General features: G+C 58.5%; 42 protein-coding genes and 1 pseudogene (1 of these 43 only partly in view). 18 read left to right on the top strand and 25 right to left on the bottom strand.

Annotated elements, in window-relative coordinates:
- Positions 1 to 174: 174 nt before the first annotated feature.
- The 5 genes from ABJM11_RS15310 to ABJM11_RS15290 all read right to left on the bottom strand — a co-directional run bounded on the left by ABJM11_RS15310 (position 175) and on the right by ABJM11_RS15290 (position 5062).
- Positions 175 to 456 (bottom strand): Lpp/OprI family alanine-zipper lipoprotein, encoded by a 282-nt coding sequence (locus ABJM11_RS15310; RefSeq protein WP_348293320.1) that lies wholly within the window; start codon positions 454 to 456, stop codon positions 175 to 177.
- A 230-nt stretch (positions 457 to 686) separates the two neighbouring features.
- The gene (locus ABJM11_RS15305) at positions 687 to 1196 is read right to left on the bottom strand and encodes a murein L,D-transpeptidase family protein (protein WP_407070003.1); all 510 of its coding nucleotides are present in this window, start codon (positions 1194 to 1196) and stop codon (positions 687 to 689) included.
- A gap of 153 nt (positions 1197 to 1349) precedes the next feature.
- Positions 1350 to 3065 (bottom strand): potassium/proton antiporter, encoded by a 1716-nt coding sequence (locus ABJM11_RS15300; RefSeq protein ID WP_348293316.1) that lies wholly within the window; start codon positions 3063 to 3065, stop codon positions 1350 to 1352.
- A 51-nt stretch (positions 3066 to 3116) separates the two neighbouring features.
- Positions 3117 to 4427, bottom strand: coding sequence for an NAD(P)/FAD-dependent oxidoreductase (locus ABJM11_RS15295; protein ID WP_348293313.1), 1311 nt, complete (start codon positions 4425 to 4427; stop codon positions 3117 to 3119).
- Between the two features lie 29 nt (positions 4428 to 4456).
- Entirely contained in the window at positions 4457 to 5062 is a 606-nt protein-coding gene (locus ABJM11_RS15290; protein ID WP_348293311.1) for a TetR family transcriptional regulator, read from the bottom strand.
- 123 nt (positions 5063 to 5185) lie between these two features.
- Between ABJM11_RS15290 and ABJM11_RS15285 the strand changes: the two genes are divergently transcribed.
- On the top strand, positions 5186 to 5740 hold the full coding sequence (locus ABJM11_RS15285) for a carboxymuconolactone decarboxylase family protein (protein ID WP_348293309.1): 555 nt from the start codon (positions 5186 to 5188) through the stop codon (positions 5738 to 5740).
- A gap of 34 nt (positions 5741 to 5774) precedes the next feature.
- On the opposite strand, the gene ABJM11_RS15280 is transcribed toward ABJM11_RS15285, so the two are convergent.
- Positions 5775 to 7877, bottom strand: a complete 2103-nt coding sequence (locus ABJM11_RS15280; RefSeq protein WP_348300383.1) for a 4Fe-4S binding protein — start codon at positions 7875 to 7877, stop codon at positions 5775 to 5777.
- A 163-nt stretch (positions 7878 to 8040) separates the two neighbouring features.
- Positions 8041 to 8778 carry a methyltransferase domain-containing protein gene (locus ABJM11_RS15275; RefSeq protein WP_348293307.1) on the bottom strand — a complete coding sequence of 246 codons (738 nt, stop codon included), beginning with the start codon at positions 8776 to 8778 and terminating at the stop codon, positions 8041 to 8043.
- Between the two features lie 92 nt (positions 8779 to 8870).
- Between ABJM11_RS15275 and ABJM11_RS15270 the strand changes: the two genes are divergently transcribed.
- The gene (locus ABJM11_RS15270) at positions 8871 to 9731 is read left to right on the top strand and encodes a putative RNA methyltransferase (protein ID WP_348293306.1); all 861 of its coding nucleotides are present in this window, start codon (positions 8871 to 8873) and stop codon (positions 9729 to 9731) included.
- Here ABJM11_RS15270 and ABJM11_RS15265 read toward each other — a convergent pair.
- A complete protein-coding gene (locus ABJM11_RS15265; RefSeq protein WP_348293305.1) occupies positions 9715 to 10143 on the bottom strand; it encodes an ankyrin repeat domain-containing protein in 429 nt (142 codons plus the stop codon). The genes ABJM11_RS15270 and ABJM11_RS15265 overlap by 17 nt on opposite strands.
- A 165-nt stretch (positions 10144 to 10308) precedes the next feature.
- On the opposite strand from ABJM11_RS15265, the gene ABJM11_RS15260 reads away from it, so the two are divergent.
- From ABJM11_RS15260 to ABJM11_RS15250, 3 genes are all read left to right on the top strand, one after another.
- Complete coding sequence (locus ABJM11_RS15260) at positions 10309 to 10932, top strand: YbhB/YbcL family Raf kinase inhibitor-like protein (protein ID WP_348293304.1); 624 nt, start codon at positions 10309 to 10311, stop codon at positions 10930 to 10932.
- A gap of 30 nt (positions 10933 to 10962) precedes the next feature.
- A complete protein-coding gene (locus ABJM11_RS15255; protein ID WP_348293303.1) occupies positions 10963 to 11331 on the top strand; it encodes a VTT domain-containing protein in 369 nt (122 codons plus the stop codon).
- Between the two features lie 94 nt (positions 11332 to 11425).
- The gene (locus tag ABJM11_RS15250) at positions 11426 to 13552 is read left to right on the top strand and encodes a TonB-dependent receptor (RefSeq protein WP_348293302.1); all 2127 of its coding nucleotides are present in this window, start codon (positions 11426 to 11428) and stop codon (positions 13550 to 13552) included.
- A gap of 46 nt (positions 13553 to 13598) precedes the next feature.
- Here ABJM11_RS15250 and ABJM11_RS15245 read toward each other — a convergent pair whose 3' ends face one another.
- From ABJM11_RS15245 to ABJM11_RS15235, 3 genes are read right to left on the bottom strand one after another with little or no spacing between them, the layout of a single operon-like run.
- Complete coding sequence (locus ABJM11_RS15245; RefSeq protein WP_348293301.1) at positions 13599 to 14645, bottom strand: iron ABC transporter permease; 1047 nt, start codon at positions 14643 to 14645, stop codon at positions 13599 to 13601.
- The gene (locus tag ABJM11_RS15240) at positions 14642 to 15646 is read right to left on the bottom strand and encodes an iron ABC transporter permease (protein WP_348293300.1); all 1005 of its coding nucleotides are present in this window, start codon (positions 15644 to 15646) and stop codon (positions 14642 to 14644) included. Before ABJM11_RS15240 ends, ABJM11_RS15245 begins: the two co-directional genes overlap by 4 nt.
- A complete protein-coding gene (locus ABJM11_RS15235; protein ID WP_348293299.1) occupies positions 15640 to 16587 on the bottom strand; it encodes an iron-siderophore ABC transporter substrate-binding protein in 948 nt (315 codons plus the stop codon). Before ABJM11_RS15235 ends, ABJM11_RS15240 begins: the two co-directional genes overlap by 7 nt.
- Positions 16588 to 16681: 94 nt before the next feature.
- On the opposite strand from ABJM11_RS15235, the gene ABJM11_RS15230 reads away from it, so the two are divergent.
- Positions 16682 to 17545 carry an ABC transporter ATP-binding protein gene (locus ABJM11_RS15230; protein ID WP_348293298.1) on the top strand — a complete coding sequence of 288 codons (864 nt, stop codon included), beginning with the start codon at positions 16682 to 16684 and terminating at the stop codon, positions 17543 to 17545.
- Positions 17542 to 18459, top strand: coding sequence for a sucrase ferredoxin (locus tag ABJM11_RS15225; protein WP_348293296.1), 918 nt, complete (start codon positions 17542 to 17544; stop codon positions 18457 to 18459). Before ABJM11_RS15230 ends, ABJM11_RS15225 begins: the two co-directional genes overlap by 4 nt.
- Positions 18460 to 18560: 101 nt before the next feature.
- Here the strand turns inward: ABJM11_RS15225 and ABJM11_RS15220 are convergent, their stop codons facing one another.
- Complete coding sequence (locus ABJM11_RS15220) at positions 18561 to 20648, bottom strand: TonB-dependent receptor (RefSeq protein ID WP_348293294.1); 2088 nt, start codon at positions 20646 to 20648, stop codon at positions 18561 to 18563.
- Positions 20649 to 20896: 248 nt separating this feature from the next.
- Here ABJM11_RS15220 and ABJM11_RS15215 point away from each other — a divergent pair, with 248 nt between their 5' ends.
- Positions 20897 to 21595: an SDR family NAD(P)-dependent oxidoreductase gene (locus tag ABJM11_RS15215; RefSeq protein WP_348293292.1), complete on the top strand. Its 699-nt coding sequence runs from the start codon at positions 20897 to 20899 to the stop codon at positions 21593 to 21595.
- A 14-nt stretch (positions 21596 to 21609) separates the two neighbouring features.
- On the opposite strand, the gene ABJM11_RS15210 is transcribed toward ABJM11_RS15215, so the two are convergent.
- The 6 genes and pseudogenes from ABJM11_RS15210 to ABJM11_RS15185 form a co-directional block, all read right to left on the bottom strand.
- Positions 21610 to 22356: an amino acid ABC transporter ATP-binding protein gene (locus ABJM11_RS15210; RefSeq protein ID WP_348293290.1), complete on the bottom strand. Its 747-nt coding sequence runs from the start codon at positions 22354 to 22356 to the stop codon at positions 21610 to 21612.
- Entirely contained in the window at positions 22353 to 23027 is a 675-nt protein-coding gene (locus tag ABJM11_RS15205) for an amino acid ABC transporter permease (protein WP_348293288.1), read from the bottom strand. The genes ABJM11_RS15210 and ABJM11_RS15205 overlap by 4 nt, the downstream gene beginning before the upstream one ends.
- Before the next feature lie 26 nt (positions 23028 to 23053).
- Positions 23054 to 23809 carry an amino acid ABC transporter substrate-binding protein gene (locus ABJM11_RS15200; RefSeq protein WP_348293286.1) on the bottom strand — a complete coding sequence of 252 codons (756 nt, stop codon included), beginning with the start codon at positions 23807 to 23809 and terminating at the stop codon, positions 23054 to 23056.
- Between the two features lie 70 nt (positions 23810 to 23879).
- A complete protein-coding gene (locus ABJM11_RS15195; RefSeq protein WP_348293284.1) occupies positions 23880 to 25055 on the bottom strand; it encodes an ADP-ribosylglycohydrolase family protein in 1176 nt (391 codons plus the stop codon).
- A complete protein-coding gene (locus tag ABJM11_RS15190; RefSeq protein ID WP_348293282.1) occupies positions 25052 to 25309 on the bottom strand; it encodes a zf-HC2 domain-containing protein in 258 nt (85 codons plus the stop codon). Before ABJM11_RS15190 ends, ABJM11_RS15195 begins: the two co-directional genes overlap by 4 nt.
- Positions 25303 to 25410: pseudogene (locus ABJM11_RS15185) on the bottom strand (RNA polymerase sigma factor); the annotation flags it as partial. The pseudogene ABJM11_RS15185 and the gene ABJM11_RS15190, both read right to left, overlap by 7 nt.
- Before the next feature lie 267 nt (positions 25411 to 25677).
- Between ABJM11_RS15185 and ABJM11_RS15180 the strand changes: the two are divergent.
- The 8 genes from ABJM11_RS15180 to ABJM11_RS15145 all read left to right on the top strand — a co-directional run bounded on the left by ABJM11_RS15180 (position 25678) and on the right by ABJM11_RS15145 (position 36300).
- A complete protein-coding gene (locus ABJM11_RS15180) occupies positions 25678 to 27867 on the top strand; it encodes an FAD-dependent oxidoreductase (protein ID WP_348293280.1) in 2190 nt (729 codons plus the stop codon).
- A gap of 85 nt (positions 27868 to 27952) precedes the next feature.
- Positions 27953 to 28915, top strand: coding sequence for a radical SAM protein (locus tag ABJM11_RS15175; protein ID WP_348293279.1), 963 nt, complete (start codon positions 27953 to 27955; stop codon positions 28913 to 28915).
- Between the two features lie 395 nt (positions 28916 to 29310).
- Positions 29311 to 30714, top strand: coding sequence for a sodium:solute symporter family transporter (locus ABJM11_RS15170; RefSeq protein WP_348293278.1), 1404 nt, complete (start codon positions 29311 to 29313; stop codon positions 30712 to 30714).
- An 8-nt stretch (positions 30715 to 30722) separates the two neighbouring features.
- The gene (locus ABJM11_RS15165; protein ID WP_348293276.1) at positions 30723 to 31673 is read left to right on the top strand and encodes a hypothetical protein; all 951 of its coding nucleotides are present in this window, start codon (positions 30723 to 30725) and stop codon (positions 31671 to 31673) included.
- Positions 31674 to 31822: 149 nt separating this feature from the next.
- Positions 31823 to 32338: a diaminobutyrate acetyltransferase gene (ectA, locus tag ABJM11_RS15160; RefSeq protein ID WP_348293275.1), complete on the top strand. Its 516-nt coding sequence runs from the start codon at positions 31823 to 31825 to the stop codon at positions 32336 to 32338.
- 131 nt (positions 32339 to 32469) lie between these two features.
- The gene (gene ectB / locus ABJM11_RS15155) at positions 32470 to 33738 is read left to right on the top strand and encodes a diaminobutyrate--2-oxoglutarate transaminase (protein WP_348293274.1); all 1269 of its coding nucleotides are present in this window, start codon (positions 32470 to 32472) and stop codon (positions 33736 to 33738) included.
- Positions 33739 to 33789: 51 nt separating this feature from the next.
- Positions 33790 to 35232, top strand: a complete 1443-nt coding sequence (locus ABJM11_RS15150) for an aspartate kinase (protein ID WP_348293273.1) — start codon at positions 33790 to 33792, stop codon at positions 35230 to 35232.
- Between the two features lie 69 nt (positions 35233 to 35301).
- Entirely contained in the window at positions 35302 to 36300 is a 999-nt protein-coding gene (locus ABJM11_RS15145; protein ID WP_348293272.1) for a sigma-70 family RNA polymerase sigma factor, read from the top strand.
- 20 nt (positions 36301 to 36320) lie between these two features.
- Here the strand turns inward: ABJM11_RS15145 and ABJM11_RS15140 are convergent, their stop codons facing one another.
- From ABJM11_RS15140 to pdxH, 5 genes are all read right to left on the bottom strand, one after another.
- On the bottom strand, positions 36321 to 36773 hold the full coding sequence (locus ABJM11_RS15140) for a DUF3429 domain-containing protein (RefSeq protein ID WP_348293270.1): 453 nt from the start codon (positions 36771 to 36773) through the stop codon (positions 36321 to 36323).
- Positions 36770 to 37075, bottom strand: coding sequence for a DUF6482 family protein (locus tag ABJM11_RS15135; protein WP_348293268.1), 306 nt, complete (start codon positions 37073 to 37075; stop codon positions 36770 to 36772). The genes ABJM11_RS15140 and ABJM11_RS15135 overlap by 4 nt, the downstream gene beginning before the upstream one ends.
- A 111-nt stretch (positions 37076 to 37186) precedes the next feature.
- Positions 37187 to 37774 (bottom strand): DNA-3-methyladenine glycosylase I, encoded by a 588-nt coding sequence (locus tag ABJM11_RS15130; protein ID WP_348293266.1) that lies wholly within the window; start codon positions 37772 to 37774, stop codon positions 37187 to 37189.
- Between the two features lie 2 nt (positions 37775 to 37776).
- Entirely contained in the window at positions 37777 to 38526 is a 750-nt protein-coding gene (locus tag ABJM11_RS15125; protein ID WP_348293264.1) for a 4'-phosphopantetheinyl transferase superfamily protein, read from the bottom strand.
- Positions 38507 to 39142, bottom strand: coding sequence for a pyridoxamine 5'-phosphate oxidase (gene pdxH / locus ABJM11_RS15120; RefSeq protein ID WP_348293263.1), 636 nt, complete (start codon positions 39140 to 39142; stop codon positions 38507 to 38509). The genes ABJM11_RS15125 and pdxH overlap by 20 nt, the downstream gene beginning before the upstream one ends.
- Positions 39143 to 39323: 181 nt before the next feature.
- Between pdxH and ABJM11_RS15115 the strand changes: the two genes are divergently transcribed.
- Positions 39324 to 42227 carry a DUF748 domain-containing protein gene (locus ABJM11_RS15115; protein WP_348293261.1) on the top strand — a complete coding sequence of 968 codons (2904 nt, stop codon included), beginning with the start codon at positions 39324 to 39326 and terminating at the stop codon, positions 42225 to 42227.
- A gap of 9 nt (positions 42228 to 42236) precedes the next feature.
- Here ABJM11_RS15115 and ABJM11_RS15110 read toward each other — a convergent pair whose 3' ends face one another.
- Positions 42237 to 43055 (bottom strand): amino acid ABC transporter substrate-binding protein, encoded by an 819-nt coding sequence (locus tag ABJM11_RS15110; RefSeq protein WP_348293260.1) that lies wholly within the window; start codon positions 43053 to 43055, stop codon positions 42237 to 42239.
- Positions 43056 to 43161: 106 nt separating this feature from the next.
- Between ABJM11_RS15110 and yfbR the strand changes: the two genes are divergently transcribed.
- The gene (gene yfbR, locus ABJM11_RS15105) at positions 43162 to 43755 is read left to right on the top strand and encodes a 5'-deoxynucleotidase (RefSeq protein ID WP_348293259.1); all 594 of its coding nucleotides are present in this window, start codon (positions 43162 to 43164) and stop codon (positions 43753 to 43755) included.
- Positions 43756 to 43789: 34 nt separating this feature from the next.
- Here the strand turns inward: yfbR and ABJM11_RS15100 are convergent, their stop codons facing one another.
- A protein-coding gene (locus ABJM11_RS15100; protein WP_348293258.1) for an SPFH domain-containing protein crosses the window boundary here: on the bottom strand, positions 43790 to 44379 show its 3' portion. Its footprint extends 445 nt past the window's final position; the window shows 590 of its 1035 coding nt (coding positions 446-1035); the start codon falls outside the window, past its right edge; its stop codon occupies positions 43790 to 43792.

The following is a 44379-nucleotide window of genomic DNA, read 5'->3' as shown; positions in this document are numbered from 1 at the left end:
GGTTTCGGGGATTCGAGGTAGTTGGTCTTGGCAAGATTTCGTGCTCATAAAAAAAGCGCCATACTGTCTGGATATCCAGTAGTATAGCGCTTCTTTTGGCCTTGTCAGCCCTGCCAGCCACACTTAAGGCGAATGGCTTGGGGATCTCCCGGCCTCTTTTATCACGTTACAGCCTTATTTCTGGCTGGCACGCTCGAGCATGCGCTTGGCGCGCTCGTTGGCTTCGTCAGCAGCTTTCTGGGCTGCTTTGGCAGCTGCCAGTGCTTCGTCAGCAGTGCGCTGAGCGGAACGTGCTTCACTGGAAGCGCTGTTAGCGGTGTTCAGTGCGTTTTCAGCAGTCTGCTCGGCGGAAGAAGCGTTTGCATTTGCTTCGTCGATAGCGCCCTGGTCAGTAGTCGCACAACCTGCAGTCAGTGCGGTGGCCAGTGCAAACCCTGCGATCGTCAATTTACGCATACTATAAATCCCCTTATTGGTCGTTTTATTTCCTGCGTTCCAGAAGTCGTTGGTGCAGACATTCTGTCAAATCGGGGCCGATAGCATTAACTACTAACGGCGTCGTGAAACAGTGTAAAACACTATAGAGAGAAATGTTAACTAAGGATACGTAAAAGTTCCTAGGTTATGACAACAACTTAATTTTGCAGTAACGCTGTACGGCACAGAGGGAGTGGCGGATCAATGCGTCAGGGGACAATTGTGATGGGGGTTCCGTCGGCGACCAGTTGCCAGATTTCGTCCATCTCTTCATTACTGACAGCAATGCAGCCATCTGTCCAGTCCAGGCCCAGAAACGCAAACGCCATGTCGCCGGCCTCGTTGGGCAGGCCATGAATCATGATGCTGCCTCCGGGGTCCAGGCCCCAGGCTGAAGCCAGCTCGCGATCCTGCTTGTTTGGATAGGAGATATGAATGGACTTGTAGAAGTCGCTGTTGGGGTTGCGCCAGTCCAGCACGTATTCACCCTCAGGGGTGCGCTGGTCGCCCTCGAAGAGCTTGTGGCCGGACGGGTTGTCACCCAGCCCGATCCGATAGCTGCGCACCACCTGCTCACCAGAAAGCAGGTAAAGCCGCCGTTCCTCTTTGCGAACCAGTACTTCGCTGACCTGTGGGTCCTCAGCCATGGCACCCATCGGCAGCTCAGACGCTATCGCCGGGCTGCCGGCAAGGAGAACCAGGCAGGCCCGGGTCAACATGCAGGTGGCGGTCAGGCTTTTGATCGGCGCTGCGATCATCAGTATTAAGGTCTTCAGTGGCATACTCGAATCAATCATTACTATTTGTACACTTTATAGCACAAGAATTTTGTTAGTCGAACCAATGTTTTGACGTGGTTTTGTTAAAGAATTTTATTGATCATCCATTTTCAGGCCAACCTTTGTCACCCGGTCTGCCTGGGTTGCTCTGGCCACCAGTGTGACGGGCCCCAGTTTGACCTTGTCACCCACCACCGGATGCCCCTTGGTGCGGCGGGCAAAACACTCGGCAAGCGAGAGTTCCGGTGGCAGTTCATCAAACTCGATGCCGTACACCTGCTCGACATCACCCAGCAGGGCATCGCCATTGAGTACAAAGTCGCCGAAGAAGGCCCGCTCAGCAAGGTAGCGCGGCGCCTGACGGCCGCTGAGAGCCTTGCCAAGCTCCGGTAAAACGGCGGGAGTGGCGAACATGGCCAGTACGTCGCCGGAGGACACTTCCATATCCGGAGTGGGTTGATGGCAGGTGCGTTTACGGAAAACGCCGGCAATGGCGGTATTGTCCGGGAGCCGCAACTGGCCCAGGGGCCTGGGCGTTTCCCAGACGCTTCCTTTCAGCGGAAAGAGCATCAGCTCATGGTCACCGGCAGCCGCCACGTCCAGCGGCAGGCGTCGGTAAGGGTCTTCGCCGGCGGGAACCTCCAGCCGCAGCTTTCTTGCCAGGGGCGCCATGGTGGTGCCCTGGATCACCAGGGAAACCAGCACAATGAAGAAAGCGGCATGGAAAATCTGCTGGGCCTGGGGGATGTCGGCAATGATCGGAAACAGCGCCAGCACGATGGGCACGGCACCCCTCAGCCCGACCCAACTGATAAATCCCAGTTCCCGGCGGTTAAATCCGAAAGGCCAGAGTGTGGCCATGACCGTGATTGGCCGGATCAGGAAAATCAGCGCAAAGGCCAGAATCAGGCCGCCGCCGGCCAGCGGTAACAGCTCGGAGGGCGTCACCAGCAAGCCGAGCATCAGGAACAGGCACAACTGGGCGAGCCAGGCCAGGCCATCGTGGACCTGTAGTATCATCGGCATCATGCGCACGGGACGGTTGCCGATCACCACGCCGGTGAGGTAGATCGCCAGAAAGCCGCTGCCGCCCAGGGCATTGGTGCCGGAAAACACCACGATGCCGGCGGCTACAACCAGTAGCGGATAAAGTGAGGGAGTTAGCCTGATGCGGTTGGCCATTTCCACCACAATAAAGCCGCCGGCCACACCCACGACACTCCCGATACCGAACTGTTTTATCAGCATCACCAGTGCCATCCAGCCTTCGGATGCGCCACCGGCTTCGATCATGGTAACCAGCATCAGGGTGAGGAAGATCGCCATCGGGTCGTTACTGCCCGACTCAATTTCCAGGGTGGCGCTGACGCGTTCATTCAGGTGCAGGCCACGGCCCTGAAGCAGGGAAAAAACCGCCGCAGCGTCGGTCGAGGAAATGATGGCGCCGATCAGCAGTGCCGTCAGCCAGTGCAGATCAAACACCCACCAGGCGACCAGTCCTGCACCGGTGGCCGTCAGGAACACGCCGACGGTGGCCAGCACCAGGGCCGGACGCAATCCCACGCGGAAGGTTTCAGCCCGTGTGCGCATGCCACCGTCCAGCAGAATCACACCCAGGGCCAGATTCGCGATCAGGAAGGCCAGTTCGAAGTCGTCAAACAGCAGTCCGCCGGGGCCGTCTTCCCCCATCATCATGCCGACAACGAGAAAAATGAGCAGCACCGGCATTCCCAGCCTGCTGGACAGAGGGCTGAGCATAATGCTGATGACCAGCATCAGTGCGCCGATCAGGGTGAGAATCGGATCCATTCATGCTCCGGTTCGGGAGTAGACTTCGATAATAACAGCTTGAGCGCCGTGTCAGTGCAGTTTCAGGCGCGGATGCATGGCACGGGTGATTCGGTCCATGAGCCAGATAACGCCGGTACGCAGAAAGCCGTGCAGGGCCACCTGGTGCATTCGGTACAGGGAAACATAGAACAGGCGCGCTACCTTGCCTTCAATGTACATGCTGCGGCCCGACAGGTTACCCATCAGGTTGCCCACAGTGGTGTAGCGGCTGAAATTGATCAGAGAACCGTGGTCGTTGTAGACGAAGGGCACGGCTTCGCCGCCTTCCAGACGATGGCGCAACGTCTTGAATAGCACATCCGCCTGTTGGTGAGCGGCTTGTGCACGAGGGGGCACCGGGCGATCTGAATTCGGCTGGGGGCATTCTGCGCAGTCCCCGAAGGCGAAAATGTTCGGGTCTGTGGTGGATTCGAGGGTTTGTCTCACCTTTATCTGATTGCCGCGATTGGTTTCCAGCCCCTCCAGCTTTGACAGAAAAGCCGGTGCCTTGATGCCCGCCGCCCATATGGTCATTTCCGAGGCAAGCTCGGTGCCGTCCTTCATCAACAGCGCACCGCCCCGAATTTCACTGACTGGCTGGCCTGTCATCACCCTGACGTTCTGATGCTCCAGCTCACGGGTCGCCGCGGCAGACAGCCGCGCCGGAAGCGCTGGCAGAATGCGCTCTGCCGCTTCAATAACGGTAATGGAGACATCCTCCGGCCGTAGATGGTTCATGCCATAAACTGGCAGTTCCCGGGAGGCCAGACGCAGTTCAGCGGCCAGTTCCACGCCGGTGGCGCCGGCCCCGATAATAGTGATGGGCAATTCATGGCCATTACCGGAATGAGCTTCGTGGTTCTTGCGCAAGAAGGCATTGAGCATCAGGTTGTGGAAGCGTCGGGCCTGGTTGAGACTATCCAGGAACAGGCAATGCTCCTGGGCGCCGGGAGTCCCGAAATCATTGGCATTACTGCCCACGGCAATCACCAGCGTGTCGTAGCCAATACGGCGCTCAGGCACCACTTCCTTTCCTTCATCATCATGGAAAGCGGCAATCACGACTTCCTTTGCATTGCGGTCAAGCCCGTTCATCCGACCCAACTGGAACTCGTAGTGATGCTTACGGGCATGAGCGCGGTAATTGATTTCGTTGGCGCTTGCGTCCAGGGAGCCGGAGGCCACTTCGTGGAGCAGCGGTTTCCAGACATGGGTCAGGCCGGCATCCACCAGGGTAATACGGGCCTTGTGTTTCTTCCCGAGTTTGTTGCCAAGGCGGGTGACCAGCTCAAGGCCGCCCGCGCCGCCACCTACGACTACGATGTGGTGCAGGTTTTCCATAACAAGGGTTTCCTGAAGTAAAGAAAGGCTCAGTGGCGGGCGCGAAACTGGTCCAGAGTAGCGGCCATGTCATCCGCAAGCTCGGCGATCTGTTCAGGGCTGACATCCCGCTGTGCAAACGAGCGGAGACCGATAAGCTGGGCCTGGAGAAAGCGTGCCAGCCGGCCACAATTGGTATCCGGCATCAGTTCGCCCTGGATTCTTGCCTGTTCCAGAAGGTCTGTCAGAGCCTGTTCGATGGTGTTCAGGATGGCATTAGCCTGCTCGGCGATGGCCGCGTTGGTATTGCTGGCTTCCAGCAGGGTTTTTACGATCATGCATGCTCTGGAAGGCGGTACCTCTTCCTTGCTGGACTGGCGGCCAACAAGACGCAGGTAACTCTGAAGCCCATCCAGCATCGAGGAATGCCCGGCGAGGTGCTCGCGGAGCTCGGCACCGCCCTGCTGAGCATAGGCAGTCAGGGCCTCGCCAAACAGTCCATCCTTGTTCCCGAACGTGGCGTAGATACTTCCCGGGCGCATGTCCAGCGCCTGTTCGATCTGCTTCATGGACGCGCCGCTGTAACCGCGCTCCCAAAACAGGTTCATGGCTTTTTCCAGGGCGACCTGTCGATCATAACGAGCATTTCGGGCCATTGTGCCTACCAACATCTGACGGTTGAAATCATTCCCAATCATAACTTGAGTGATCGCTCAATAACAGTTACGGTAGCTGAGTAGTTGATTGTTCACTCAAAAACGAATCCCGAGGAGACCGTTATGTCAGATTTTCCTGTTCACGATGTGGATTCCGCACCGGAAAAATCCAGGCCATTGCTTGAGAACTCCCTGAAGGGGTTCGGCATGATCCCCGGATTGCACGCCGTGATGGCGGAAGCCCCGGGCGTTCTGGAGGCCTATCAGAAACTGCATCAGCTGGTACTGGACAGCAGTTTCGACAACGATGAAAAAACCGTGGTCTGGCAGACCATCAACGTCGAGAACGCCTGTCATTACTGTGTGCCGGCCCATACCGGTATTGCCAGGATGATGGAAGTATCAGACGACATCATCAACCCGTTGCGGGACGAAGAACCGCTGCCCAGCGACAAGCTGGAGGCCCTGAGGACCTTCACCCTCGCAGTGATGAACAAGCGGGGCAATGTCAGCAAGGAAGATCTGAATGCGTTCTACCGTGCTGGTTACAATCACCGCCAGGTACTGGAGGTCATTCTGGTGTTGTCCCAGAAAACCATGAGCAACTACATCAACCACATTGCGGAAACCCCGGTTGATGAGCCGTTCCAGAAGTTTGCCTGGGAAAAGAAAAAATAAGGAGGTGGTATTTTTCCACCTCCACGGGTGCGGGTCAGCCCGCATCCGTGGCCAGTATGGTGACCTGCCGCTGGCGCTTCCTCTCCAGCCGTTTGTCCACGCATTGGTCCTCGTCTTGCAGAATCACCACGCATTCAAGACACTGGATACACTCGTTGTAGTCGATACGACCGTCTTTGCGGATGGCATTGATGCCGCAGCTGTTCTTGCAGTGCTGGCAGGGTTTGCCGCACAGTTCCACACGGTCCAGCCAACTGAACAGTCGCAGTTTGCCCAGAACTGCCAGTCCCGCCCCCAGCGGGCACAGATAGCGGCAATAGAACTTGTGAATAAACATGCCGATCACCAGCAGACCCATGGCATAAATGACAAAGGGCCAGGAACGCACAAAGTAAAGTGTGATGCTGGTTTTGAACGGCTCCACTTCCACCAGCTTTTCCGCCAGTTCCAGTGAGTAGAAGGCTGTACCCACCAGCGCCAGAAGTATCGGGTATTTCAGAAGAATCAGCCGCCGATGCCATTTCTCCGATATTGTGATCTGCCGGAATTTCAGTTTCTCACCCAACCAGGCGGCCATTTCCTGCAGCGCCCCAAAGGGGCACAGCCAGCCGCAGAACAATCCTCGGCCCCAGATGAACAGGGTGATGAACGTGTAGGTCCATAGAATGAACAACACCGGGTCCATCAGGAAGACATTGAGGGAAAAGCCATCACGGATGGACAGGAACAGGGTGTAGATATTCACCACCGAAAGCTGCCCCTGGACATAGAACCCGATGTAGAACAGCGTGAAGTACAGGAACCCCCAACGGAAACGGCGTACCAGATCGGGATATCGGCTCAGGGTGCGCTGGCGGGCGAAAAAGACGGTCAGAATGGTCAGGCTTGCCACCAGTATCGAGATGGTCAGCCAGCGCTCGTTCCAGAGCCCGATCCACACCGGCTGGCGACTGTTTTCCGGCCGCGGGGCAACCTCGACCGTCTCGAACAGTTCGTTGGCGAACGCCACCGGAATATCGAGGTTGGTGCTGTCTGCAACCAGATGGTTCTTGCGCAGGGTAACATTCATTTTCAGGGTCGCTTCCGCCCCCGGGTTGAACCCGGCATTGCCGCCAACCCGGAACAGGGTTGCCATTTCCATGTCTGGCATGCCATCGGCACTGAGGCGGATGGCCTGGTCGAATACATTGATGTCACGAATCTCGACCGCGAGGTTGTTCTGTTGCAACCCGAGCCGGTCCGGTGAGCTGCCCGGGGTGAAGTCGTCAGAAAGGTGGGGGTAAAGCCCCCGGGAGATCACTGCCATTATCTGGGCATCCGGCCCGATGCGTTCTTTCAGTTGTGAAAAGCCTTCATCCCCAAGGAGGTTTCGGCCCACCATGGGTGAATTGATGTAACCAAAAAACAGTTCCGTGAAAGGCTCGTCAGGCTCTGGCTGCGGCATCTCCGGGTAGTCGGAGAGTGAGCGTCCGGTCTTTTGCTCGAACTCCTCAGGGGTGAGACGGAAATGGCCGATGTACCCGCGTTCAACCAGTTCTGACCAGGACAGAGTGTTATAAAAATCTGCCCGGGCCCGGGTGGGGGCCTTCTGGGAGAATCCCTCCAGTTTCTCCCGCGCTACCTTGAGGGCGGATGATAGGATGGTGTCGTTGATGATCAGTACCGAGACGGTTGCCTTGCTCACGCCGTCAAACTGCACCACATTGCCCTCGGAATCCGTGCCGGAACGGTTGCCCGATGTGCTGATGATGATCTGTTCCGTCAGCGCGCGGCCTTCGTACTGGCTGATGAATTCGAACAGGGGCTCTTCACCCAGCCCGTGGAGGAATACAGGCTCGTGATGGTTGAGTATGTGAACCCCGGTGAAGCGGCCGCGGGTATCCAGCCCGATCAGCATACTGATGGGCTTGCCGGCAAAACCCTGGAGCCGGCTCAGATCGAGGGATTCGTAGGCGTAGCCCAGCAGTTCCTGGAGCTGGTATACGGGATAGACCGGGTAATCCGGCAACTTGTCCCGGATTTCCGTGGCCTTGGGGAACAGTTCCTGGATAATCGCCCGCTTTTCATCGTCCAGCGCGCCCTGGGCCGCCGGGAAAAAGCAGATAAGGGCCAACAGCAGAAACAGCCGCCCGGGCATGGCATCTCTCCAGAGTCTTCTTGTTGTTGGTGCTGTCAATGCTAGAGGTTTGCCGGTGCAGCACAATGCTACCTGCGGGCCGGGGGCATGCTACTTTGTGAGGAGAAACAAAGGGTGAGGAGAAGCGCAGGGGGCTCCGCTGCGGAGGAGTGCTGAAAAGCGCTCAGGTAAGACGTATTACCCTTGCCATCAACCGGCGCCAGTCAATGGGCAGACTTTTTTCCAGTGCCACCAGTAAAGGGTCTTTGGCGTGCAGTGCCTCAAATGGGCCTTTGCTGGCAAAAATCACCGTATTGTTGGCTTTGCTCTTGAACAGCAGCAGCGCCGCAAACTCGCCCCTGAGCTGACGGAAGAACGGCCCGTTGATGTCCGGTGTGCGGTGGTAGTTGATGGAAAGCCAGCCGCTGTCGCTCAGTACGCGGCTGCATTGTCTGATAAACTCGCGCTGGGCCTGTGTGGGGCTCATGCGGTCGGAGTTGTACATGTCGGAGAGGATCAGATCCGTGGTGCTGTCCGGTGCCTGACCCAGTGCATCCCGGGCGTCACCAATGGTGACTGTAAAGTTGGCGGATTGCGGCAGGCTGAAGTACTCTCGGGCAACCTGAAGAACGCTGGGGCGCAGTTCCACGGCATGCACCTGGCATTCAGGCAGCAGGTGCAGCAGTGCACCTGCCATTACCCCGCCACCCAGGCCCAGAACGGTTACGTGGGAAGGCTGCCCGAAGGCAGCCGGCAACAGCATCGCGCGGCTGTATTCATGGACGGGAAGATGGGGCCTGCGGCGGTCTATCTTGCTCTGCTCAAACACCGAATCAAAGGTCATTACCCGATGTTTGCGATAGTCGACTACCAGAATGCCACCGAGTGCGTCCCGGGTGTAATGGATAATCTCGCCCTTCAAGGTGGCCTTCCTCGTCTGATCGCTGCGCCGCTATTCTGGGCATTTACCCGCGGGTTCTCAAGTCGGATGACCGCGCCGGAGCCGGCCTGGCCATGAGTACCGATGCGTTTAATGCTCTGGCCTGCCCACTCGATGGTGGCCCCCTGACCCAGGCCGGTGCCAGTTGGCGTTGCCCGGCAGGCCACAGTTTTGACGTCGCCCGCCAGGGGTATCTCCACCTGCTACCGGTTCAGAAGAAGCGCTCGCTGGACCCGGGTGACAGCAAGGCCATGGTAGCCGCCCGCCAGCGCTTCCTTAATGCCGGTTATTATCAACCTGTCGCCGAGGCGGTAAACGCCGCCGTGTTGAAAGACACCATTAGCGCTGCCGCCCCTCTGGCCTGTATGGACGCCGGCTGTGGCGAAGGCTATTATCTGCGCCGGCTCGCCGCAACGGACCTTCAGCTCTCGCTGATGGGGCTGGATATCTCCAAATGGGCAACCCTGGCGGCGGCCAGGCAGGACAAGCGTCCCCGCTGGGTGGTGGGCAGCAACGCCAATCTCCCGGTGTTGCCCGGAACCCTGGATGTGCTGCTCTGCCTGTTTGGTTTCCCCGTGTATTCCGAGTTTGCCCGGGTACTGAAAACCGGCGGGGTCCTGGTGCAGGCCGATGCCGGCCCCAACCATCTGCGGGAACTGCGGGAGATTATCTACCCTTCACTGAAGCCCGAGAAAACGCCCACAGAACATCCACCCGAAGGTTTTTCGATCGCGGGCAAGGAAACCATCAGCTACTCCCTGACCCTGGCCGGCCAGGAGGCGATTGCTGACTTGCTGGCCATGACACCGCATCTGTATCGGGCCCCGGCCGAGGGGCGTGCTCGCGCCGAGGCGCTCACCACCCTGACGGTCACTGTCGAGGTGACACTGCAACGTTTCAGCCATCAGGCACTCGCTGTTACGTCAACGCCCTGATGGCCTCATCTGCTCCGGCGGAGGTGGCAAGATTCAGCGCAGAGTGGCCATCTGCATCGGCCAGAGCCTTCTGCGCCCCTGCTTCCAGCAAGCACTCGATCACAGCCCCCTGATTGGATCGGGCTGCAGCCATTAACGGTGTTTGCAACTGATCATTGCGCAGGTCGGGATTTGCACCGTTCTCCAGTAGCAACCGGGCAGTATCGGCGTGACCGTTGCTGCAGGCCAGCATCAGCAGGCTGTCACCGGTACTGGTGCGGATGTCCACGGGAACGCCGGCATTGAGCATCACGCTGAGTGGGCCTGCGCCGCCGTTCCGGGCCAGCTCGAAAAGGCCCTGAGCAAAGGCAATGGCGTCTTCGTCCTTCTGATTTCCGGGGCTCTGGGGTTTCCCCGGTTTGTTGCTGGCCATGGTCTTCCTCTTGCTGTCTCGCGTATAGAAGCAAACCGTATCATGTTCCTGGCAGACTACGAACTGGATGCGGCCACGACGTGGCTCTGGACAGACCCACGATACCACTGTTAAAACCGTCGTATCAGGCAAGAAAAACCATCGAAGGTACAGGAGAACAGAACAGTGAAAATCAAGGTTCGAGGTATAGAAGAAGACCAACCGGTGCCGGAGAAATTTGCATTCGGCGTATACAGTGAACAGGACCACATGAGTTTCGGCCCCAACCGTAATCCGGAAGTGACCTGGGATGATGTGCCGGAAGGCACCAAAAGCTTTGTGGTGATGATGTTTGATCCGGACGTCCCCAGTGTTGCGGATGACGTCAATCAGGAAGGCAAAACGGTATCAAAGGACATTCCCCGAGTGGATTTCTTCCACTGGTTGCTGGTGGATGTGCCGGCATCGATTTCCTGCATCCCCGAAGGCGAAGACAGTGACGGGGTGATTCCCAAGGGCAAGGAACCGGGGCCGGGCCCGATCGGACTTCGAGGGGTGAACAATTACACCCAGTTTCTGGCTGGCAACCCGGATATGGCTGGCACCTACGCTGGTTATGATGGCCCCTGCCCGCCCTGGAATGATGAGATTATCCACCATTATCACTATGAGGTTCATGCGCTGGACGTTGAGAGCCTCGGCCTTGACGGCGAGTTTGACGGTCCGGCCGTGCGGGAAGCCATGGCCGGTCATGTGTTGGCCAGTGCCCGGGTAACCGGTACCTATACCCTTAACCCGGATCTGCGTTAATGTCTGCAGTTCAATAATGCCGGAAGCTCAATGAAAGTAGCTGCCGGCTGGCGTTTCAGGCTGGGTCTGGTAGCTGCGGTTGCCTTGCTGATGGCACTGGCAGTGGTGGGGCCAATACCGACCCTGCCCGTCAGCGCCGCGTCAGGCCTCGCCTTTGGCGTGCTGATGGGTACTGTGCTGGCCGCTGCGGGGGCTCTGACCGGTGCAATGATTGCGTTTTCTGTGGCCCGATTGCTGGGCCGGGAGTCGCTGAAGCAGAAACTCTCAGCGACTCCGGTTTTTGCTTCCGATGATTCCCAACGACTCCTGTTCTGGGCGGTGTTCCTGACCCGTCTGATCCCGCTTTTGTCCTTTGCCCTGATCAGTTATGCCGCCGAGGGTAACTCTGAGCGATCGTAATGACCTGACCTGATATCCGGAGCAATCAGGTTTTGCATTATGAAATGCGAATCGTTAGCATTTGCGTCTCATTACTTTGAGTTAAGGTCTGTCTATGAAAACTCCGGAATCACGTCCACTGCTACTGGCCCTGGCAATCGCAGTTCCTGGTACTGCCCTGGCGCAACCAATTGACGACACCCTGTCAGGCCAGGATGTCCATCAGCTGCCTGATCTGGTTATTGATGCCACCCGCAATAAAAGCACTGCCGGAGAGACTCCGCAGAAAACCACCATCATCACCCGGGCACAGATTGAGCAACAGCAGGCCATTTTCTCTGATCCCGGGCAGGTACTGAGCAACCTGATCCCTTCCTACTCACCCGGCCGCCAGAAACTGTCCAATGCCGGGGAAACCTTCCGTGGGCGGTCACCCCTGTTTCTGGTGGATGGTGTTCCCCAAAGCAACCCATTGAGGGACAGCGCGAGGGACAGCTACACCATCGACCTGGATATGGTAGAGCGTATCGAGGTGATCCATGGCGCCAGTGCCGAACATGGCCTGGGGGCAACCGGTGGTATCATCAACTTTGTGACCCGCAAGCCCGAGAGTGGCCAGGTTTCCCAGTCGGTATCCGCCAGTATTACCACTGACGACGACGTGGATTCCGATGGCCAGGGGTACAAGCTTGGGTACCGGTTAAGCGGCCAGCAGGACCGCTGGGATTACCTTCTTGGCGGCAGTTTCCAGGAGCGCGGTGTCTATTATGACGGCAAGGACCGGCTGGTGGGTGTGGCCTATCCGGGGGAAATCCAGAACTCCACCAGCCACGATGTGCTGGCGAAACTGGGTTACTGGCTGGACGATGACCAGAGCATCGAATTCTTTATCAACCGGTTCGAGCTGGAAGGCAATGGCGATTACGAACCGGTGCCCGGCGACCGCGACAACGGCGTGCCCACCACGGCCCGCAAGGGTAACCCTGACGGCGAACCCGGTTTCAATAAGGTTACCACGGCCCGTTTCTCCTACACCCATGGCGATTGGCTGGGCAACCGGGTTGACGCCCAGCTCTACAGCCAGACATTCCGGGCGCAGTTTGGAACTACGCCGTTCTTCCCTTATGAGGACAGCAACGGCGATACCCGGTTTGATCAAACCCGAAACGAGTCCGACAAGCTGGGTGGAAAATTCACGCTCACCCGCGACGGCCTGTTGAATGACCGCCTGACCCTGACGACCGGCCTGGACGTTCTCGAGGACGAGACCCGGCAGATGCTGGTGGAAACCGGGCGGACCTACGTGCCGAAATCCCGTTTTCGCAACTATGCCGCCTTCCTGCAGGGGGATATCGCCGTTACCGACAGCCTGACCCTGCACACGGGCGTTCGCCATGAGCAGGCGGAGCTCCAAGTGGATACCTATAACACCATCGACCGCAGCAACGTTACCCAGGACAATGTGACGGTACAGGGCGGTAACCCGGACTTTGACGAGACGCTGTTCAATGCCGGTGTTGTATACCAGGTGACCGACTGGGTCCAAGTGTATGCGAATTACTCCGAGGGCTTCGGAATGCCCGATGTGGGGCGGGTTCTCAGGGGTATCAGTGACCCAGGCCAGGACGTTGACAACCTGCTGCAGCTCCAGCCCATTGTGACCGACAACCGTGAAATCGGCACCCGCTTCAACTGGGACCGGTACCGCCTGGAAGTGAGCTATTATGAGTCGGACTCGGACTTCGGTGAGCGCTTGACCGAGGAAAACGGCGTTTGGGTCGGGAACCGGGAAAAAACCGAGATCAAGGGGGTAGAGGTCACTGCCGGTGCTGACGTTACCGCAGCCCATAACCTGGAATTTTCCTACACCTATGCCTCCGGAAAGTCCGACACGGACGGTGACGGCGAGGTTGATACCAAACTGAGTGGCATCAACATTGCACCGGAGACACTGCGACTGAGCTGGTCAGCGGCCTGGACACCGGCCTTGTCAAGCCACCTGCAGTTCAGCCAGTTTCTGGACCGAAATGTTGAAAACGATCAGTTGGACTTCGACGGGTACGGCCTGCTGGATGGCAGCATCGCGTACCAGTCCGGTCTGGGAAGGGTATCCCTGGGTATCGAGAACCTGCTGGATAAAGACTACTTCACCTATTATTCCCAGGCGGGACGGGTCAGTGACGACTATTACTTCCAGGGACGTGGTAGAACCATCACACTCGGTTACCAGATGGACTTCTGACAACCCGCCAGTCAACAGTCCCGGGCCGGCCCCGGGACTGCGCCTCTTATGCCAGCTCGCGCCTGAGCCGGTACAGCAGGTAAACAAAAAACGGCGCGCCGATACCGGCCACAAAAATACCTGCCGGCAAATCCCTGGGTATAAAGGCCACCCGTCCGATCCAGTCCGCATACAGCAGAATCAGTGCGCCGATCAGCGCCGCTATGGGTAACAGACCGGTGTGGCCGCTGGTGACCAGCCGCCTTGCCATGTGTGGTGCAATCAGGCCAATGAAACCGACTGCCCCGCCGTACGCCACCGCGGAACCGGCAAGCGCCACTGCCAGAACAAGGAACAACAGGCGATGACCCTGCAGCGCGCTGCCCAGGCCTCGCGCCATGTCCTCCCCCATGGACTGGGCATCCAGGTGTCGCAGTTTGATGAGTGCCAGGGGCCAGCAAACCACCAGCCAGGGTGCCAGGGCCGTGACGTCGTGCCATTGCGAGGCATAGAGGCTTCCCGTCAGCCAGATGTAGGCGTTCATGGCGGTGGAGTCGGGGCTCAGTACCAACAGGAGGGTAGTAACCGCCGTCAGTGCCGCTGCCAGCCCGACGCCCACCAGCACCAGCCTGGCAGGACTGATACCCCGCTGCCAGGCCAGGGCCGTAATGCACAGGGCCACAGTGAAAGCACCGCCCATGGCAACCGGCGCGAGCAGCAACGAGGTGCCGGTGACGCCACCCAGCCAGAGAAACAGCACCGCCGCCGCAGACGCCCCGCTGGTGATGCCGATAACATCCGGCGAGGCCAGCGGGTTTCTTACCAGGCCCTGCAGGATCAGCCCGGCGGAACCCAGTGCGCCGCCCACCAGGATGGCCATGATCACCCTTGGCAGACGGATTTCCAGAATGATCAGTGCCAGCTCCGACCGGGCTGGGGCGGCCAGGGTGCCGAGCACATCCATAAACGACGTCGGATGGCTCCCGGAGGCCAGGGCCAGGACACTGCTGATGACCAGCAGCCCTGCCAGTGTCAGTGTGACGATGAGAACCCTGGTGTTCAGTTTTACCGACCAGCGGTCGCTGGCTGACCGAAAAACGAGTGAGCGGTTCATGATACTTTCCTGACATGGCGGGCAAGGTGAAGGAAAAGTGGCGTACCCAGCAACGCTGTCATTACACCTACCGGGATTTCCTGGGGCGGTATCACCAACCGGGCCACCGTATCGGCAGCCAGGAGAAGTGTGGCGCCAAGAATGGCAGACAGCGGGAGCAGCCAGCGATGATCGGTGCCGAAAATCCCCCGCGCCATATGCGGGACTATCAGGCCCACAAACCCGATCAGCCCGGCCATGGCTACGGAGGTGCCCGCCAGCACAATGACCACCAGGCCGATAAGCAGCCGCACCTGCCCCACCCTCAGGCCCAGGCCACGGATGACCTCGTCGTCCAGCCCGAGCAGGTTCAGTTGCCGGGATAACAATAAGGCGATGAGCAGTGCAAGGAAGAACCCTGGCAGCAACGGAGCTATGGCATCCAGCTCGCGCCCGGAGACGGAACCCGCCAGCCAGAACAGGATGCTCTCAAATCGATCCTGGTTGAGAATCAGCAAGCCCTGGGCAAAGGACACAAACAGGGCGGTGACCGCGACACCCGCAAGCACCGTGCGCACCGGGGAAATGCCGCGCCCCGCCTCCTGTCCCAGGAAGTAGACCAGAAAAGCCGCGGTGGCCGCCCCGGTAAAGGCGGCCCAGACCAGTTCGGAGGGCGAGGTCAGCGAAAACAGTGTGGCGCCCACCACCACGAAGAACATGGCCCCGGCGTTGATGCCCAGAATGCCGGGCGAGGCCAGCGGGTTGCGGGTGAGCGTCTGCATCAGCACGCCGGCGATGGCAAGCCCCGCGCCCACGATCATGGCGGTCACAGTGCGCGAGAAGCGTTCGGTGCGGATGACCAGATGTTCCAGGGAGCCGGAATCGTAATCCAGAAGGCTGGTGACAAGCATATCCAGCGAGACCGGTATGTGGCCAAACGCCAGGCTGGATACCATGGCCACCAGCAGCAGTCCCAGGCAGATCAGGGTGCCTGATGTTCTTGCCAGCAGTGAGGTCAGCATTGGGGGCACTCCTGGTGGTCGGGCTGCTCCAGGTTGTAGTGCTGGTAAAGTTCATCAAGCATCCGGTTAGCGGCGATGATGCCGGCGCCCATGTTCCAGGTCACCGGATCCACATGGTAGACATCCGCCTGACGGACCGCCTGCAGATTCTTCCACAGGGGATGGCTGGACCAGGTCTCGTAGGTGCGCCGCACCGCCGGGTCGTCTTCCATGAAGATAAAGACTGCCTCGGCATCCATCGCCGGGATACTTTCCTGGCTGGTGAGTTTTATGCCCCAGCCCTCCTTGCGATGGTCAGCCGGAGCAGCAAACCCGAGCTCGTCCAGAACGGTGCGGGCGAAACCGGCATAGTAAATGCGGGCATGGTCGGCGCGAAAGCTCAGGATGGCCACTTCCTGGGGCCACTGATCACCGAGTTTGCGCCGGATCCGCGCCCTGAAATCGTCCACACGGGCCTGCCACTGCGCCAGCAGTTCATCGCCACGGGCCACGCGACCGGTGGCCTTTGCCATCAGCTCAAGCAGTGCCTTGAAGTCATAGACGTTACCCGGAATGACCGTGGGGGCGATGCGCTCCAACAGCGGGTAGATGGTGCGGTGGCGGTTTCTGGCCCCGACAATCAGGTCCGGCGACAGCCAGGCAATACGTTCCAGGTCCGGCTGGGTTTCCAGCCCGAGGTAGGTGACCTCCTGAAGGTCCTGCCGCAGGTAGCGGTACATGGGCTTTTCGGTCCAGGATTCCACCACGCCCACCGGTTCGATGCCCAGCGCCACGGCGGTATCGGTCGCGCCCTGGTAGAGGGACACAACACGCGCAGGGTTGCCGTGGATGGCGGTGCTGCCGAGGGCGTGTTCCACCACGGTGGGGGAACTGGCGGTGCTGGCTGTCGGCGCCCAGGCCAGACAGGTGGCGATCAGAAAGAGGCCGACATAGCGGAGCATGGCAAATCCGATTGATTGACGAGGTACAACGTGCCGATTTGATAATGAGAATGGGAGATAATATCATCTGGCTACACTCGAACGCGACGCAAACATGCCCCTCAACCAATATTCTTCTACACCGGATCCCGCCGACCCGCACCGGTTGCGTGGCGAAGCCCTGTGCGCCGGATACAACGGCCGGCAGGTGCTGGCGGATGTGGACTTCACGGTGCAGGACGGCAGTGTCACCGTTCTGCTGGGGCCCAACGGTTCCGGTAAGTCCACCCTGCTCAAAACCCTGGCACGAACCCTGGCTCCCGACGCCGGCAGGGTGCTTCTGGATGGCACGGATATCCATCGGCAATCCACCAGGGCCGTGGCGCAGCGCCTGGGAATATTGCCACAAAGTCCCTCCGCCCCGGATGGCCTGACCGTGAGGGAGCTGGTGGGGCTCGGTCGTTTCCCCTACCAGAGCCTGATGCGCCAGTGGTCCAGACACGACGAAGCCGCGGTTGAAGAGGCCATGGCCGTGGCCGATGTGGCCGCCTTCGCGGACCGGCCGGTGGACGCCCTCAGTGGCGGGCAGCGCCAGCGTTGCTGGATTGCCATGGTGCTGGCCCAGGAAACGGAGCTGCTGTTGCTGGACGAGCCCACCACCTTCCTCGACCTGAAAGTGCAGGTGGATCTTCTCGAGCTGCTGGTTTCCCTGGCCCACCAGCAGGGGCGTACCCTGCTGGTGGTGCTCCACGACCTGAACCTGGCCGCCGCCTATGCCGACCGGCTGGTGATGATGAAGGCGGGCAGGATCCTGCACGATGGCACACCGGAGGCGGTTTTCACGGCCGACAACCTCAAGCAGGTGTTTGACCTTGATGCCCAGGTGATCCGCGAACCCCTGGCGGGCCGGCCAGTCTGTGTGCCGGTCAAACGGGCACTGGCAGGCAGCGCAGTCACACCCTCGGTGGCAACCGTATGAACGCTGCTGTGCATCGCTTCTGCTCCGTTGAAAGCGTGCAGGCTGGCGACCCCCTCGCTGGCACCGCCACCCACCCCGCCAGCAACCTGCTGATCAGTTGGCCACGGCCAAAGTGGTCCCGCAGTCTGCGAATTGCCCGGGACATGGACGACGATCTGGCCGAACGAATAGACCGCCTTGCCGCCGCTGGACGGCGGGTGAACCTGATCGACCAGCGCGGTCGCCCGGCTTCCAGCCACCGGCTCTACCTGCTGCCCGAAGGGCGCTGTTTTGATGTGCCCCGTGACAAGCTGAACGCGCTTCTGGAGGACCTGGAATCCGGCAATGACCTGGCTGGCTGGGCCGGAGTGGCGATGACGGAGCCCCTTGTGTTGTGCTGCACCCATGGTCGCAAGGATAAGTGTTGCGCCAAGTTCGGTTATGCGGCCTACCAGGCATTCGCCTCAACAGTCACGGAGCGGAAGCTTCCGTTCGAGGTCTGGGAAAGCTCCCACCTCGGTGGATGCCGGCTCGCCGCCAGCGTGATGGTATTTCCGGCCATGCGCAAATATGGCCGGGTGGCGCCGGAACAGGTGTTGCCCCTGCTCGAGCACGAGGCGGATGGCATGCCCTACCTGCCCTGCTATCGGGGCCAGTCCATGCTGACGCCTGCGCAACAGTGTGCCGAGATCGCTGCATTGGAGTGGCTGGAAGCACGGAAGATCAGCGCCAGGCTTTCAGTGAGGGCCGAATCCGAGGGCGGCGAGGGCAGCGATGTTGCCGTCCACGTCTACTGGCGTGCGGAGGATGCCTCAGGCGTTCTGGTGGCACAGTGCGGAACCACGGAGGTGATGCGAGTGGATACCTGTGCGGATCTGGATGAGGGCCCCACGACGTCCGTTTGCTGGGTGGTCAAAGACATCAGGCCGCTTTGATAGCGGACTGATCGCTGGGAGTTGGCGGCCTGGCGGAAATAAAACACCACCCCCAGACCGCGGTTGAACAACTGCTATTCAGGTTTCTGCCAGTCCCCCGTTTACCAGTCCATTCCGTAGGTCAGCATGACCGTGCGGCCCGGTGCGGTGGTGTATTGGGTGTCGAAATTGTAGATCTGCGAGATCACCGGGAAGTAGTCTTCGTTCAGCAGGTTGCTGATCGCCAGGGTGATGTCGCCGTTACCGGTCCGCCAGCGGCTGCTCAGGTCCAGAACAGTGAAGGATTCCACCTCACCTTCCCCGAATCCGTTTCCGCTAAAGCGGTCCCGGTCGCCCACCACCATGGCTTGCAGGCGATTGGTCCAGCGTGCGGTGGTGTCGTGTTCCACGTAGCCGGTCACCTTGAGCGGCGGAATGCGGTTGCCGGCCAGGTAAGTGTCGTAACTGCCGTTGTCGTCCGAGTCCACCTTGCCTTCCAGCCAGGTGAAGGTACCACCCGTGCTCAGGTCGCTGGTGGGATAGACATTGAGTTCCGCTTCAAAACCGTAGATGCGTTCAGGGCTTCGGAGCACCGGTATGGGTTCGTCGGCGTTGGCCGCCGCCAGGCTGGTGCCCAGGTCTGACTCACTGTAGAACAGCGCCAGGGCAAGATCGGCGCGATCCCATACCGCCTCGGTACCAAGCTCATAGTTGTCGACGACCTGCGGCTCCGGGCGGATCTGCTCAAGCGAGGTGCCCTGCTGGGGCTGGCGCAGGGTGCGGCCAATCTCCGGAACGGTAAAGCCCTGGGAGAAGCTGGCGGTAGCCGCCCAGACATCGTTTACCTGGTATCGGGCGCCGGTATTGAACACGGTTTCGCTGTATTCCAGCTCTCCGCCTTCTACATCAGCACCGAAGACGGTGATGTAGTCGTCCACTTCAAACCAGAATTTTTCGTACCGTACGCCGGCATTGACGGTCCACTTGGAATCCAGCCGGATCTCCGCCTGCAGGAATGGCGCCACGCTGTTCTGGTCCATCTCCGGTACGAAGGTTCGTCCGTCCCCCAGTGGCTGCGAGGTGGTCTCCATCAGGGTATCCAGGCCCCAGAGCAGCTTGGCCCCGGACATGACGTCAAACGGCGTCTCGAAGTCGAGGCGTGAGCCAATGCGCTCGGATTCGGTCAGTGACTGGCCGCCACCGGGATAAAAGGTGGCAAAGTATCCGAAACGGGTCATGTAGTCGCGATAGTAGAGTTGTGCTCCCAGCGAGGTGTCACCGAACAGCTGGCGGTCACTGTAGGTCAGGTTCACGTTCAGGTTTTCGGTGCCCTGGTCCTTGCCGCCCGGGTCGCCTTTCACGGCGCGGGTCTTCTGCTCGCCATACACGCCAGGCTCAAGTACATAGTTGGTGTCCTGTTTGATGTCGTAGTAGCTGGTCGTCAGTTCCAGCCGTTTGTCGGCATCCAGGTCAAAGCCGAGCTTGGCCAGAAGATCGAACTCGCGGGAGTCGGCAATACCGCCCTGGCCGTTCGGGTCTGGCGGAATGCGGTCGCCATCGGCGTCAAAGGCATTGGCCCGCTGCTCGTAGGAGCCTCGGAACTGGTAGTCAAAGGTGCCGGAGCCACCGGTTACGCTCTGGGACAACCCGAACTGCTCGCTGTCCTTGATATGTTCGGTGGAGAAACCGCCATTCAGTTCGGTGCGGTAAAGGGGCGCGCCTTTCTCGTTCTTGCGGGTGATGATGTTGATAATGCCGCCGGTGCCGCCGAAGCCGTAGACACCATTGGAACCCCGGATCACCTCGATACGCTCAATGGAGGACGGGTCAATGGAGTTCAGGGAATGCAGCCCGTCACGAAGACTGATGGTCTGGGGAATGCCGTCAATCAGCACGAACAGGTTGCGGCCCCGCAGGGTCTGGGCAACCGTGGTCAGGCCATGGGTAGAGGGTGACAGGCCGGGAACGGTCTTGGCCAGGATGTCGCCGATGTTGCCACCTAAAGCGGACTGTTTGTCGATTTCATTGCGGTCCACAACCGTCACTGCACCCGGGTTCACATTCAGGGAATCCAGGCCACGAGTGGCTGTTACTTCAAGAGTATCAAGGGATTGGGGAGCCTGATTGGTGCCTTCCTGTGCAGTTGCGGCTGATGCGCATCCCAGCGCAAGGATCATTGAAAATCTCAGTTTATTGATTTGTTGGGGCATTGTAGGGCACCTGGTGGTTAGTCTCGGTCAGTGTGCGGAAGCTAAACTAAATGTAATCGATTATCAATACCAAAAAAATGTAACAAGTTGCAGTGGCACGTGTCAGGGGGTGGGCGAAAGGCGAAGTCCGTAGCAAGGCGGGGGGCCGATGCAACAGATATGGCATTTATTGACTATGATTGGGTCTTGAACGGGCCGGGCAAATTTCCGGAATTACTCTAGCTACTGACACGCGGGAGATATAGCTGATGAACAGGGCATGCGTTGTTATGGGTGTTGGGCCTGGCAATGGCGAGGCCTTGGTCCGGCGGTTCAGCGATGAAGGTTTTCAGGTGGCGATGGTGGCTCGCAGCGAAGACTATCTCAAGCGGCTGGCGCAATCGGTCACCGGTGCCCACGCCTTTGCCTGTGACATGATGGAACCCGAGCAGATTACTACGGTGATGGCTGCCATCGAGAGCAAGCTGGGACCGGTTTCGGTGATGATGTATAACGCCGGTGGTGGTGTGTTCAAGAGCGCGGAAGAGGCCAGTCTGGAAGAGTTCGAGGCCAATTGGCGGCTCAATGTTCAGGGCCTGGTGGTTGCCACCAAGGCTGTATTACCGCAACTGCGGCAGCACGACACCGCCAGTATTATCGTCACCAGTGCGTCGGCGGCGACACGGGGCCGGGCCAACACTGCACCCTTTGCGTCGGCCAAGGCGGCCCAGCGCAGCCTCGCCCAGTCACTGGCCCGCCAGCTTGGGCCAGAGAAGATCCATGTAGCCAATGTAGTGATTGATGGCGTGGTGGACCTGCCCCGCACCCGCGAGTGGCTGGCAGACAAGCCGGATGATTTCTTCGTCAAGCCTTCCGCCGTGGCAGATGCTGTCTGGAATCTCAGCCAGCAGGATCCTTCCGCCTGGACCTTTGAGCTGGATATCCGACCGTTCGGGGAAACCTGGTAGTAGCATTCGGGCGGTCAGACAGGATTGGTGGCCAGGATTTTCTTCAGAAAGTCTTTCGTCCGGGGGTCCTTCGGGTTGTAAAAAATTTCGCTGGGCGGCCCCTGCTCCACAATCCGGCCGCCGTCGATAAAGATCACCCGGTCAGCCACGTCTCGGGCAAAGGACATTTCATGGGTGACTACCATCATGGTCTGGCGCTCTGACGCCAGCTTTTTCATCAGCCCCAGCACTTCCTCCACCCACTCCGGGTCCAGCGAGGAGGTGGGCTCATCAAACAGGATGACTTCGGCACCGGCGGCCATGGCGCGACCAATACCGACCCGCTGCTGCTGGCCGCCGGACATGGACGCGGGATAGGCATCTGCTTTCTCCCCCAGGCCGATCTGTTCAAGAATCTCACGCGCCCTTTGGTAAGCTTTTTCCTTGGGCCATTTATCCACCACCAGCAGCCGCTCGGCGATGTTCTGCAGCGCCGTCTTGTTGGCAAACAACGCATAGTTTTGGAACACGAAGGCGGTGCGCCGCCGCATGGAGAGAATCTCTGCCCGGCTCGCTCTTTTCGCATCTACAGTGAGGTCCCCCACGGTCATTGTGCCGGCGGTGGGGTGTTCCAGGAAATTGACGCAGCGTAGCAGGGTGGATTTCCCGGTGCCCGAGGGGCCGATGATCACGACGATTTCGCCTTTCTCAATGGTGAGGTCGATGCTGTCGAGAACCACGGCTTTGCCAAAATGTTTGCTCAGCGATTCCAGTTTGATCATCGGCTATAGGCCCTGTTCAGACGGATTTCCAGATGGTGCTGAAGCTTGGAGAGCAACTCCACCACGATCCAGTACATGATGGCGGCGACAATGAACGCCTCAAAGTAGAGGAAGCTGCCGGCGGCCTCTTTCTGGGTGGCACCCATCAGTTCCGTGACCCCCAGGGTAAAGGCGAGAGAGGTGGCTTTGATCATGTCGATGAAGTAGTTCATCAGTGTGGGCAAAGCCACCCGTGTGGCCTGGGGCAGGACAATTCGCCGCATCATCTGGCCATTGGTCATGCCGATGGACAGGGCGGCCTCGGTCTGGCTGCGATCGACACCCACGATGGCGGCGCGGATAGATTCGGCCATGTAGGCGGAAAAATGCATGGTCAGGCCCATGATCGTTGCCGTAATCCCGTCGATCACCGTCAGGGCACTGACCAGTTGCGGCAGCCCGTAGTAGAACAGGAACAGCTGAACCAGCAGCGGCGTGCCCCTGAAAAAGGAGATGAATACGATGGTCAGCTGATTCAGGACCGGGATACGGAGTACGCGGATAACGGCAAACAGGCAGGCGAGGATAAGCGCCAGCACCATCCCGGTGCCCGCCAGCTGCAGTGTGAGGGGCAGGTACGTGAGCAGAACAGGTACCAGCCCGAGCATGTATTCGACGTTCAGCACGTCCATGGGGAGTCAGGCCTCGGTTTCGCCCTTCAGGGCCGGGTGATGTCCGTGCCGAACCATTTCTCGGAAATGGACGCCAGGGTGCCATTGTCTCGCAGAGTCGCCAGGGCCTTGTTCACCTCGTTCCGCAGGGCCCGTCCGGCCTCGGTGTCAGGGAACGGATAGGCGTTGGTGATCTGGGAGAAGGTGGGGCCGGCCAGTTCCAGGGGCAAGGGCTTTTCCTTGATGATCTGACTGGCGCTGACACGGTCCATTACAAAGGCATCAACGCGGCCCAGGGCGGTGTCCCGCTCAAGGTTGCTTTCATAGGTCTTGATGTCGATCTGGTCCGCGTAGGGCAGTTCCCGCAGCAGGGCCTCGAAATTGGAACCCAGGTTTACAGCAACAGTTTTTCCCTTCAGATCTTCCACGCTCTGAATCTCGGTGTTGCCTTTCTTGGTCACCACCTGGGCCCCGTCATAGACGTAGGGCTCGCTGAAAATATAGGCTTTCTGGCGCTCTTCGGTGATGGTGATCTGATTGGCAACCGTGTCTATGCGCCCGGATTCCAGCATGCCGAAAAGGCCCGAGAAATTGGCGGTTTCGTACTTGATATCACGCCCCATCTCCTCACCAATGGCATTCATGACATCAACGTCGAAGCCTTTGAGCTGATCCTGCTCTACAAAGGTAAACGGGAAGTACTGGCCGGACATACCGACCCTCAGCGGGCCGTCCTGCGCAAGCAAAGGGGCGCTTGCGAGTATGGCAATCGTCAATAACGTGTTGATCAATAGCGTTTTCATAAAAAACCTCCTTCCGGCGTGCATCCTACTTGAAGGATAGTCGTGGGTGAAAATAGGGCAATGACGCATATCATTGGCTGTAAACGAGCTTCTCGATATCCGCGAGGAGATCCGAAGCATCGGTTACACGTGCCAACCAGCTCAGCGGAATACCGCGGTCACCACCCACTCCGTATATGGCCGCCATGGCCGGGCCGATGATCCAGGCCCGGCCACAGGAATCGCCGCCGCAATGGATGTTGGCGCGAACGGCTTCGGTATAACTGCCTGCATGGTTCAGGATATGGAAAATCACCGGCATGGCCTCATTCAGATAACAGGTGCGGCCGAAAGTTTGGCCTGCATTTTCCGCATCCAGTGATGAACCGGATCGGGCGTTGTCCAGGCTTTGCCGGTCCCGTACCTCGGCTTTGGCAGTTTCCAGCGCTTCCGATAGGGGGTTGCCCTGGAAAAGCTGGTCCAGAAGTCGCGCTGCACATTTTGCCCAGGCCACGGCTTCATCATTGTGATTGGTCACCCGGACAGCGGCCTCGATGATCTTCATCAGCTCATTGCTGCCGGAATAGCAGGCCACCAGGGGCGGCAACTTGGAGACCGCCGGCAACTGCATGTCGTCGGCGCCGCTCTCCGGCAGCAGGTGCCTGTCGATGGTTTCGGCAAGGTAAACGCCGGCTTCCTGTATCTCGGATTCCTGATAGGTAAGGTTGATGGCACGGCGAACCGGTTCCGCCAACTGATCACCACTCAGGCGCCGGGTATAGGGCAAAACCTTCTGCACCAGTATCCGCTTCTGTTTTTTGCTCAGGTCAGCCCTGGTGGTCGACTGCGCCTGTTTGATGGCATTCTGCTCAATGGAGTCCAGGTTGTTCAGGGTCACACGTGTGGGGTTGTCGATATAACCCTGCCAACGGCCGCCAGGCCCGAAGAATGCTCGAAAGCGCCGCTGGTAATCGCGGATATCCAGTTGGCCCTCACTGGCCAGAAGGCTCTGGGTCAGTACCTCCGTGGCTGCGCCATAGTGGCTGATATCGCCAGGCTGTTTGTTCTCGTGCGCAAAGTACCCGAATCCGCCTTTGTAATAGTCGGCTTTCGGTGGCAGGAATTCCGGCGACTGGCCGCCCACTTCATGGATTCGCCGGCTGTCGTACAGCCAGTGCAGGCCCAGGCTGGCCGCGTCCGCAACCCAGCCGCCGGCAAGAGCGGCGATGATGGCGGGTTTTCTTTCGGTGGATACGTTGTGGGTCATGTGAAATCGCCTGTTCTTCTTTTTGCATTCAGGGTCTGGGCCACCTGCTCATCAATGCGGCGGACCAGTTCCGGGTCCGCCCTGCCGGAGGAGTGAGCCTTTATAAGATCGGTGCTGGTGCGAAGGTTACCGATAAACGAGCGGCAGTCCTCGCACATTATCAGGTGCATTTTCACCGCCAGTTTCTGCGCTGTGCCCAGTTCGTCGTCAATGTAGTCACTGGCGATCCTCGCCAGCTCCCGGCACATCAGCATTCGCCCCTCTCCTGGAAGGTTTCCACCATAAGAAATATCTTCTGCCTGGCACGATGTAAAAATACACGAAGGTTAGAGGCACTGACATCCAGAATTTTACAGCCTGAATCAATATATCTTCATCAGACTGATGCGTTGCGGTTTCCATTCCGTATACCCCCGGGACACCTGCGTTAGAGCCTTGTTATAAAGATGTTATTGGACTTCCGGAACCGACTGGAGAATGGTATGTCCATGTTTGGCATGAATAGTTCCGGCGTAAATGAGCAATCGTTCAAAAAATTCTAGACGTAAGCCGGTTTAACATCCAGCATTTAGCTGTGTCTTTCTGGGCAACCTGGTTTATTTCTTAACGGATGGATTCTGACATGAACTCGAAAAAGCTCATTCTGCTTGTCGCTATCGGTGCGGTGGTTGCACTGTTTATCGGCTTCGGTGGCCCGGAGATACTGACCCTGGAAAACCTGCAGAAGCACCAGTCTTCCATTGAGCAATGGATCAGCCAGAATCTGTTGGTCGCAGTGCTCGGTTTTGCCGCCATTTATGTGGTGGTTACTGCGCTGTCCCTCCCAGGTGCCGCCATTATGACTCTGGCCGGTGGCGCGTTTTTCGGTAACGTTTATGGCCTGATTGCGGTGTCGGTGGCGTCAACCATCGGCGCCTCTCTGGCGTTTCTGGTGGCGAGATTTCTGATTCGGGACACACTGAGACGAAAATACGCGGAAACCGTCGCCAAGATGGATCGCGGTATCGAAAAGGACGGCGCCTTTTATCTGGCGACCCTGAGGCTGGTGCCGGTCTTCCCCTTCTTCCTGATCAATCTGGCCATGGGGCTGACTGCCATGAAGCTGAAAACCTATGCTCTGGTAAGTTGGGCGGCGATGTTGCCGGGTACGTTTGTTTACGTGAATGCGGGCACGCAACTGTCAAAAATCGAGTCCACGGGTGACATCCTGTCCGCCGACCTTCTGCTGTCATTTGCATTGCTGGGCCTGTTCCCGCTGATTGCCAGGTTTATTGTCGGCGTTATCCGCAAACGCCGGGTGTATGCGGGCTGGCAGAAGCCCGAGTCGTTTGATTACAACCTGCTGGTGATCGGTGGCGGCTCTGCGGGCCTGGTATCGGCCTACATCGCTGCGGCGGTCAAGGCCAAAGTGGCGTTGATCGAGAAAGACAAGATGGGCGGTGACTGCCTGAATACCGGCTGCGTGCCGTCCAAGGCGCTGATTCGCAGTGCCAAAGCTGCAGACACCCTGCGCCACGCCAACCGTTACGGCCTGGAGTCCGTGCCCGTTAAAGGCTCGTTCAAAAACATCATGAACCGGGTGCAGGACGTGATCACCAAGGTGGAGCCCCACGACTCGCCAGAGCGCTATCGCAAGCTGGGGGTGGACTGCATCTCCGGCACCGCCAGCTTCGTATCCCCCTGGGAACTGGAAGTTGTGCACAAGGATGGCCGTACCGAGCGTCTGACGGCCCGCAGTATTGTGGTTGCCACCGGAGGAAAACCGGCAGTGCCGCCGATTCCCGGGCTGGCTGAAATGGCGCCGCTGACCTCCGATAACCTGTGGTCGCTGGACACCCAGCCGGAACGTTTGCTGGTGCTTGGTGGTGGCCCCATCGGTTCAGAATTGGCCCATGCTTTTGCGCGGCTGGGTAGCAAGGTAACCCAGGTGGAGATGGGCGACCGAATCCTGGCGAAGGAAGACAGTGACGTGGCTGAGGTGGTGATGAAGCAGTTTCAGCAGGATGGTATTGATCTGAGGCTGAACCATGCAGCCAAAGAATTTGCCTTCGAGAGCGGGGAGAAGGTGGCCTACTGCGAGCACAACGGCGAACGCGTCAGGATTCCTTTTGATCAGGTTCTGGTGGCCGTTGGCCGTGCAGGCAATACCACCGGCCTGGGACTGGAAAAGATTGGTGTGGAAACACTGCCCAATGGCACGGTTCCGGTGGAGGAAGACATGAGCATGCGCTTCCCGAACGTGTTCGCCTGCGGCGATGTGGCTGGCCCCTACCAGTTTACCCACTCGGCCGCCCATCAGGCCTGGTACGCCGCAGTGAATGGCCTGTTTGGCCAGTTCAAGCGCTTCCGGGTGGATTACCGGGTGATGCCCTGGGTGACTTTTACCTCGCCGGAAGTGGCGCGAGTCGGGCTTAGTGAGACGGAAGCGAAGGAAAAGGGTATCGCCTATGAGGTGGCGCGCTACGGCCTTGACGACCTGGACCGTGCCATTGCCGAAAGTGAGGACTATGGCTTCATCAAAGTGCTGACGCCGCCGGGTAAGGACAAGATACTGGGAGCGGTTGTTGTCGGCATGCATGCAGGCGAAATCCTGGCGGAATTCACACTGGCCATGAAGCATGGCCTGGGCCTGAACAAGATTCTGGGTACCATTCACCCTTACCCGACCTGGAACGAATCGGCCAAATACGCCGCTGGTGAATGGAAGCGTGAACACGCCCCACAGGGTATTCTCAGGCTGCTTGAGAAGCTCCACGGCTGGCGCCGCGGCAAACAGCCCCGCGACAAGGCCGTAAAAGAAGCGACGACGTAAAACAAATAAAAAGCAGCGGTGTTGTAACGTCGCTGCTCCTCGTCTGTCTGTACACAGAGATTCACTGTATTAACACGGAGCAGCTATGCCCCCGACTGAAACCGCCGAAAGACTGATTCCCTCTGTGGACGTGCTGGAACCCCGGGCCCGCGACAGCTGGACCCACACCCGCGACGGCGACCCGCGCGGCTACATTGACTCGGATAGACTCAAGGAGCTGTGGATTCACACCGGCACCGCCTGCAATCTGGCCTGCCCGTTCTGCCTTGAGGGTTCACATCCGGGCGACGGGCGCATTCCCGGCATGAAGCTGAGCGACGTGAAGCCATTTATCCACGAAGCTCTGGACATGGGTGTTGAGCAGTTCTCTTTCACCGGCGGCGAGCCGTTCGTGATCCGGGACTTTATCAATATCCTGGATTACGCCAGCCATCACCGGCCGTGCTTCGTGCTGACCAATGCCACCGATCCGCTGCTGAAGCGCCGTCACCAGGTCCTGCCGTTACTGGACAATCCCTACCCGATCCACTTCCGCGTCAGCCTTGACTTCCCGGATCGTGCCCGCCACGACGTGGACCGGGGCGAAGGCAGTTTCGACAAGGCCCTGGAAGGCATCCGCTGGCTTGTGCATCAAGGGTTCAAGGTCTCCATCGCCCGCCAGACCGATCCGGGTGAAGTTCCTGCCAACGTGGAGTCCGCCTTTCGCGGCATCTTCCGTGAATGGGGCATTCCGGAAACTCTGGCCTTTACCGCCTTCCCGGACCTGGGTACACCGGGCTCGGAGGACGGTAGCCCGGAGATTACCGAGACTTGTATGGAGAAATACCCAACCAAGGAGGCCCGTTCCCACTTCATGTGCACTTACACGCGCATGCTGGTGAAACGGGGTGACCGGGTGCGGGTGTATGCCTGCACTCTGGTGGACGATGACCCTGAATATGATCTTGGGGGGACGCTGGCGGAGAGTATGGATGAGCGCATTATGTTGCGGCATCACCGGTGTTTTTCCTGTTACCGGTTTGGGGCTAGTTGTTCGGCGCCCGGTTGATTCTTTTTAGGACTGGTTGCTGGGAGTTGGCGGCCTGGGGGTGGTGTTTTATTTCCTTGGGAAAAAGAACTCGCTTCGCTCAGACACCTTTTTCCTGGCGGAAATAAAACACCACCCCCAGACCGCGGTTGAATCACTGCAATTCGTTGGGTAAAGACAGGAACGTTTTTCGCTGCTGCTTCGGCTGTGAAACCGGGGAAGCAACGCAGAATTTGGACAAGGGGACGGTGGGTCGGGGGTCAAAAAATGTGGAGCGCCAGGGATGGCGCGACCAAGCCCCCCATGGATGGGTTCACGGGCGTTTTTTTGACCCCCGACCCACCGGCCCCGATAACTCCCGAACTTGAAGACACGGGAAAAGCCCCGGACAACAAAGAACGAGGACAGAACAGGCAATGAACTTTACGGAAGCTTCCCTGTTTTGGGGATTTTTGGTGGTTTATGGGGTGGTGATGTATGTGTTGTCGCCCAAGAGTAAGAACGCCAATTCTTTCTACAAGGGAGCTGATGACGAAGGCAATCCGGTGGGCCAGTGGTCGCTGACGGCGAGTATTTTTATCAGCTGGATTTTTGCCAAGTCGGTGACCAACGCCGCCAACCTGGGTGCCGCCTACGGCGTAACCGGTGGGCTTGCCTATGCCAGTTACTGGCTGTCGATTCCGGTGGCCGGGTACATCATTTACCTGATCCGTACCCAGACCGGGGCCCGTAGTCTGCAGGATTTCCTGACGTCCCGGTTTGGCCGGCTTGCCAGTCTGGCGTTTGCAGCGGCGATTCTGATCCGGTTGTATAACGAGGTTTGGAGCAATACCGCTGTGGTCGGTGGTTACTTCGGGCTGCCTGGGGAGTGGGAGTACTACGGTGCGGCGATGCTGTTTACCGTGTTCACCCTGGCCTACAGCCTCAAGGGTGGTTTGCGGTCGTCGATTTTTACCGATGTGATCCAGGCCTTTGTGTTCGTGTTCTTTGTCGGGGCGGTGCTGTTTCTGATTGTGCCGGCCAACGATACCAGTGCCCTGCTCTCCAACGGGGAATTCAAGCTCAATGCCGGTTTTGATCTGTTGCTGGTGGCATTGTTGCAGATGTTCAGCTATCCCTTTCATGATCCGGTGCTGACCGACCGGGGGTTCGTAAACAGGGAGAAAACCATGCTCAAGAGCTTTGTGGTGGCGGGGCTGCTGGGCTTTGTGGCGGTGTTTATCTTCAGCCTGGTGGGTGTCCATGCCCGTCTCAACGGTATTGAGGCCATGGGCAATGCGCCGGCGGCGGTGGGGCAATCGCTCGGCCTGGCCGCACTGTTCTTCATGAGTGTGGTGATGATGACGTCCGCCGGTTCGACGCTGGACTCCACGTTCAGCTCGCTGGCGAAGTCGCTGGCGGTGGACCTGCCGCGGTTGGCAAAGCGAGCGAAGGATCGGTTGCCGAGTGTGAGGGTGGGGGCGGTGATCATGATTGTCTTCGCTTTGCTGGGCAACCTGCCGATGTTCGCCGGTACCGATATTCTGAAAGCGACAACGATTTCCGGGACTATGGTCATGGGGCTTGCACCGGTTTTTCTGTTTTACGGCTTCACCCGTTGGTCACCCTGGAGTTTTCATCTGAGTTTCTGGACTGGCCTGGGGCTGGGTGTGCTGTTGGCAGTGGGTCTGATCCCGTCCAGCTGGGCCATTGGTGAAGGAGCTTATGCAATGCTGCTCGGTGTGAATGCCTACGGCTTCCTGATCTGTACGGCCGGCTTCTTCCTGCCGTTGGTGGCTCGCAAGCTGGCCGGGCGCTCCCTTGCGGCCGGTGAGGTCTAGGCATTGGTATGAGCGAAGGTCGAAGCTGCCCCCTGGCCTATCGATACAAACCCTCCGACTTGTGCCGGGAGCCCCGGCAGGTTAATGAGGACGTGCTTTACATCATTGGCGGGCTGTACGGCAACCCATACGCTCTAGATGAAATTGAGCGGATGGCGCTTGCGGAGGAGCGCCAGGGGCACAGGGTCAAGCTGGTGTTCAATGGTGATTTCAACTGGTTCAACGCCAGCGATACCCTGTTCAGGGAAATCAATTGCCGGGTGCTGGATCATACGGTCAGCCTGGGTAACGTGGACTACGAGCTGGCCATCCCAAGTGATGGTGCGGGCTGTGGCTGTGCTTACCCGGACTTCGTTGACCAGGGCGTGGTCGAGCGTTCCAACCGCATCATGGAGCGACTGCAGGGAGTGGCTTGCGACCACCCGGACATCCAGAAGCGACTTCGCCTGCTGCCACGCTATCGCTGCCTGTTGTTTGGAGGCCTAAAGATTTTAGTGGTGCACGGCGACCCGGAGTCTCTGGCGGGATGGGGACTGGCCCATGAGTCGTTTGTGGCGGCCAATGAATTGAAGCTGGCTGAATGGCTTGCCGAGTCCGAAGCCGATGTAATTGCCTCCACACACACCTGCCTGCCTGTGCTCTGGTCAGGAACGGTGGAAGAGCGCAGTCGCGTCGTGGTTAATAACGGCTCCGCAGGTATGGGGAATCTGGAACACGACCCGCGGGGCCTGATTACCCGCATTGGCCTGACAAGTCCGCAATTTGAGCCTGTTGCCGGTGTTGAGCGGCGAGGGCTGAACGTGTCCCTGGTGCCCGTTGCCTACGATATAGGAGCCTGGCTGCCGCGCTTCGATCAGCTGTGGCCTGGTGGTACGGCAGCGGCTGTGTCGTACCGGAGTCGTATTGTCGACGGCACATCCCTGACGTCAGATCGTATTGTTTTCCCCTCCGCTGTGTAACGAATTTGTCACTGGCGCAGGCCGCAATAGAGGCTATTCTTGGAGAGAAGGGCTGCGTTTCTGGCAGAGTCGTCAGTAAGCCTGACTTGAAATATATTTTGTGGTCTATATAATTCTACGCTAACTTTTTGAGGCGAATCGATCACGTTATGACATCTGAAGGCTCGAATACCACCGCCATCAACCTCCGCACACCGGTCAAGGATGATGGCTACAGGCTCCACCAGCTGGTAGCGGAATGCCCGCCGCTGGACCCCAACTCGATATACTGCAACCTCCTGCAGTGCAGCCACTTTGCCGAAACCGGCGTGGCGGCGGAGATAGACGGCGACCTGGTCGGCTTTATTTCCGGTTACATCCCCCCCCAACAGCCCGAAACCGTCTTTGTATGGCAGGTGGCCGTTCACGAGAAAGGTCGTGGGCAGGGCCTGGCCAAGCGGATGTTGAAGGCGATTGTGGCCCGGGACGCATGTAAAAACGTGACCCACATGGAAACCACCATCACTGAAGATAATGAGGCTTCCTGGGCGCTGTTCCGGTCCTTTGCCCGTGACATGGGTGCTGAACTCACCTTTCACGAGCACTTTGAGAAAGAGACCCACTTCGGCGGCAAGCACGACTCCGAATTCCTGCTCCGCATCGGGCCTTTCACCAAGCCGGCCTAGCAGCCTTCCCGAACGACCGATACCCCTGTTTGGACTGGCCGGCAGATTGCTGAGGTGAATCTGTCACAACGGCCTAAACCAACGTGCCACCGCACAACTACCTCGAACCTGACATGCTAAGAGGCAAGACCATGGAACTTTTCAAGTCGACTGAATCCGAAGTACGTGTTTACTCCCGTGCCTTTCCGGTGATTTTCAACCGCGCCAAGAACGCGCACCTCTACACCGAGGATGGCAAGGAATACCTGGATTTTCTCGCCGGCGCCGGCTCCCTGAATTATGGCCACAACAACGACATTCTCAAGAAAGCGCTGCTGGAGTACATTGAAAGCGATGGTGTCAGTCAGGGCCTGGATATGTTCACCACGGCAAAGCATGACTTCATTGAGTCCTACAAGAAGCACATCCTGGACCCCCGTGGTCTGAACTACAAAATGCAGTTCACTGGCCCGACCGGCACCAACTGCGTGGAAGCGGCCCTCAAGCTGGCCCGCAAGGTAAAAGGACGTAATGGCATTGTCTCCTTCACCAACGGCTTCCACGGCGTGACCATGGGCGCCGTTGCCGCCACCGGGAACAAGCACCATCGTGGCGGTGTTGGCACCCCGCTGGGTAACGTGGACTTCATGTTCTACGATGGCTACCTGGGTGAGAATGTGGATACCCTGGAGATCATGGACAAGGTGTTGTCCGATGGCTCGTCCGGCTTTGAGCTGCCGGCGGCGGTGATCGTCGAGGCAGTCCAGGGTGAAGGTGGCCTGAACGCCGCCCGCGCTGAGTGGTTGCAGGGCCTTGAGAAGCTGTGCAGGAAGCACGATATCCTCCTCATTCTGGACGATATCCAGGCAGGCAACGGTCGCACCGGCGAGTTCTTCAGCTTCGAGTTTGCCGGTATCAAGCCAGACATCGTGACCGTTTCCAAGTCCCTTAGTGGCTATGGCCTGCCCATGGCGCTGGTGCTGTTCAAGCCGGAGCTGGATATCTGGAGCTCGGGCGAGCACAACGGCACCTTCCGCGGTAACAACATGGCCTTTGTAACCGCCCGCGCAGCCATAGAAACCTATTGGAAAGACAACGCCTTTGCCAACGATGTGAAGGCCAAGACCGAAGTGCTGGGTGAAGGGCTGCAAGCCATCTGTGACAAGTATCCGGGCGAGTTCCGGATGAAAGGCAGGGGCATGATGCGTGGTATTGAAGCCACCCGCGCCGAGCTGACCGACAGGATCACCAGCCGCGCCTTTGAGAAGGGCCTGATTATCGAAACCAGCGGCCCCAACGACGAAGTGATCAAATGCCTGATGCCGCTGACCACCAGCGACGACGATCTGCGTAAAGGTGCTAGACTTCTGGCGGAAAGCGTGGATGAAATCATGCAGGAAGGAATGAGCAAGGCGTCCTGAGACGCCTGTCATCCCCCAAAATTCATTCTGCAGGATAACGACGGTAACACTATGACTAGCGAACAACACACCGTAGAGAAGATTGGCGGTACCTCGATGAGTAACTATGAGGCCGTGCGCGACAATATCATTCTCGGCGGGCGCGAAAAGGACGACCTCTACCAGCGCATATTCGTGGTCTCCGCCTATGGCGGTGTCACCGATGAACTGCTGGAGCACAAGAAAACCGGCGAGCCGGGCGTTTACGCACTGTTTGCTGATGCGGAATCCGACTGGGCCTGGGGGGATGACCTCACCAAGCTGATCAAGTTCCTGACCGACATCAACGGTGATCTGTTCCACGATCCGATGCTCAAGCAGCAGGCGGACCAGTTTATTACTGACAGGATTGAAGGGGTTCGTGGTTGCCTGATTGATCTGCAGCGCCTGTGTTCCTATGGGCAGTTCCAACTGGAAGAGCATCTTCTGACCGTGCGGGAAATGCTGGCCGGCATTGGCGAAGCCCACAGTGCCTTCAACACGGCCCTGAAACTTCAGCAGGAAGGCATCAACGCACGCTTTGTTGACCTCACTGGCTGGCGCGACAACGAGCTGTTGCCACTGGACGAGAAGCTCAAACAGGCGTTCGATGCGGTGGACCTTACCCGTGAGCTGCCTATTGTTACCGGCTATGCCCAGTGCAAGGAAGGCCTGATGCGCACCTTTGACCGCGGATACAGCGAGATGACCTTCAGCCGCGTGGCAGTCATCACCAATGCGCGCGAGGCGATCATCCACAAGGAGTACCATCTGAGCTCTGCCGATCCCAACATTGTCGGTGCAGACAAGGTGGTGCCGCTGGGGCGTACGAACTACGATGTGGCGGACCAACTGGCGAACCTGGGAATGGAAGCCATTCATCCGCGTGCGGGCAAGGGCATGCGCCAGAATGAGATCCCGCTGCGGGTCATGAACACCTTCGAACCGGAACACACCGGCACCCTGATCACCGGTGACTACGTCAGTGAAAAGCCGCAGGTAGAGATCATCGCCGGCAACAAGGGTGTTTTCGCCATTGAGGTATTTGATCAGGATATGCAGGGCGAACCCGGCTCCGATCGCCGCATTCTGGAAGTGCTGGGGCGTTTCAAAGTGCGCTTCGTGTCCAAGGACACCAACGCCAACACCATCACTCATTACGTGGACAGCACACTCAAGCACGTCAAGCGGGTGGTGCGGGCACTGAAAGACGAGTTCCCCAATGCGGAGATCAGCACCCGCAAGGTAGCGATAGTGTCTGCCATTGGCAGTGATATCAAGATACCGGGCATTCTGGCACGGTCGGTCAAGGCACTGGCTGACGAAGAAATCAATATTCTGGCCCTGCACCAATGCATGCGCCAGGTGGACATCCAGTTTGTGGTGGATGAAGACGCCTACAAGAAGACCATTGTGGCGCTCCACGGTGTATTGATTGAGCCCTACAACCACGAATACGCCATCGTCGCTGCCTGATCTGGCACCGGGAATCCATGGCCCTGTTCCGCGCGTATCTTCTATAAATTTACGACCGGAACCTGTGCCATGAATGAACTTCTGAGCCCGGGGCCGTCTCCGACCATAGCCCACTCCGGCGAAACGGAATCCCTTGTAGGGCTGTACTTCAGGGATGCGTCCCGTTACGAACTGCTGACCAACGAGGGTGAGCGTCGTCTTTCCCGACGACTGTCCTTCTGTTACCGCATTATCTCGGCAGGGATGGGCTTACCCGAGGACACCCCCCAGACCTATCGGGAAGTCGTCGGAAGCCTCGGGGATGCCTGTGCATTCTCAACCAGATGCCGGCGTGCCTATCACCTTGCCACAGACAGCCGTCAGCGGCTGATACAGAGTAACCTGCGGCTCGCGGTACATATTGCACGGCGTTATGCCAACCGCGGTATCCCCATGTCTGACGTTATCCAGGATGCCAACGTTGGTCTCATCAAGGCTGTAGAACGGTTCGACCCCACCAAAGGGTTTCGTTTTTCCACTTACGCCTACTGGTGGATCAGCGAAGAGGTGAAGCGCTGTATGAAGCGGGGTACCCGCCTGGTACATACCCCCGAGAACGTGGTGGACGAAATTCGTCTACTTCAGAAAACCGCCCTGATGCTTCACCAGACCCTGGGACGCACGCCGTCACAAAGTGAGCTGGCACGGGAAATCGAAGTATCGCCTTCGCGAATCGGCGAATTACGTGCCCTGGCAAGTATGGAAGTGTCGGTGGATATGCCGGTAACCGCTGAAGGGAGTGTCACCCTTGGTGACAGCCTGAGCGCGGGTGAGCAATCCGCGCCTGATCATGACATGCTCCACCGGGACCGCAAGCGTACTCTGGCGGCGTTGCTTGCGGAACTCAGTTCACGGGAAAAAGACGTGCTGTCCCGACGCTTCGGCTTGGGCCTGCCAGAACCGGAAACCCTTCAGGTTATATCCGATCATCTCGGTATCAGCCGAGAGCGGGTCAGGCAGATAGAAAAGGGAGCCCTGAGAAAACTGAGAGGTCAGCTCGAAAACCCGGAAGAAGCACTCCGGAGCTAGGCTCCGGAGGTTGGGGGCGCTCAGCCATGGGCCATAAAGAACCAGGTACCGGCCGCCACCTGACACAACAACACAATCGCCGTCAGAACCAGCCTCAGTTTCAGGTACCACTGGGGCCAGTATCCCCTCATCCAGCGAGCGTCCACTACATAGAGTGCAATGTAGGCCACGGTATAAAGCACGACCTGGGCGGCGACGGGCAGCAAAAGCCCGATGCCTGCCGAGATAAAAAATACCTGGCTGAGCAGCATGGTGACCAGCGGTGAGAGAGGATAGCACCGGTTTTCCAGCTGCATGGCCAGAGGCCAGTAGATACCCGCCATAAAGGCAAGAATGCCGGCGCTGTAAAGGTAGAAATAACTGATGATGACCACGCTTTTGGCGGGCATCATGAACAGGCCGAGGATCGCGGCAAGAAACGGCAACAGGCCGGCAATGCCAACGACAATCGCCAGTCTGGCGACCGCAATCACGAGTTGCGCCCCTGCACCCTTATTCTCATGGGTTTAATGTCGGCAGGCTCCATGCCAATCATCTCGTGGTAGGCGGACGGATGCACCACCTCAGTGGACATGATATTCAAACTGGCCAGGGTGTCCTGGATTTCCCAGCTGCTGCGAAACAGGCGGGTATGATTCCTGGTGTCGGAAAGGAGATGATACGTCCCGTCAATGACCAGCCTTGCCATGTACTGCTGCCCCTCCAAAGAGATGATTTCCAGCAGGTCAATGGTCAGGTCAGGTATGTGCCTGAGTTCTTCCAGGGTTATTCTCACCGTTTTGCTCTCATAGTCGTACCCGGGGGATGATGTACTACCCACGGACTTACGAGAGGCGGATCGTTTGGGATCATCCGGGGGCCGGATACTGGCAGGAAAAACGGGGGTTCACACCTTGCCGGCAAGCTCCCTGCACACCGAATGTTGTGGGCAGCAGGTGAGGTGGTCGTTCACCATCCCCACCGCCTGCATGAACGCGTAAACAATGGTGGGGCCTACAAAATTGAACCCCTGCTGTTTCAGCGCCCTGGACATGGCCTCCGCTTCCGGGGTGTATATCGGGACCTGACCGATGTTGTCCCAATGGTTCTGGATTGGCGCGTTACCCACGAAGGACCACAGGAAGTTGCTGAACGAATGGCCCTGCTCCTGCAGGTCCAGATAGCCTCTGGCGTTACGGATAATGGACTTCACCTTCAGACGGTTGCGGATAATGCCCGGGTCCTGCAGCAGCGATTCAATCTTGCTGTCGTCGTAACGGGCAATGCGCTGGGGGTCGAAGTGATCGTAGGCGGCCCGGTAGCTCTCCTGTTTCTTCAGAATGGTAATCCAGCTCAGTCCGGCCTGCTGGCCATCGAGGCACAGTTTTTCGAACAGCGCCAGGTCATCGTATTCCGGCCGGCCCCACACGTTGTCGTGGTAATCCATGTAGAGAGGGTCGTCGCCACACCAGGGGCAGCGTTGCTGATCTTCCATAATCACTCCTGCTTGCGGATGATGACGGGATTGTGGAACAGCCAGTTCACCGTAGCAATGGACTGGGCCGGCTGGCTGGCCTGCAAGGGGTCCCCGGGAGTCTGCAAGAGTACCCCTGAGGGTAACGAGCGACCGGATTGATGGTAAACCAACGCCACCAGAAAATCGCCAACCAGGCCAGCGGAGGCCATCCAGCCATCGTCCTCGCGATCCCCGAACAGCTGAAATTCCGGGGTTACCTCCAGTGTCTGTAAATTACCGGCAATACCCCGACCGGTTGCTTTCAGCCAGGCCTCCTTGAGCGTCCAGACCTTGAGGAAGTCCTCGCAGTGGTTAGCGTTGAGCAGCCAGGCTTGTTCGCTGGGTGTGAACCAGCGCCGGACCACTTTCTGCCAGTGCGGATGCCGGCTGCGGGGCTCGATGTCCAGCCCCAGGCCGGGGGTGTCTGACACGGCACAGGCAGAGTAGCCGTGGCTGTGGCTCAGGGACAGGTGCCATCCCGGAGGATGTTCTGAGCAAACTGGCCTGCCGTCGACGGGACGGCACTCCGCACCCGCTGTGCCGGAAGCGCCTGCCAGCGCCTGACGAATCAGCCAACGGCTGCACAGGTATTCCTGGCGTCGAATGCCGCTGAACGCCGCCACCGTGGCCTGTTCAAACGCAGTCAGCCATTGCGGCGTGGCCGGACTTTCCACGAGCGGTTCCCGGCACAGCCAGACCGTGGGAGCTTTCTCAGGGTTGGAGACGGTCAATGATCCACCCGTTGTCCTGTTTCACATATTCAAACCGGTCGTGCAACCGGCTAGGACGACCCTGCCAGAATTCGATGCGTTCGGGCACCACCCGATAGCCACCCCAGAAGTCCGGCAGTGGTATCTCGCCTTCGCTGAACCGGCGCTTGATCTCCGCCACTTTCTGCTCCAACAGTCCGCGGGAGGTAATGGCCCGACTTTGTTCCGATACCCAGGCCCCGATCTGGCTGCCCCGTGGGCGTGAGGCGAAGTAACGCAGTGATTCGGATTTGCTGACCTTTTCGACCTTTCCCTGGATTCGTACTTGTCGGTTGAGGGCGATCCAGGGAAACAGCAGCGCTGCTTTCGGGTTCTCTGCCAGTTCCCGTGCCTTCCGGCTGCCATAGTTGGTGTAGAACACGAAGCCGGACTCATCGAAATACTTCAGTAGTACCGTGCGTATATCCGGCATGCCGTCACCACCGGTGGTGGCTAGCGACATCGCATTGGGTTCGAGAATGCCGGCTTCACGGGCATCGCCAAACCAGGTCTGGAACTGTCTGACCGGGTTGTTATCGAGAGCATCGCGATCCAGGCCTTCGCTCTCGAAGTCGCGTCGCATATCGCTAATGTCCATCAGGGTTACCTGTGTCAGGGATCGATCGTTTAATACGGTGACATAAGAATATCGGCTTCCTTGCCCCCTGTCAGTCTGCCAGCGGTTCCGGCTGACAAAACCGTTACTTGCGGACTATCCTTGGTAGACTGGTATGGGCTGTGCTGTAGCCCTCACCAACAACCAACAAGGAGAAAACAGGGTGGTTGCAAACCGCACACGACGATTGGCCAGAAATATTTCGGGCGTTGTACTGGTTCTGGTCGTGATCTATGCCCTTGTGGGGTTCGTTGGGCTGCCCTGGTGGCTGGAACGGACATTGCCGGAAAGGTTGGACCAGCACATGGGGTGGCAGGCAGAGGTGGAAGATATCCGCGTGAACCCGTTTACCATGAGCGCCGAGGTCCTGAATCTGGCGGCGACCGACAGCGATGATGAACGTGTTGTCGCCTTCGATCGTCTCTATGCTAATCTCGGGCTCTGGCGGCTGGTGACCGGTGTTGTTGCGCTACAGAACATCGAGCTTGAAGAACCCTATATACGTCTGGATCTGCTGGACGACTACAGTGTCAATTATGCCAGGGACTGGCAGGCAAACAATCCGCCGGCAGAACAAACGGCCACCGAGGAAAATTCGTCCGCAGAGCCGGCTCATGTGTACTTTGACCGGGTCAGGGTGGCCGGTGGCGAGCTGTTGTTCCGGGATTTCAGCCAGGGAGCAAAGGAGGAGTTCCGGGTCACTCCGCTGGACCTGTCGCTGAACGATCTGGCCACCTGGCCACGGGATGGGGTTGATAGCAACTATTACCTGTTGGCAGCGGTTGGCAGCCAGACCATCGAGTGGGAGGGGGATCTGAGCATTACTCCCCTGTATTCAAAGGGCTTTCTGAAGCTCGGGGGGGTGACCCACGTCACGCTTCAGCATTTCCTCAAGCCCTACCTTCCCTATCAGCTTCGCAGCGGGAGTGTAACGTTAAGTACCGAGTACGAGCTGCAATCCGCCGGTGAGCTGTTCCTGACGACCTCCAATGGCCAAATCACCATTGATAACCTGGGTCTTGGCCAGAGGGATAATGACGAGGAACTGCTTACCACGCAAAGCGTCCGTATTGGCGACATACGGTTCGGGCTCAATAGCCGCGAAGCTGCCACGGGAACCGTCAGTATTGAGGGCGTTAACCTGTCACTGCATCGCAACGCGGATGGGTCGATCAACCTGCTTGAGCCACTTCAACAGGGGGATGGCAATGACTCGACAGAGAGTTCCGCATCCGGCGACACCCCTTTTCGCTGGTCAGTGGCTGGTGTAGAACTTGCCGACAGTGCCGTGAACTGGCGGGATGAGCAGCTGCAAACCGAAGCGGCGCTGTCGTTAAAGGACCTGAATATAAGCGTTGGCGAGCTTTCCCACCGGCTGGAAGAGCCGGTCAACTACAAGGCGGACGCTACTCTGGGAGACGGTGGTCGCCTCGTGTTTAATGGCCAGACCACACTGGCGCCCTTCACTCTGGAAGCGGGCGTTTCCGGCTCTGATATTGCCCTGGCCCAGTTCGGTGCCTATATCAGCCAAGAGGCAAACCTGGATATCAGGGACGGCCGCCTGAATATGGACGGAAATCTGGATCTGGATCAGCAGCAGGATCCGCTGACGGGCACTTTCAGTGGCACCGGCGAAGTGACGTCACTGGATGTCCGGCTCGGCGACAGTGAAGAGAAGTTGATTTCCTGGCAGAACCTCCGACTGGAGCCGGTGGAATACAATGTGGCACCCGCACGGCTGGAAATCGGCACGGTCACTCTTGCAGCTCCGGCCGTCAACGTGGTTCGCGGCGCTAATGGCGTGCACAATCTCGAGCGAATCATCCCGTCAACCCAGGCGGAAGACACTGACACGGGTTCGCAGGCGAATGATGGAGAGCCTCAGTTCATCTTCCGCATCGGACAACTCATGCTCGAAGAAGGTGCTGTGTCCTACACCGATCGCACCATGGACCCGACCTTTACCACGCGTTTCGATCAACTGCGTGGTTCGGTAACCGGCCTGAGCAATATCGCGCCGCAGCAGGGTAAGGTATCGGTGCAGGGCCGCGTCGGAGACGTTGCCAGCATGACACTCGATGGTTCCCTCGGGACGCTGGGAACGGAAGACACCAGTGAACTCAAGCTGAGCATGGAGAACCTTTCCCTGCCCATGTTATCGCCCTACTTCGGCCGCTATCTCGGTTATGGAGTCGACAGCGGAAAACTGAACCTCGATCTGGATTACAAATTCTCCGGCAGTAATATTGACGCCGGCAACAGTGTCATCATGAACCGTCTCGAACTCGGCGACCCCGTGGCCAGCGATGATGCGGTCAGTGCGCCGGTCAAACTGGGCCTTGCCTTGCTGAGAGACCGGAACGGGGTCATTGATATCAATCTTCCGATCAGTGGCGACCTGGAAAACCCCGAATTCAGTGTGGGTCAGGTGGTGATGAGAGCCTTCGTCAATCTGGTGGCCAAAGCTGCAACATCGCCCTTCAGTATGCTGGGCTCCATCGCGGATATGGCAGGGCTGTCAGGAGAAGACCTGGGCCAAATCCGCTTCGAGCCCGGCCGGGTAGCACTGGCGGAAGGCGAAAATGCCAAGCTGGAGGCACTGGGCACAGCCCTTAGCGACCGTCCTGCGCTCGTACTGAATGTTCGTGGAGCCGTTGCACCGGAGGCGGATGCCAAAGGATTAAGGCGGGAGAGGCTGTTCGAGCAGTTGGGTATTGCGGAAACAACGTCAGCATCCCAGCGTGTTGCACGCCTGGAACAGGCCTACTCCGAGTCCGATAACATCGCCACGCTGAAGGATTTCCGCGACGATGTTGCCGGAGAGAGTGGCCAGGTCAGCCAGTCGGGATGGGAACAGGCGCTGGTGGACCGGCTGATTACAGATGTCGACTTGCCACCGGAAGCGCTTGGTAATCTGGCCTCGGCGCGGGGGGTCTGGTTACGCCGGCAGATGCAGGAGAACCATGACGTGCCGGAAAGTCAGCTGTTTCTGCTGGACCCGGTGCGTAACGCAAGCGCCGATGAGGATGGCAAGGTAACCATTGGGTTTGAACTTGATGCCCGCTGATGGTGCAGGTCAGTTACTGGCAAGTTCCGGTGGCAACAGCAGCCCATGATGTTCAACCATTTGCTGGTAACGGCCGTCTTCGATCAGCGGCATTAACAACTGCTCCAGGGCTACGGCCTGCAACGGGCCGCCTATCCGGGTGAGGATGCGAAGCTGGTAGGTCTGATCGGTTACTTCGGACACCAGAAACCGGTCTTTGTCCTCCGGGTGTTGCTTCAGATACATCTGGAGATAGGACCGGTTGATGACAGCGACTTCAGCAAGTGATGGCCGGTCAGCCTTGATAAGGTTCAGGTTGCGGTCGTGACTGTGGGAGAATTCGATCTGGAAGCGTTCTTCCAGTTCGGCATCGTCCGTTGTCAGGCCCGCGAAGCCGTAATGATAGCCGGATATGGCGACGATGGTGCGGTCAGCAATATTATCGAAAAAGCTTTGATCCCGGTCGGGCTTGTTGAGAGCTACGTAGATGTCCTGGTCTGTCAGCACCGGGCGTGTGGCCTCCACCGACAGGGACTCCCAGCCCCAGTTCAGACTCTCGAAGAAGATGACGTCGTAGAGCCCCGCTTCAAAATCCAGGTGCCTGCGTTTGGGGGAGGTATGGACGATGCGAAAGGTGAGGTCGCTGTGGGCAGCGTCGAGTTCGGCAAGGATATCCCCCAGCAAGCCGTCCGCACGGTCATTATCTCGTACGGCCGCGACGGGAGGGAAGTTATAGACGCCGACGGCAATCTCGGTTTCTGCTGAGGCATTGGTGATGAACCCCAGTGCCAGAGCCAGTATCGGGCCAGAATACAGAAAAGCAGTTTTCGTCAGGCATGTGAGATTCAAGATTGCGGTTCCGCGCTGGTAACTATTGAACGAACATTCAGATTAGCACTGTTATTTCGTAACCATAAGAGATTAATTATAAACTCATGCAAAACGGTACATTTTTATGAGCCGCCCACTGAGCCATTTCTTTGCCTATATATCCCGGCTTCGCTGGATAAGACGCTGGGGCCTGATGCGTAACGCCATCGAAGAAAATGTCGCCACCCATTCCTGGGAGGTGGCAACCCTGGCCCACGCCCTTGCCATTATTCGCAACCGACACTTCGGAGGGCAAGTGAATGTTGACCGGATTGCGGCGGCAGCGCTCTATCATGACGCCACCGAAGTGATAACGGGGGATATGCCGACACCGGTCAAATATCACTCCAGGGTTATGCGCGAAGCGTTCGGCGACATCGAGCACAAGGCTGAGGCGGAATTGCTCGCCCTGTTGCCGGATGATCTCCGTGACGATTTCGATCCTTACATCAGTGAGTCCCGGTGGGCACCGGAAGAGAGGGAGCTGATCAAGGCTGCTGACCGGTTGTCCGCGTTACTGAAATGCCAGGCGGAAATGCAGGCGGGTAACAAGGAGTTCGAGCCGGCCGCCGGTCACATCCTGAAAAAGCTGGAGGAGGAGGCTCTGCCGGAGGTGATGTACTTCCTGGAGGTGTTTGCGCCGGGCTACCAGCGGCCGCTCGACAACCTTTTGGGGTAAGGCTTGCGACGGCCACTGGTATGGATGCTCACTATCAGCTGTTGCCGGCTGATGCCACCATGCCACCGCGCAGGCCGTCCTGCTTCACGCTCTGGCGCACGATATCCTCGGGGCTGCCTGCCAGCTCCCGGAACATGCCCATGGAACCCAGCAGGGCCGAGGACTCATAAGGCACGAACACCCGCTCTCCGTCCTTGGCCATGTTTGGCAACACCTTGATGTAACTCTGACCCAGCAGATAACCGATAACCGTCTGCTTGTTCTCTTCGGAGTCTCCGATGGCGCTCAGCACCAGTCGAATGGACTCCTGCTCACCCTGCGCACGCAGGATGGCGGATTGCTTGTCGCCTTCCGCATTGAGAATGGCAGATTCGCGCTGGCCCTGGGCCATGGCAATGGCGGCGGACTTCTCGCCTTCTGCCTCGGTGACGGTGGCACGGCGCTTACGCTCTGCAGCCATCTGCAGGCGCATGGCCTCTTCCACCTCTTCCGGCATGCTGATGTCTTGAACCTCAACGCGGGTCAGCTTCACCCCCCATTTCGAGGCGGCTTCTTCCATTTCCGCCTGGATGGCGTTGTTCACTTCGCTGCGGGACTCGAACAGCTTGTCCAGCTCCATCTTGC

It is taken from the genome of Marinobacter sp. (assembly GCF_039977835.1).
Taxonomy (GTDB): domain Bacteria; phylum Pseudomonadota; class Gammaproteobacteria; order Pseudomonadales; family Oleiphilaceae; genus Marinobacter.
Note: the sequence above shows the minus strand (reverse complement) of the source record. Positions and strands in the feature narration are given on the sequence as shown.

Bases quoted from the DNA above. Each gene is read 5' to 3' on its own strand.
- ABJM11_RS15310 (WP_348293320.1), bottom strand. From the start codon at position 456: ATGCGTAAATTGACGATCGCAGGGTTTGCACTGGCCACCGCACTGACT.
- ABJM11_RS15175 (WP_348293279.1), top strand. From the start codon at position 27,953: ATGCCCCCGACTGAAACCGCCGAAAGACTGATTCCCTCTGTGGACGTG.
- ABJM11_RS15285 (WP_348293309.1), top strand. From the start codon at position 5,186: ATGTCAGATTTTCCTGTTCACGATGTGGATTCCGCACCGGAAAAATCC.
- ectA (WP_348293275.1), top strand. From the start codon at position 31,823: ATGACATCTGAAGGCTCGAATACCACCGCCATCAACCTCCGCACACCG.
- ABJM11_RS15245 (WP_348293301.1), bottom strand. From the start codon at position 14,645: ATGAACCGCTCACTCGTTTTTCGGTCAGCCAGCGACCGCTGGTCGGTA.
- ABJM11_RS15240 (WP_348293300.1), bottom strand. From the start codon at position 15,646: ATGCTGACCTCACTGCTGGCAAGAACATCAGGCACCCTGATCTGCCTG.
- ABJM11_RS15200 (WP_348293286.1), bottom strand. From the start codon at position 23,809: ATGAAAACGCTATTGATCAACACGTTATTGACGATTGCCATACTCGCA.
- ABJM11_RS15150 (WP_348293273.1), top strand. From the start codon at position 33,790: ATGACTAGCGAACAACACACCGTAGAGAAGATTGGCGGTACCTCGATG.
- ABJM11_RS15305 (WP_407070003.1), bottom strand. From the start codon at position 1,196: ATGTTGACCCGGGCCTGCCTGGTTCTCCTTGCCGGCAGCCCGGCGATA.
- ABJM11_RS15280 (WP_348300383.1), bottom strand. From the start codon at position 7,877: ATGCCCGGGCGGCTGTTTCTGCTGTTGGCCCTTATCTGCTTTTTCCCG.
- pdxH (WP_348293263.1), bottom strand. From the start codon at position 39,142: ATGGACATTAGCGATATGCGACGCGACTTCGAGAGCGAAGGCCTGGAT.
- ABJM11_RS15210 (WP_348293290.1), bottom strand. From the start codon at position 22,356: ATGATCAAACTGGAATCGCTGAGCAAACATTTTGGCAAAGCCGTGGTT.
- ABJM11_RS15165 (WP_348293276.1), top strand. From the start codon at position 30,723: ATGAGCGAAGGTCGAAGCTGCCCCCTGGCCTATCGATACAAACCCTCC.
- ABJM11_RS15220 (WP_348293294.1), bottom strand. From the start codon at position 20,648: ATGCCCCAACAAATCAATAAACTGAGATTTTCAATGATCCTTGCGCTG.
- ABJM11_RS15270 (WP_348293306.1), top strand. From the start codon at position 8,871: ATGAGTACCGATGCGTTTAATGCTCTGGCCTGCCCACTCGATGGTGGC.
- ABJM11_RS15205 (WP_348293288.1), bottom strand. From the start codon at position 23,027: ATGGACGTGCTGAACGTCGAATACATGCTCGGGCTGGTACCTGTTCTG.
- ABJM11_RS15180 (WP_348293280.1), top strand. From the start codon at position 25,678: ATGAACTCGAAAAAGCTCATTCTGCTTGTCGCTATCGGTGCGGTGGTT.
- ABJM11_RS15300 (WP_348293316.1), bottom strand. From the start codon at position 3,065: ATGGATCCGATTCTCACCCTGATCGGCGCACTGATGCTGGTCATCAGC.
- ABJM11_RS15295 (WP_348293313.1), bottom strand. From the start codon at position 4,427: ATGGAAAACCTGCACCACATCGTAGTCGTAGGTGGCGGCGCGGGCGGC.
- ABJM11_RS15190 (WP_348293282.1), bottom strand. From the start codon at position 25,309: ATGCTGATGTGCCGGGAGCTGGCGAGGATCGCCAGTGACTACATTGAC.
- yfbR (WP_348293259.1), top strand. From the start codon at position 43,162: ATGAGCCGCCCACTGAGCCATTTCTTTGCCTATATATCCCGGCTTCGC.
- ABJM11_RS15235 (WP_348293299.1), bottom strand. From the start codon at position 16,587: ATGCTCCGCTATGTCGGCCTCTTTCTGATCGCCACCTGTCTGGCCTGG.
- ABJM11_RS15225 (WP_348293296.1), top strand. From the start codon at position 17,542: ATGAACGCTGCTGTGCATCGCTTCTGCTCCGTTGAAAGCGTGCAGGCT.
- ectB (WP_348293274.1), top strand. From the start codon at position 32,470: ATGGAACTTTTCAAGTCGACTGAATCCGAAGTACGTGTTTACTCCCGT.
- ABJM11_RS15265 (WP_348293305.1), bottom strand. From the start codon at position 10,143: ATGGCCAGCAACAAACCGGGGAAACCCCAGAGCCCCGGAAATCAGAAG.
- ABJM11_RS15250 (WP_348293302.1), top strand. From the start codon at position 11,426: ATGAAAACTCCGGAATCACGTCCACTGCTACTGGCCCTGGCAATCGCA.
- ABJM11_RS15215 (WP_348293292.1), top strand. From the start codon at position 20,897: ATGAACAGGGCATGCGTTGTTATGGGTGTTGGGCCTGGCAATGGCGAG.
- ABJM11_RS15230 (WP_348293298.1), top strand. From the start codon at position 16,682: ATGCCCCTCAACCAATATTCTTCTACACCGGATCCCGCCGACCCGCAC.
- ABJM11_RS15145 (WP_348293272.1), top strand. From the start codon at position 35,302: ATGAATGAACTTCTGAGCCCGGGGCCGTCTCCGACCATAGCCCACTCC.
- ABJM11_RS15255 (WP_348293303.1), top strand. From the start codon at position 10,963: ATGAAAGTAGCTGCCGGCTGGCGTTTCAGGCTGGGTCTGGTAGCTGCG.
- ABJM11_RS15290 (WP_348293311.1), bottom strand. From the start codon at position 5,062: ATGGCCCGAAATGCTCGTTATGATCGACAGGTCGCCCTGGAAAAAGCC.
- ABJM11_RS15130 (WP_348293266.1), bottom strand. From the start codon at position 37,774: ATGGAAGATCAGCAACGCTGCCCCTGGTGTGGCGACGACCCTCTCTAC.
- ABJM11_RS15170 (WP_348293278.1), top strand. From the start codon at position 29,311: ATGAACTTTACGGAAGCTTCCCTGTTTTGGGGATTTTTGGTGGTTTAT.
- ABJM11_RS15195 (WP_348293284.1), bottom strand. From the start codon at position 25,055: ATGACCCACAACGTATCCACCGAAAGAAAACCCGCCATCATCGCCGCT.